Annotated in this window: 48 protein-coding genes and 1 pseudogene (1 of these 49 cut by a window edge); 22 read left to right on the top strand and 27 right to left on the bottom strand. The window is 59.7% G+C overall.

What is annotated here, in order from left to right; genetic code table 11:
* Positions 1 to 206: 206 nt before the first annotated feature.
* From HU765_RS01250 to HU765_RS01265, 4 genes are all read left to right on the top strand, one after another.
* A complete protein-coding gene (locus tag HU765_RS01250) occupies positions 207 to 1,706 on the top strand; it encodes an efflux transporter outer membrane subunit (protein WP_186618743.1) in 1,500 nt (499 codons plus the stop codon).
* Positions 1,707 to 1,844: 138 nt separating this feature from the next.
* Entirely contained in the window at positions 1,845 to 4,037 is a 2,193-nt protein-coding gene (locus tag HU765_RS01255; RefSeq protein WP_186618744.1) for an FUSC family protein, read from the top strand.
* Complete coding sequence (locus tag HU765_RS01260) at positions 4,027 to 4,227, top strand: DUF1656 domain-containing protein (RefSeq protein WP_186551330.1); 201 nt, start codon at positions 4,027 to 4,029, stop codon at positions 4,225 to 4,227. The genes HU765_RS01255 and HU765_RS01260 overlap by 11 nt, the downstream gene beginning before the upstream one ends.
* Positions 4,228 to 4,252: 25 nt before the next feature.
* Positions 4,253 to 5,119, top strand: a complete 867-nt coding sequence (locus tag HU765_RS01265; protein WP_186618745.1) for an HlyD family secretion protein — start codon at positions 4,253 to 4,255, stop codon at positions 5,117 to 5,119.
* Positions 5,120 to 5,173: 54 nt separating this feature from the next.
* Here HU765_RS01265 and HU765_RS01270 read toward each other — a convergent pair whose 3' ends face one another.
* From HU765_RS01270 to HU765_RS01280, 3 genes are all read right to left on the bottom strand, one after another.
* Positions 5,174 to 6,448: a hypothetical protein gene (locus HU765_RS01270; RefSeq protein ID WP_186618746.1), complete on the bottom strand. Its 1,275-nt coding sequence runs from the start codon at positions 6,446 to 6,448 to the stop codon at positions 5,174 to 5,176.
* 175 nt (positions 6,449 to 6,623) lie between these two features.
* The gene (locus HU765_RS01275; protein ID WP_186618747.1) at positions 6,624 to 7,448 is read right to left on the bottom strand and encodes an SDR family oxidoreductase; all 825 of its coding nucleotides are present in this window, start codon (positions 7,446 to 7,448) and stop codon (positions 6,624 to 6,626) included.
* 37 nt (positions 7,449 to 7,485) lie between these two features.
* Positions 7,486 to 7,950 carry a multidrug transporter gene (locus HU765_RS01280; protein WP_186618748.1) on the bottom strand — a complete coding sequence of 155 codons (465 nt, stop codon included), beginning with the start codon at positions 7,948 to 7,950 and terminating at the stop codon, positions 7,486 to 7,488.
* A 169-nt stretch (positions 7,951 to 8,119) separates the two neighbouring features.
* Here HU765_RS01280 and HU765_RS01285 point away from each other — a divergent pair, with 169 nt between their 5' ends.
* On the top strand, positions 8,120 to 10,951 hold the full coding sequence (locus HU765_RS01285) for an RHS repeat protein (RefSeq protein ID WP_186618749.1): 2,832 nt from the start codon (positions 8,120 to 8,122) through the stop codon (positions 10,949 to 10,951).
* A 115-nt stretch (positions 10,952 to 11,066) separates the two neighbouring features.
* Positions 11,067 to 13,772, top strand: coding sequence for an RHS repeat-associated core domain-containing protein (locus HU765_RS01290; protein ID WP_186618750.1), 2,706 nt, complete (start codon positions 11,067 to 11,069; stop codon positions 13,770 to 13,772).
* 79 nt (positions 13,773 to 13,851) lie between these two features.
* Here HU765_RS01290 and HU765_RS01295 read toward each other — a convergent pair whose 3' ends face one another.
* The 13 genes from HU765_RS01295 to yaaA form a co-directional block, all read right to left on the bottom strand.
* The gene (locus HU765_RS01295) at positions 13,852 to 15,303 is read right to left on the bottom strand and encodes a mannose-1-phosphate guanylyltransferase/mannose-6-phosphate isomerase (RefSeq protein WP_186551323.1); all 1,452 of its coding nucleotides are present in this window, start codon (positions 15,301 to 15,303) and stop codon (positions 13,852 to 13,854) included.
* A gap of 155 nt (positions 15,304 to 15,458) precedes the next feature.
* A complete protein-coding gene (locus tag HU765_RS01300) occupies positions 15,459 to 16,115 on the bottom strand; it encodes an alginate O-acetyltransferase AlgF (RefSeq protein WP_186551322.1) in 657 nt (218 codons plus the stop codon).
* A gap of 14 nt (positions 16,116 to 16,129) precedes the next feature.
* Positions 16,130 to 17,302 carry an alginate O-acetyltransferase gene (locus tag HU765_RS01305; protein ID WP_186618751.1) on the bottom strand — a complete coding sequence of 391 codons (1,173 nt, stop codon included), beginning with the start codon at positions 17,300 to 17,302 and terminating at the stop codon, positions 16,130 to 16,132.
* 10 nt (positions 17,303 to 17,312) lie between these two features.
* On the bottom strand, positions 17,313 to 18,878 hold the full coding sequence (locus HU765_RS01310) for an MBOAT family protein (RefSeq protein WP_186551320.1): 1,566 nt from the start codon (positions 18,876 to 18,878) through the stop codon (positions 17,313 to 17,315).
* A 193-nt stretch (positions 18,879 to 19,071) separates the two neighbouring features.
* Complete coding sequence (locus HU765_RS01315; RefSeq protein WP_186618752.1) at positions 19,072 to 20,196, bottom strand: mannuronate-specific alginate lyase; 1,125 nt, start codon at positions 20,194 to 20,196, stop codon at positions 19,072 to 19,074.
* Between the two features lie 8 nt (positions 20,197 to 20,204).
* On the bottom strand, positions 20,205 to 21,671 hold the full coding sequence (locus tag HU765_RS01320; protein WP_186618753.1) for an alginate O-acetyltransferase: 1,467 nt from the start codon (positions 21,669 to 21,671) through the stop codon (positions 20,205 to 20,207).
* A gap of 10 nt (positions 21,672 to 21,681) precedes the next feature.
* Positions 21,682 to 23,268: a mannuronan 5-epimerase AlgG gene (algG, locus tag HU765_RS01325; protein ID WP_186551317.1), complete on the bottom strand. Its 1,587-nt coding sequence runs from the start codon at positions 23,266 to 23,268 to the stop codon at positions 21,682 to 21,684.
* Between the two features lie 26 nt (positions 23,269 to 23,294).
* The gene (locus HU765_RS01330; protein ID WP_186618754.1) at positions 23,295 to 24,776 is read right to left on the bottom strand and encodes an alginate export family protein; all 1,482 of its coding nucleotides are present in this window, start codon (positions 24,774 to 24,776) and stop codon (positions 23,295 to 23,297) included.
* Positions 24,773 to 26,278, bottom strand: coding sequence for an alginate biosynthesis TPR repeat lipoprotein AlgK (algK, locus tag HU765_RS01335; RefSeq protein ID WP_186618755.1), 1,506 nt, complete (start codon positions 26,276 to 26,278; stop codon positions 24,773 to 24,775). Before algK ends, HU765_RS01330 begins: the two co-directional genes overlap by 4 nt.
* A 9-nt stretch (positions 26,279 to 26,287) precedes the next feature.
* Complete coding sequence (locus tag HU765_RS01340) at positions 26,288 to 27,457, bottom strand: alginate biosynthesis protein Alg44 (RefSeq protein WP_186618756.1); 1,170 nt, start codon at positions 27,455 to 27,457, stop codon at positions 26,288 to 26,290.
* Between the two features lie 35 nt (positions 27,458 to 27,492).
* Positions 27,493 to 28,974, bottom strand: a complete 1,482-nt coding sequence (gene alg8, locus HU765_RS01345) for a mannuronan synthase (protein ID WP_186551313.1) — start codon at positions 28,972 to 28,974, stop codon at positions 27,493 to 27,495.
* 98 nt (positions 28,975 to 29,072) lie between these two features.
* Entirely contained in the window at positions 29,073 to 30,389 is a 1,317-nt protein-coding gene (locus HU765_RS01350) for a UDP-glucose/GDP-mannose dehydrogenase family protein (protein WP_186551312.1), read from the bottom strand.
* A gap of 811 nt (positions 30,390 to 31,200) precedes the next feature.
* Positions 31,201 to 31,980 (bottom strand): peroxide stress protein YaaA, encoded by a 780-nt coding sequence (gene yaaA, locus HU765_RS01355; protein ID WP_186618757.1) that lies wholly within the window; start codon positions 31,978 to 31,980, stop codon positions 31,201 to 31,203.
* A gap of 266 nt (positions 31,981 to 32,246) precedes the next feature.
* Between yaaA and HU765_RS01360 the strand changes: the two genes are divergently transcribed.
* From HU765_RS01360 to HU765_RS01385, 6 genes are all read left to right on the top strand, one after another.
* Positions 32,247 to 33,371, top strand: coding sequence for a polysaccharide deacetylase family protein (locus HU765_RS01360; protein ID WP_186618758.1), 1,125 nt, complete (start codon positions 32,247 to 32,249; stop codon positions 33,369 to 33,371).
* A gap of 337 nt (positions 33,372 to 33,708) precedes the next feature.
* Positions 33,709 to 35,103, top strand: coding sequence for a PhoH family protein (locus HU765_RS01365; RefSeq protein WP_186551309.1), 1,395 nt, complete (start codon positions 33,709 to 33,711; stop codon positions 35,101 to 35,103).
* Between the two features lie 238 nt (positions 35,104 to 35,341).
* On the top strand, positions 35,342 to 35,815 hold the full coding sequence (gene moaC / locus HU765_RS01370) for a cyclic pyranopterin monophosphate synthase MoaC (protein WP_007972660.1): 474 nt from the start codon (positions 35,342 to 35,344) through the stop codon (positions 35,813 to 35,815).
* Positions 35,812 to 36,054, top strand: coding sequence for a molybdopterin converting factor subunit 1 (moaD, locus tag HU765_RS01375; RefSeq protein WP_186618759.1), 243 nt, complete (start codon positions 35,812 to 35,814; stop codon positions 36,052 to 36,054). Before moaC ends, moaD begins: the two co-directional genes overlap by 4 nt.
* A 2-nt stretch (positions 36,055 to 36,056) precedes the next feature.
* Positions 36,057 to 36,509 carry a molybdopterin synthase catalytic subunit MoaE gene (gene moaE / locus HU765_RS01380; RefSeq protein WP_186618760.1) on the top strand — a complete coding sequence of 151 codons (453 nt, stop codon included), beginning with the start codon at positions 36,057 to 36,059 and terminating at the stop codon, positions 36,507 to 36,509.
* A 271-nt stretch (positions 36,510 to 36,780) separates the two neighbouring features.
* On the top strand, positions 36,781 to 37,557 hold the full coding sequence (locus tag HU765_RS01385; RefSeq protein WP_186618761.1) for an ABC transporter substrate-binding protein: 777 nt from the start codon (positions 36,781 to 36,783) through the stop codon (positions 37,555 to 37,557).
* Positions 37,558 to 37,663: 106 nt separating this feature from the next.
* On the opposite strand, the gene HU765_RS01390 is transcribed toward HU765_RS01385, so the two are convergent.
* The 5 genes from HU765_RS01390 to HU765_RS01410 form a co-directional block, all read right to left on the bottom strand.
* Positions 37,664 to 38,290 carry a PAS domain-containing protein gene (locus tag HU765_RS01390; protein WP_186618762.1) on the bottom strand — a complete coding sequence of 209 codons (627 nt, stop codon included), beginning with the start codon at positions 38,288 to 38,290 and terminating at the stop codon, positions 37,664 to 37,666.
* 91 nt (positions 38,291 to 38,381) lie between these two features.
* A complete protein-coding gene (locus HU765_RS01395; RefSeq protein ID WP_186618763.1) occupies positions 38,382 to 39,509 on the bottom strand; it encodes an FAD-binding oxidoreductase in 1,128 nt (375 codons plus the stop codon).
* Between the two features lie 131 nt (positions 39,510 to 39,640).
* Positions 39,641 to 40,594: an ornithine cyclodeaminase family protein gene (locus HU765_RS01400; protein ID WP_186618764.1), complete on the bottom strand. Its 954-nt coding sequence runs from the start codon at positions 40,592 to 40,594 to the stop codon at positions 39,641 to 39,643.
* A 115-nt stretch (positions 40,595 to 40,709) separates the two neighbouring features.
* Positions 40,710 to 42,188 carry an ATP-dependent RNA helicase RhlB gene (rhlB, locus tag HU765_RS01405; RefSeq protein ID WP_186618765.1) on the bottom strand — a complete coding sequence of 493 codons (1,479 nt, stop codon included), beginning with the start codon at positions 42,186 to 42,188 and terminating at the stop codon, positions 40,710 to 40,712.
* Positions 42,189 to 42,285: 97 nt separating this feature from the next.
* Positions 42,286 to 42,942 carry an alpha/beta fold hydrolase gene (locus HU765_RS01410; RefSeq protein ID WP_186618766.1) on the bottom strand — a complete coding sequence of 219 codons (657 nt, stop codon included), beginning with the start codon at positions 42,940 to 42,942 and terminating at the stop codon, positions 42,286 to 42,288.
* 467 nt (positions 42,943 to 43,409) lie between these two features.
* Here HU765_RS01410 and HU765_RS01415 point away from each other — a divergent pair, with 467 nt between their 5' ends.
* From HU765_RS01415 to HU765_RS01430, 4 genes are all read left to right on the top strand, one after another.
* Positions 43,410 to 44,441 (top strand): amino acid ABC transporter substrate-binding protein, encoded by a 1,032-nt coding sequence (locus HU765_RS01415; RefSeq protein ID WP_186551300.1) that lies wholly within the window; start codon positions 43,410 to 43,412, stop codon positions 44,439 to 44,441.
* Positions 44,442 to 44,507: 66 nt separating this feature from the next.
* Entirely contained in the window at positions 44,508 to 45,689 is a 1,182-nt protein-coding gene (locus HU765_RS01420) for an amino acid ABC transporter permease (RefSeq protein ID WP_186618767.1), read from the top strand.
* A 10-nt stretch (positions 45,690 to 45,699) separates the two neighbouring features.
* Positions 45,700 to 46,794, top strand: coding sequence for an amino acid ABC transporter permease (locus HU765_RS01425; protein WP_186618768.1), 1,095 nt, complete (start codon positions 45,700 to 45,702; stop codon positions 46,792 to 46,794).
* 13 nt (positions 46,795 to 46,807) lie between these two features.
* A complete protein-coding gene (locus tag HU765_RS01430; RefSeq protein ID WP_016771581.1) occupies positions 46,808 to 47,572 on the top strand; it encodes an amino acid ABC transporter ATP-binding protein in 765 nt (254 codons plus the stop codon).
* Between the two features lie 58 nt (positions 47,573 to 47,630).
* On the opposite strand, the gene HU765_RS01435 is transcribed toward HU765_RS01430, so the two are convergent.
* Positions 47,631 to 48,116, bottom strand: coding sequence for a type II toxin-antitoxin system MqsA family antitoxin (locus tag HU765_RS01435; protein WP_186618769.1), 486 nt, complete (start codon positions 48,114 to 48,116; stop codon positions 47,631 to 47,633).
* Positions 48,113 to 48,423 (bottom strand): annotated as a pseudogene (locus HU765_RS01440) (type II toxin-antitoxin system MqsR family toxin). Before HU765_RS01440 ends, HU765_RS01435 begins: the two are co-directional and overlap by 4 nt.
* A gap of 166 nt (positions 48,424 to 48,589) precedes the next feature.
* Between HU765_RS01440 and HU765_RS01445 the strand changes: the two are divergent.
* The 5 genes from HU765_RS01445 to HU765_RS01465 all read left to right on the top strand — a co-directional run bounded on the left by HU765_RS01445 (position 48,590) and on the right by HU765_RS01465 (position 52,581).
* Entirely contained in the window at positions 48,590 to 49,249 is a 660-nt protein-coding gene (locus tag HU765_RS01445; protein ID WP_186618770.1) for a FadR/GntR family transcriptional regulator, read from the top strand.
* Entirely contained in the window at positions 49,239 to 50,543 is a 1,305-nt protein-coding gene (locus HU765_RS01450) for a CynX/NimT family MFS transporter (protein ID WP_186618771.1), read from the top strand. Before HU765_RS01445 ends, HU765_RS01450 begins: the two co-directional genes overlap by 11 nt.
* Positions 50,544 to 50,749: 206 nt before the next feature.
* Positions 50,750 to 51,220 carry a nuclear transport factor 2 family protein gene (locus HU765_RS01455; protein ID WP_041479505.1) on the top strand — a complete coding sequence of 157 codons (471 nt, stop codon included), beginning with the start codon at positions 50,750 to 50,752 and terminating at the stop codon, positions 51,218 to 51,220.
* 38 nt (positions 51,221 to 51,258) lie between these two features.
* A complete protein-coding gene (locus tag HU765_RS01460) occupies positions 51,259 to 51,561 on the top strand; it encodes a GIY-YIG nuclease family protein (RefSeq protein WP_186618772.1) in 303 nt (100 codons plus the stop codon).
* Positions 51,562 to 51,645: 84 nt separating this feature from the next.
* Positions 51,646 to 52,581 carry a glutathione S-transferase family protein gene (locus tag HU765_RS01465; protein WP_186618773.1) on the top strand — a complete coding sequence of 312 codons (936 nt, stop codon included), beginning with the start codon at positions 51,646 to 51,648 and terminating at the stop codon, positions 52,579 to 52,581.
* Positions 52,582 to 52,697: 116 nt separating this feature from the next.
* On the opposite strand, the gene HU765_RS01470 is transcribed toward HU765_RS01465, so the two are convergent.
* Positions 52,698 to 53,048 carry a glutaredoxin family protein gene (locus HU765_RS01470; RefSeq protein ID WP_186551289.1) on the bottom strand — a complete coding sequence of 117 codons (351 nt, stop codon included), beginning with the start codon at positions 53,046 to 53,048 and terminating at the stop codon, positions 52,698 to 52,700.
* A complete protein-coding gene (gene yejK, locus HU765_RS01475; protein WP_186618774.1) occupies positions 53,048 to 54,052 on the bottom strand; it encodes a nucleoid-associated protein YejK in 1,005 nt (334 codons plus the stop codon). The genes HU765_RS01470 and yejK overlap by 1 nt, the downstream gene beginning before the upstream one ends.
* A 395-nt stretch (positions 54,053 to 54,447) precedes the next feature.
* Here yejK and HU765_RS01480 point away from each other — a divergent pair, with 395 nt between their 5' ends.
* On the top strand, positions 54,448 to 54,729 hold the full coding sequence (locus HU765_RS01480; RefSeq protein WP_003221909.1) for an HU family DNA-binding protein: 282 nt from the start codon (positions 54,448 to 54,450) through the stop codon (positions 54,727 to 54,729).
* A gap of 212 nt (positions 54,730 to 54,941) precedes the next feature.
* On the opposite strand, the gene rlmF is transcribed toward HU765_RS01480, so the two are convergent.
* Positions 54,942 to 55,961, bottom strand: coding sequence for a 23S rRNA (adenine(1618)-N(6))-methyltransferase RlmF (gene rlmF, locus HU765_RS01485; protein ID WP_186551286.1), 1,020 nt, complete (start codon positions 55,959 to 55,961; stop codon positions 54,942 to 54,944).
* Between the two features lie 232 nt (positions 55,962 to 56,193).
* A protein-coding gene (locus HU765_RS01490) for a valine--tRNA ligase (RefSeq protein WP_186618775.1) crosses the window boundary here: on the bottom strand, positions 56,194 to 57,671 show its 3' portion. 1,369 nt of this gene lie beyond the right edge of the window; 1,478 of the gene's 2,847 nt are visible here — the last part of the coding sequence; the start codon falls outside the window, past its right edge; the stop codon is at positions 56,194 to 56,196.

The following is a 57,671-nucleotide window of genomic DNA, read 5'->3' on the forward strand; positions in this document are numbered from 1 at the left end:
TTATCTCGTTAACCGTAACAAAGATTCACAGAAATCCCAGCTTATCGCCGCTCAGGCACCTCCATAGAATTGCGCCGTTGTGGGAGCGGGCTTGCTCGCGAAGGCGATTTTACCTGCAACGTGTCTGTCGGCTGACAGAACGCTTTCGCGAGCAAGCCCGCTCCCACAGGGTCTCGGTTCTTCCCCTCTCTCAGGAATTCGCAGCTGTGCCGCGTCGCATCAACAGAGCGCTTTTGCCGCTCAGTGTTCTGGTTTTTTCCCTGGCTCTCGGCGGCTGCATCTCAACCCAAGGCATTGCCCCGCAAGGCAAGGCGTTGCAGGCCGATTCACTGGCCACCGATGCAGCCATTGCCGAGGCCGCCAAAGACGCCCACTGGCCCACTGCGCAATGGTGGCAAGCGTTTGGCGACCCGCAACTCAATCGCTGGATCGACCTCGCCGTGCAGGGCAGCCCGAGCATGGCCATGGCGGCGGCGCGGGTGCGTCAGGCCAGGGCGATGGCCGGTGTCGCCGAAGCGGCCGAATCATTACAAGTAAGCGGCGAATCGACGCTCAAGCGCCACAACTGGCCGACCGATCAGTTCTACGGTCCGGGTGAGCTGGCCAACAGCACGACCTGGGACAACAACGCCGCGCTGGGCTTGAGCTACGCCCTTGACCTCTGGGGCCGCGAAAGCAATGCCAGCGAACGCGCGGTGGATCTGGCGCACGTGAGCGCCGCCGAGGCGCGGCAGGCGCAGCTGGAGTTACAGAACAACCTGGTCCGTGCCTACATCGAGCTGTCGCTGCATTACGCTCAGCGCGACATCGCCGCGGCGACGCTCAAGCAGCAACAGCAGATTCTCGACCTGGCGCAGAAACGCCTGAGTGGCGGCATCGGCACTCACTTCGAAGTCAGCCAGGCCGAAGGACCGCTGCCGGAAACCCATCGACAACTCGATGCGCTCGACGAAGAAATCGCCCTCAGCCGCAACCAGATTGCCGCGCTGGCCGGGAAAGGCCCGGGCGCCGGTGCGCAGTTGCAGCGCCCGACTTTATCCCTCGCGGCACCGTTGAAGTTGCCTTCGGCACTGCCCGCCGAACTGCTCGGGCAACGCCCGGACGTCGTCGCCAGCCGGTGGCAAGTGGCGGCACAAGCCCGTGGCATCGATGTCGCTCATGCCGGGTTCTATCCCAACGTCGATCTGGTCGGCAGCCTCGGCTACATGGCCACCGGCGGCGGGGCGCTGGAGTTCTTGACCGGCAAGAAACTCAACTACAGCGTCGGCCCGGCGGTTTCGTTGCCGATCTTCGACGGTGGGCGTCTGCGCGCTGAACTGGGTGAAGCGTCCGCTGGCTACGACGTCGCCGTGGCGCATTACAACCAGACGCTGGTCAACGCGCTGAAAAATATCTCCGATCAGTTGATTCGCCGCGAGTCGATGGACAAACAGCAGGCGTTCGCCGCCGAGTCCGTAGCCGCAGCGCAGAAGACTTACGACATCGCAATGATCGCGTATCAGCGCGGGCTGACCGATTACCTCAATGTACTGAATGCGCAGACTTTGCTGTTCAAACAGCAACAAGTGCAGCAGCAGGTGCAGGCGGCGCGCCTGAGTGCGCACGCCGAGCTGGTGACGGCGCTCGGCGGTGGACTGGGTGCCGGTAATGACGTGCCGACTGCCGAGCAAACCCAGGCCCCAAAAAAACCGGCACTCCTGCGTTGAACACACAACCCCCTGTAGGAGTGAGCCTGCTCGCGATAGCGTTGTGTCAGGCAAAGCAAATGTCAGCTGACACACCGCTATCGCGAGCAGGCTCACTCCTACAGGGACCGTGTCATGCCCAAATTTGAGCGCTAACGAATGACCTCTTTGCCCACCCCTTTACGCTGGCTCTACTCCCTGGAATGGCGCCGCGGTTTCTTCGACTGGGCACGCAGCGATGGCGTGACCTGGGTGTATATCTTCAAGGTGCTGATCGCTGCGTTCCTCACGCTGTGGCTGGCCATGCGTCTGGAATTGCCGCAGCCGCGCACGGCAATGATCACCGTGTTCATCGTGATGCAGCCGCAGAGTGGTCAGGTGTTTGCCAAGAGTTTCTACCGCTTTCTCGGCACGTTGGCCGGGTCGGCGGTGATGGTCACGCTGATCGCCTTGTTCGCGCAGAACACCGAACTGTTTCTCGGCGCGCTGGCGATCTGGGTCGGCCTCTGCTCGGCCGGTGCCGCGCGCTGCCGTAACTTTCGCGCCTACGGTTTTGTGCTCGCCGGTTATACCGCGGCGATGGTCGGTTTGCCGGCGCTCGCGCACCCGGACGGCGCCTTCATGGCGGCGGTCTGGCGGGTGCTGGAAATCTCGCTGGGGATTCTTTGCTCGACGCTGATCAGCGCCGCGATCCTGCCGCAAACTGCCAGCGCGGCGATGCGCAACGCTTTGTATCAGCGCTTCGGCGTGTTCGCGTTGTTCGTCACCGATGGCCTGCGTGGGCGCAGCAAAGCCGAGTCTTTCGAAGCCAGCAACGTGCGCTTCATCGCCGAAGCGGTGGGCCTGGAAGGGCTGCGCAGCGTGACCGTGTTCGAAGACCCGCACATGCGCCGACGCAACGGTCGCCTGAGCCGTTTGAACAGCGAGTTCATGGGCATCACCACGCGGTTCAACGCACTTCATCAATTGCTCGAACGCCTGCGCGGCAACGCTGAAGAACACGTGGTGGCGGCGATCAGACCGGGGTTGCAGGATCTCGCCGAAGTGCTCGACGGCTTTAGCGGTCGTGCCTTGACCAGCCCCGATGCGGCACGCTTGGCCACGGCGCTTGCGACGTACAAGGAAGGCTTGCCGGCACGCGTGCGCAGCTTGCGCGGGATTTTTCAGCAGAGCCAGCCGAGCGAGGCCGAGCAGCTGGATTTTCACACCGCTTATGAATTGCTGTATCGCTTCGTTGATGACCTGCACAGTTATGCACAGACCCACGCGTCGCTGGCCGATCACCGCCACGAACGCGAACGCTGGGACGAACCCTTCACCCCGCAAACCAACTGGTGGGCGGCCGCGGCTTCGGGGATTCGTGCTTCATTCATCCTGATCGTGCTGGGCAGTTACTGGGTCGCCACCGCGTGGCCGAGCGGTGCCACCATGACCCTGATTGCCGCGGCGACTGTCGGCTTGTCCGCGGCGACGCCAAACCCGAAACGCATGGCCTTTCAAATGGCTTGCGGGACTTTTCTCGGCGCCTTGATTGGCTTCGTCGAGATGTTTTTCATCTTTCCGTGGATCGATGGTTTTCCTTTGCTGTGCGTGATGCTCGCACCGGTGATCGTGTTCGGCTCGTTCCTCGCTTCGCGGCCACAATACGCCGGTGTCGGCCTCGGTTTGCTGATCTTTTTCAGCACCGGTTCGGTGCCGGACAACCTGACCGTTTACAACCCTTACGCCTTCATCAACGACTACATCGCCATGGTCATGGGCATGCTGGTGTGCGCGGCCGCCGGGGCGATTATTCTGCCGCCCAACAGCCGCTGGTTGTGGCAACGCCTGGAGCAGGATTTGCGCGGGCAAGTGGTCTATGCGATCAGCGGCAAGCTTAAAGGCCTGGCCTCGAGTTTCGAGAGCCGTACCCGCGATCTGTTGCACCAGGCTTATGGACTCGCGGCCGGGCAACCGAAGGTGCAGAAACGTCTTCTGCGCTGGATGTTCGTGGTGCTGGAAGTTGGCCACGCGATCATCGAGTTGCGCAAGGAACAGGCGATCCTGCCGGTGCACCCGGCCTATGCCGAGTCGCAGCCCTGGCGCCAGTCAATCCGTGTGATGGGCCGGGCGCTGGTGCGTCTGTTTCTGCAACCCAACGCGAGCAATCTTGAGCGCGCACTGGTCGCCGTCGATCACGCCATCAGCCGCGTCGCCGCCACCGATGAGCCGTTCGCGCCGCACTTCGACACGTCGGCGTTGCGCCGGGTGAAAAGCTATCTGCATTTCATCCGCACCTCGCTGCTCGACCCGCAATCACCGCTCGCCGAATTCGCTCCCGCCAGGCCCGAAGGACTTGCCCATGCCTCGTGAAATCGCCTTCCACGGCGTGTACATGCCGACCATGACCCTGATGTTTTTCATCGCTGCGGCACTGGCCTGGGCGGTGGATCGGTTTCTTTCGGGGTTCGACCTGTACCGCTTTTTCTGGCACCCGGCGCTGCTGCGCCTGAGCCTGTTTACCTGTCTGTTTGGCGCCATGGCGCTGACTATCTACCGTTGACTCTCTGTCTCTAAAGAAGGCTCTGATGAAAAAGTTTTTCAGCCTGCTCGCGACCCTGCTGGTGCTGGCCCTGGCGCTGTGGATCGGCCGCACCTTGTGGGAGCATTACATGAACACGCCGTGGACCCGCGATGGCCGCGTGCGCGCCGACATCATCAACGTCGCCGCCGACGTTACCGGCGAAGTGGTCGAAGTGCCGGTGCGTGACAATCAGTTGGTGAAGAAGGGGGACTTGCTGATGCGCATCGATCCCGAGCATTACCGCATCGCCGTCAAGCAGGCGCAGTCGCTGGTCGCTTCGCGCAAGTCGACCTGGGAGATGCGCAAGGTCAACGCCCATCGCCGCGCCGATCTGGACAACCTGGTGATCTCCAGGGAAAACCGCGACGACGCCAGCAACATCGCCGACGCCGCGCTGGCCGACTACCAACACGCCCAGGCGCAACTGGAGGCTGCCGAACTCAACCTCAAACGCACCGAAGTGCGCGCCGCGGTGGACGGCTACGTGACCAACCTCAATGTGCATCGCGGCGACTACGCGCGCATCGGCGAGGCGAAAATGGCCGTGGTCGACATGAACTCGTTCTGGGTTTATGGCTTTTTCGAAGAGACCAAACTGCCGCATGTCAAAGTGGGTGACAAAGCCGACATGCAGTTGATGAGCGGCGAAGTGCTCAAGGGCCATGTGGAGAGTATTTCCCGCGGTATCTATGACCGCGACAATCCGGAAAGCCGCGAGCTGATCGCCGACGTCAACCCGACATTCAACTGGGTGCGGTTGGCCCAGCGAGTGCCGGTGCGGATTCACATTGACGAAGTGCCGGAGGGGGTATTGCTGGCGGCGGGGATTACCTGCACGGTGGTGGTGAATCAGACTCCGGCGAACCTCTGACAGACCGAGTCGCCTCATTCGCGAGCAGGCAATTGAATCCATTTGATGGCGTTGTCAGCCGAGGTAGCTGTCAATTCGACCCAGACCATCCAGATGCTCGAAGTTGAAAGACAAAAGGATGCGGTTGTCGGAACGCTTGATCAGTTGAAATGGGGGAAGCTGGCCCAAGTCCGCATTGTCCAGTTTTACCTGGCCCAGGTTGCCGAAATCCTTGTCGGGGATACCTTGAGGCAGAACGCGCGCCAGATACAGTTCGCTATCACCCGACAATGCCACCATGCAACCATTCGCTTGTACGTAGCCACAACGCCAGCGAGTGCCGGACTGTTGCGCGAGCTGCGTAAGCAGGGGATTACCTTCGTTAAAGCTTTGATCAGGCTTTCCATCCGGAGTCAGGAGGGTCAGCAGGCCTTGGCTTTCTGTCTCCAGGTCGGTCCCGCACTGACCAAAGCACGCCAGGCTGCCGTCGATTCTTTGATCCAGGTCGTTGAATCGACAATCCCTGTCATTGACTCTAAGGGTGTGCATTCCGCGTGTCTGCGGGTCGCCGAAACTGTCATCAAGTTGACCATCCGAAGTAAGTCGAGCGACATAAGCAGTGTCCAGACCTTCCTGAAGTGTGCTGCCAGCAATCAAGAGTCTGCCATCCTGTGGCAAACAGGCGTTGACTGTAGTGAAGGGTCTTTGGGTGTCTTTGAAATCCAGTCGACCTGTTCGATTGAAATCCGTATTCCAGTCGCCATCCGGGTTGATACTGAAAATACTCCCGCTGAAGTGATCGGATGTTTGCGGATCGACGTAGTTTGCCGTCACCCAGAACTTGCCCTCGGCGTCGATGCTGAGCGATTGCGAAGTTTTTACCAACTTGTTTGTTGCAGTGTTTTCGATGACCAATTGTCCTCGGTCACCAAAACCCCCATCGACGTTTCCTTCTTGATCAAAACGGGCAATGACCAAATGCGCCCAACCGTCTTTGTAAAGTGTCCAGCCCAGTAACAGTAGTTTCCCATCGGGCAGCACCATTACTTTTTCACCACCACAGTGTTGACCATAGAGAAAGCTGCCGGATGTGATTCCTTTTATGGCGAATGTGTCATCAAGGGCGCCATTATCATGCAAACGCATCAAAGCATAGACGTGAAGCCCCGGTACGCCGTTGAACAGTTCTGCCCCGACAATTATTTTCCCATCGGGTTGTAAAGCCAGGCCTTTAACCAGACGTGTTCCTTCAAATTCGGCGGGAATATTCAGTTGGCTTAGGGTAAGTTGACCCTGTAGTCCGAACTCCAGATCAGGGCTTCCGGTTTTATGCAATTGTCCAGTCTTCATGGCGCACCAAGGTTGAAGTTTCGTTGTTCAGTGCCCTTCGGCATTGATCCGCGAGGCGTTCCGTCCCCGTGCGCTATCTTGTGACGTGCCTCCAAAGCGGTCTACTGTCAGAGTTGACAGGTGCTCTCGGCAAAAAAGTGTGAGTGAGTTTTCTCTACAACACGTGGGCGTGATGTCAAAGCTGCCCACGCAATCCGAAGCGCTTCATCAGCGTCGTTTCCAGCAAGCCCTTGGGCACTAACGCCGCCAGCAACGGCAACGCCCGGCTGCCATTACCAATGCGAATCAACCGTGGCGGCTTGTTCCGCTGCACGGCTTGCAGCAACTGCGCAGCAAACTCAACCGTCGGTGTCGGTTTGTCCTGCGAGGCCTTGGCCCGCGCGCGAATGCCTTCACGCAGGGGAAACCATGGCGACTGCTCATTGATCAATTGCTCGGCTTCCTGTCCGGCGTTCTTGGCAAAACTGGATTCGATGGCCCCTGGCTGCACCTCCATCACGCGGATTCCGAACGGCGCCAGCTCCATGCGCAACGCATCGCTCAACGCATGCACCGCCGCTTTCGAGGCGCAGTAGGCACCGGCAAATGGCGTGACCAGCACGCCTGACACGCTGCCGATATTCACCACCAGGCCTTTGCTCCGGCGCAGCAGCGGAAACAGCGCGCGGCTGACGCCGACGATCGAGAATACGTTGGTTTCAAACTGCCGCTGCATGGCCGCCACGCCGCCATCGAGCAACGGCCCCATCGCGCCATACCCGGCATTGTTGATCAACACATCGAGGCCGCCATGTTGCTGGTTGAGACGCTCGCCGAGTTGTTCCAGCGCGGCACTGTCATTGACGTCGAGTTGCACGGCGGTGAACCCGGCTGAGCTGAGCACCGCCACGTCTTCAGGCTTGCGCGCACTGGCCCAGACTTCGTAGCCGGCCATCTTGAAAGCATCGGCAAGGGTGCGGCCAATGCCACTGGAACAACCGGTAATCAACGCAACGGGCATGGCGCATTCCTTGTGCAAACTAACGTGGGGGAGGGGATCAGTCGGAGAAACTACCCTGCAAATGCTCGGCGCGAAACTCGAGGGTTTGCGGGCGATAACCGGGGCGCAGCGGCGGCAGGGGCAAACAGTCTTCCCAGGTGCCGCCGGCCTGCAATTCGCCCGGGCCACGGTAACGTGGCGCGGTGTATTGATTGTCGGCCAGGTTGACCGTGTCGCCGGGAGCATAGGCCGCAATGCGCCAGCGCAATTCGGTCAGGGGCACGCTATTGCCATTGCTCAGTTTCAGTTGTAACGGGCGATCCGCCGGGCACTGCTCGGGTACATAGGCGATGCGCAGGTCCAGGCGCGCCAGTTGCTTGATTTCGCGATGGTCCAGCCACACCACCCACATCGCCACGAAGCCCAGGCCAATCGCCGCCGCCACCGAAACAGGCAGGGCCTTGGCCGGATAGCGCAGCAACAGGATCAGCCAGGTGATGACCAGCAGGATGCCGATGAACATGCTTGAACGCTCCGTCGGTGAATGAGCCCCATCCTACCGAAGGCGTCGCACAATGGATATTCGCGGCGGTTACCCGCACACCGTCCGTCGGAACTGTAATTTCTGACAGTGGGCGTCCCGGCCCGTTATTGCTCTTATGGAAAAAGGCACTCAGGGACGTTGACGGACTATGGGCATCCACAGCAACACGCCAACGCTTGCGGTGAGCGACCCGCGCGGGCTGAGCATCGCGACAGTAAATTACTGGCGGGCTGAGGACACTCAAACCAGTGCAACCCGGATCGAGCGGACCTTGCGCGACGCTGGCGGGCGTGCGGTCAAACAATGGGATGCGCGCCTGTGGGCGCTGCAAGCGACTGATCCGCAGGCACCTGCCAGCCTCCGCGCCGTCCATGGCTTGAACGATAGGCTTCTGCGCTCGGACAGTACCGATGCGGGAACTCACGTCCAGTTGCATGGCTTGGCTGGCGAGATGCTGTTTGGCTGGGATGGCCGGGGCACGCTTCGCGAGATTGAATACGATGACTTGCTGCGACCGGTCGCTGTGTTCGAGGCAGGCATTGGCGTGCCGCGCCACTGTGCCGAGCGTTTTACTTATGGCCGCCCGGGCGCGGGCGACCCGCTGTGCAATCAGCTCGGTGAGTTGATTCGCCATGACGATCCGGCGGGCAGCGTCCTCTTCGCGCAGTTTGCAATCACCGGGCCGTGCAGCGAAAACACCCGTCACTTCAGCGCCGAGTTGGTTGCCCCGGATTGGCCTGAAGCCGTGGCTGATCGGCAGAAGCTGCTTGAACCCGGAGTAGGGGCAACCACACAGTGGCGCTTTGCGCCGCAGGGATCGCTGCTCGAACAGGTGGATGCCCGTGGTCATCGGCAGAGCTTCGCGCTGACCCTGGATGGGGGGCTGCGGGCGGTTGATCTGCAGCTCGAATCTCACGCCGAGGCGCATACGCTGGTCAGCGATATTCGCTACAACGCCGAAGGGCAGGTCACCCAGGAACGGGCGGGCAACGGTGTACTGACCGCGCTGAGTTACCGTCCCGAAGACGGCCGGTTGCTCACGCGTCATGCTCAGGACCGACTGGGCACCGTATTGCAACACTTGCTGTATGCCTATGACCGGATGGGCAATGTAACAAGCATTGAAGACCTGGCATTGCCGGTTCGCCACTTCGCCAACCAGCGCATCGAGCCGATCAGTCGTTTCCGCTACGACACGCTTTACCAGTTGCGCCAAGCCACGGGTTGGGAGGCCGGCGCGGGTGGTGGCGGGCCGACAGCCGTGGCCAATTACACGCAGAACTATCGTTATGATGCCGGCGGCAACCTGCTCACGCTGACCCATGTCGGCGCGCAAAGTCCCGGTCATGATATGCAGGCCGCGCGCTACAGCAATCGTTGCCTGCCATGGCGCAACGGCGAGCCGCCCGATGAGGCAGAGATCGGCGCAGCGTTCGACGCACTTGGCAATTTGCTGGTGCTGGATCAGGGACGCCAGTTGCAGTGGAATCTGCGCAATCAACTCCATTCAGTGGTGACCGTGCAACGTCAATCAGGCGCGGACGATTGCGAAAGCTATCGCTATGACGGCGCCGGTCAGCGGGTATGCAAAACGTGTTCGTCACAGACGGGTGCGCGCAGTCTTCTGGCGCAGGTGCGTTATCTGCCGTCGCTGGAGTTGCGCACAGACACTGGCACGGGTGAGAGCTTGCAAGTGATCACCGTTCAGACCGGACTCAACAGCGTCCGCGTCCTGCATTGGGCAAGTCCGCCTCCGGCGGGCGCCAATGATCTCTACCGATACAGTTTCAGCGATCATCTGGGTTCGCTCAGCCTTGAGCTGGACGCTGATGCACAGCTGATCAGCCGCGAGCACTTCTATCCATTTGGTGCGACTGCATGGGCCGACGAGCCTGATGTCAGCTACAAAACCGTGCGTTACTGCGGTAAGGAACGCGACGCCACCGGGCTTTATTACTACGGGTATCGCTATTACATGCCGTGGCGCCAGCGCTGGTTGAATCCCGATCCCAAAGGGTTTGTCGATGGGCCGAACCTTTACCAAATGGTCGGCAACTCGCCCATCCGCTACGTGGACAGTGATGGCGGCGGCAAGGCCGATACCTCAGCGCTGGCAGGCAGTGCACAGAAGCAAAGCGCTTTGCTCGAATCAATGACTTCGGCAGCCGCTGACGTCAGAAACGCGTTGCTCAACCATACCCAGGCGCGACACCGCTTTCGGGCGCTTGGCAGGCGAGTCGTTACGCAGTTGGCCAGCCACGCGGTGAGCGCGGGCGCTCAAACGTTAGGCGGGGCTATAGGCGGCGGATTGGGTGGCGCGCTCGGGCCGATGGGCGGTGCGCTGGGGACGAAGCTGGGTACGCAAGCCGGCGGCAAGTTGGCGGACGCTGCCATTGGTAAAGTCGTGGATACCTATCAGTTGAACCGCTCGATCAACTTCACAGGGCGGGAGATGAACCCCAAGGCTTTCGTCGAAAGCGTCGAACCCAAAAAACAGCAAAGTCTTGCCCAAGTGAAACTGCAACTGGTCGCACATGATCCTCGTACGCCAGAGGGACGATCAAGGCTGGTAAAAATCGCTCGCACCAAGGCTGAGGGCAAGCTGATGTCGGTCGTCGGCGACAAGCTTGGATCGCAGGCACCGGGGCTGGTTCAGACGGGGCGGGAGTTTGCCCTTGCAGCCAGAGGGCTGAATGCAGAGGCGTTGAGTCAAACGTGGGAAGACATTCCGGCAGACATCGATATGGCAACCTTCCGAACGCAGGCCATCGTGACCGAGCTGGCAACTGCCGGCAATTCAGACGCTCAGCTCTTCGAAGCAGTATCCGACCTGTCCATTCAAACCTCGAGCACCGTTCAGGCGCTGGAGCGCACGCAGGACTTCATTGGCCTGGTGGCGCCAAAACCCTACGCGGGGAGGCAGCAATCAATGGGCGGCTATGCCCGGCCAAAACCACGGCGGCAAAATACCCACAGCTGAAAAAGCTCCCGCTCAGTCGGCAACGGGCAGGCAAAGATTATTGACTATCAATGGATATGACCCGGTGTGAGTGACCGGATCTGCAAGGGGCGGGTTGCCCGAGGAGCTCTCAACAATGCCGCAAGCCATGCTCATTCATTGCCTTACGCCACAGGTAACAGCCTTCGACCCACGCCGCTTGACGATTCGTGCCGTGGATTATTGGCGTCAAGACAGCCGTCCCGCGCAGGCGCGGATCAATCGCGTGGCCCATGATTCGCTCGGTCGAATGACTGCGCAGCTGGACCCACGGTTCGCGCAGGCGGTGCAGGCCAATGTGGTCACGGTGAACTCGTTCTCCGCCAGGGTCACGGGCAGACTCTCGGTCGATGCCGGATGGCGTGTCGGCTTATGGGGCGAGAGTGGCCAGTTGCTGGAGGAGTGGGATGGCCGCGGCACCTGGCGCAAGCTTGAGTATGACGACCAGATGAGACCGGTTGCGATTACCGAAAATGGAGCAATCACTGAGCAGCTTGCCTATGGCGATGCAGCGTTGAGTGAACGCAACCAATGTGGACGCTTGATCCGCCACGATGACCCGGCGGGCACGCTACTGTTCAACGATTATGGACTGACCGGTGCGGTGTTGGAGCAGGAACGCCGTCTCACCGCAGGGGCGACTGCCGGTTTCGTCACCCGCATGCGCATGAGTCCGCTGGGCAATGTGCAGTCGCAAACCGATGCCCAGGCTAACGAGCAGCGATTCAGTCATTCGCTGGACGGCGAGTTGGCCGCCGTGGATTTACGTTTGGGTGGAACCACGCAGTGGTTGCCGATGGTCGGCGCCATTGCCCGCAACGCTGCCGGTCAGGTTGAGACACAGGTGGCGGGTAACGGCGTAGTGACCCTTCTTGAATACGACGCTGAAAACGGCCGGCTGCGACGGTTGCTGTCCCGGCTCGGCCAGCAGGCACCGGTGCAGGACCAGCGTTTCGAGTACGATGCGCTCGGCAATGTGCTGAGCATCGAAGAAGCGGCGCTGCCGATCCGTTATTTCGCCAATCAGCGTATCGAGCCGACTCGCCGTTTTGTCTACGACACGCTGTCCCAACTGATTAAGGCGACCGGGTTTGAGGCGCTGACGTCCACTCACGGCCCTCTGTCCGAGCGCTCGGACAGTCTGGCCAATTACTGCCAGACCTACCGCTATGACGAAGGTAACAATCTCCTTGAACTGACCCACGTCGGAGCGCAAAGCCCCGGCCACCGGCTGGTCGCCGATGTCCGCAGCAACCGCTGTTTGCCCGTACGCGAAGGCGTGGAACCGAGCGAAGAAGACTTTCAGAACGGTTTCGACGGCAATGGCAATCTGCTCAGTCTGCAACCGGGACAAGCACTGCACTGGAACCTGCGAAACCAGCTCAGCGAAGTGCGCACAGTCGTGCGCAATGACAGAGCGGAGCGAGCTGACGATAACGAATGCTATAGCTACGACGCCGCAGGCAAACGCGTGCGCAAGCTCCGTTCATTGCTGAGCAAATCGCAAACCAATTTCATCGAAACCCTTTATTTGCCAGGTCTGGAAATACGCACCCATAGCGGCACGGGTGAAAACCTGCAGGTGATTGACGTGCAGACCGGGCGCGGGAGTATACGAGTGTTGCACTGGGTGACGGAAAGGCCGGAGCAGCTTGTCAACAATCAACAACGCTTCAGCCTGACGGATCATCTGGGTTCAATCACGCTGGAGCTCGATCAGGACGCCAGCATCATCTCGCGGGAAGCCTATTACCCATTTGGCGGCACGGCGTGGGTGGACGGTGATGCCGTGCAAGTCAGTTATAAAACGGTGCGCTATTCGGGCAAGGAGCGGGATGCAACGGGGCTTTATTACTATGGGTTTCGCTATTACCTGCCTGAATGGCAGCGATGGCTGAATCCGGATCCTGCCGGAGCGGTGGATGGATTGAATTTTTTCGCAATGGTTACGAATAACCCGGCCAGCAAAGTGGATGCTGAAGGACTGGTCGGTGAAAGATGGCGACACGTCCGTGACGTACTGCTTCCCGAAACGCGACCCGCTGCCTTGGTCCATCCCATGTTGGGCATAAAGCGTCGGGCTGAGTTTGTCGCTGAGAATATCTCAGACCCGTCACGCACACGGCCGGCATCTCGCCAGTATCAAGGGGTGCATTATATGTCGCGAGAAGAACGTGCGGCCCACACCGTTTCGATAAAGGATAAGCGTATATATGCAACCTCGCCTTCAGGCGAAACAAGCCTTTTAACTTCTTCGGCCGAGTTCATCCATCGAGGAAAGGTTCTGACGGGAGAAACACCCAAAAAGACCAACGCGGATAATTGGAAATATTCGCAAATGAATTATGTACTGGGCTGGAGCGAAGAAGCACCGCATGACAAACAGCTTGTGATTTTCAAAAGGCAGGATAATAAAGTCCACCACAGCAGTGCTTTTGGTGGCGGCAGAGTTCTGGATGCAGGTCTGATGACACTTTATGAGGGACGCATAGCATTCATCGAAAATAAGAGCGGTCATTATAAGCCCCACATGGAGCAGAAAATTCACACGTTACAGTTTCTGCAACAAGCGGGCATGGACCTCTCGGATACATTCATATCGGACTTTGTGCCAATGATTCCGGCCGACCCCAAGGATCCGCATTCTTTTCCAACTCCGGATTTTGAAGGGGGGGATGTCTTTCGGGCAGATGACTTTTATAAAAAGAGAGGGGAAGGGAATATTTTCAAAGCCCCGGATTTCGACCCTGAGGATCCCAAGAGATTTACTACGCAAACACAGGTGTATTGGCCGATGCGCTAAGTAAAAAAAGCCCCCGCCCAACCCGCTGCGGATAGGGGACGCAACGGGCTGGACGAGGGCTTCTTGTTTCAGCGAGCGATTACTGCGCGATGGTTTTCACCGACACGCCGCGTTCGATCGGGGTGGAGCGGCCGTAGATATCTTCGAAGCGTTCGATATCGTCTTCGCCCAGGTAGCTGCCCGATTGCACTTCGATGATTTCCAGCGGGATCTTGCCTGGGTTGCGCAGGCGATGCACCGAGGCGATCGGGATGTAGGTCGACTGGTTTTCACAGAGCAGAAACACGTTGTCGTCGCAGGTCACTTCGGCGGTGCCGCTGACCACGATCCAGTGTTCGGCGCGGTGATGGTGCATCTGCAGCGACAGGCACGCGCCCGGTTTGACCGAGATGTGCTTGACCTGGAAACGCCCGCCCATGTCCACCGAATCGTAGGAACCCCACGGACGATAGACTTCGCAGTGGTTCTGGGTTTCGCTGCGGCCCTGGGCGTTGAGGGTGTTGACCATCTGCTTGACGCCCTGGACCTTGTCCTTGTGGGCAATCATCATCGCGTCCTTGGTTTCGACCACGACGATGTTTTCCAGGCCGATCACCGACACCAGTTTGCCGTTGCCGTGGATCATGCAGTTCTTGCTGTCCTGAATCACCACATCGCCTTTGCTGACGTTGCCGTTGGCGTCTTTCTCGTTGACTTCCCACAGCGACGACCAGCAACCGACATCGCTCCAGCCGGCAGTCAGCGGCACGACGCAGGCGCGCTGGGTTTTCTCCATCACCGAGTAGTCGATGGAATTGTCCGGGCAGCAGGCGAAGGTGGCTTCGTCGAAGGTGATGGTGTCGGCGTCCTGCTGGCTGCGCTCAAGGGTCAGCAGGCAAGTGTCGTAGATGTCCGGATCGTGCTTTTTCAGCTCTTCGAGGAAGCGGCTGGCGCGGAACAGGAACATGCCGCTGTTCCAGTAGTAGCCACCGGATTCGACGTATTCGGTGGCACGTTTGACGTCCGGCTTCTCCACGAAGTGCGCGACCCGGCTGACGCCTTCAGGCAGCAGCGAATCGGCAGTGGACTTGATGTAGCCATAGCCGGTTTCCGGTTTGGTTGCCGGCACGCCGAACAGCACCATTTCGCCGTTCTCGGCAGCGACGGTGGCCAGGGCGAGGGCGCGTTGCAGGGCTTTCTGGTCTTCCAGTACGTGGTCGGCCGGCAGCACCAGCATCAACTCGTCGCGACCTTCATTGACCAGCATCATCGCGGTCAGCGCCACGGCCGGCGCGGTGTTGCGCCCGAACGGCTCCATCAGGATGCGCTGGCATTCCAGATTGCGGTTGGCCAACTGCTCGTTGACGATAAAACGGTGATCCTTGTTGCAGACCACGATCGGGGTGTCCATGCCTTCGAACACCAGGCGCTCGAGGGTTTGCTGAAACAGCGTGTGTTCGCCGGTCAGGGCGAGAAATTGCTTGGGGAACTGCTTGCGCGAAAGAGGCCACAGACGCGAACCGCTACCACCTGACAAGATCACCGGAATCATAATGTTTACTCCATAAAATCAATTTGGTTAGAGCCCTGTGGGAGGGGGCTTGCCCCCGAAGGCGGTGTATCAGTCGACATGAATGTTGAATGTCGGACCGCTTTCGCGAGCAAGCCCGCTCCCACAAGGGTTACTGCGTCAGTTCGGGAAAAGGGTTAGCGCGTCGACACCGGGCGTTTCACCCAGACTGGCGACAGGTTGCTGCCGGTACCGGTGACGTACAGCACCGCTGCTTCACCGCGCTCCAAGGCGACCGGTTTCACGTCGCCGACTTTCTTGTCGCCCTCGTACAGCGCCAGGCTGACTTTCACCGGGTTGATTTCACGTTCGCCACGGCCCTTGGCGGCGACGTTCGGCACCACTTCGGTCTTGCCGTCGGCGGTTTTCAGGGTCAGTGGCTTGTCGCTGAGGTTCTGCACGCGCACCAGGGATTTCTGCTTGTTCTTGAAGGGCGGTTCTTCGATCAGTTGCGGCGCGCCGGAAGCGTTGTTGACCAGGGTGTAGTAGTGATCACCGGCGAGTTTCACCGGCAGGGTCTGGCTGCCGACCTTGGCGCTGTAATCGCCGCCCGGCATGAAGCTGAAGTCGCTGCTGGCCAATGGCGCAACATCGTTCAGGCTGGTGCTGCCGACGGTGGCGCTGACTTCAGCGTTGCTGGCGTTGTAGATACGCACGAAGGTCGAGCCTTTCGGTGCGGTCGGGCCGTACAGTGCGGCGTCGCCACCGGCGAAGGCAGGGACGGAAAGTACGCTGAGGCCAGCAACCAGTGCGAAGCTTTTAGCGAGACGACGAGGAGTAGTAGTGAAAGTCATGGTGTACCTCTCTTTCAGTTTTGCGCCCGATCGGGCGTCTCGGATTTAGTGTTGATGGCTACGTTTTGTTGGCGGGCGCCGGCTTGTTTAAGCTCTGCGACCCACTGCGGGTCGGCGTCGCCGATTTCGTTGTTCACAGGCAGATATCGTTCAGGAAACTCCCAGATCAGCACTTGCGGCGGGCTGTTCTTGAAGTCATCGCTTTTCAGGTAGCTGAGCATTGGCAAAATCGGGCCGTGGCCGTCTTCGGCGTAGTTGACGACGTCGCTGTGCAGCGCCTGTTTCAGCGCTCCGACGAAGTTCCAGTTGGGGTTGGCGCTGTAGCTGGTGCCGATCAGCGCCACCGGCACTTCGCTGTTGGCGAACAGGGCGTCGTCACCGGCAGGTTGCTCGGCGGCAACGGTGTTGCGTTTCAGCAGCGGCTCAGGCGCCGGCATCATGTTTTCGAACAGCGGATCGAGCGGCAGGAACAGACGCAGATCGCCCTTGTGCGTGACTTTCTCCGCCGGGGTGGTGACGAAGCGCTGCGGCTCTCCGCTCAGCGGGGATTGCTCGGCGATGGTTTTCGCCAGGGTGTTGGCCGCGATTTCGGCGCCTTCTGGAGTCCAGTGGGTGTCGGTGCGCAGGAACACTTGCTGGCCGTTCTGCTTGGCCTGTTGCAACGGGCCAAGCAGGTCAGGGGCGAGGATCTTGTCGGCAGCGACGCGGGCGTGGAAGTCCTGATAGAGGTTCTGGTGAATGCTCGAAGGCTTCACTTCATCCAGATGCTCCGGATACAGACGCACTTTGGCCGGCACGATCGCCATCACCAGTTTCACGCCTTTCTCTTTCAGGGTCTGGCGCACGCCTTCGACCAGCGCGTAGTTGCCTTGCAGGTTCAGCTCTTCATTGACGATCGGGTTGAATTCTTCATCGCTGTACAGCCACTGGTCGCGACCGAGCACGACACCCGGACGGCCTTCGTTGAACAGTTTGAAATCCAGCGCGGCCCAGAGGTTGGTGCCCAGACGCTTGATCGGGAATTCCTCGTCGTAATGGGTCTCCACAGCCTTGGTCCAGCGGCCGTTGAGCACCGTCGCGTCGGCGTTGGTGCTGAAGCCGAAGAAGCTGCGAATCGACCACAGACCCAGGACCAACAGCGTCACCAGGAACAGGGCGATGTAGAAGATGCGTAATGAGCGGGTCATGTCAGATCCCTCAGAACTGGAAGTAAAGGAACGGCGAGAAGCTTTGCGCCGAGAGTTTGAGAATCGAGGCGATGAACAGCAGCAGGATCAGCCCGCGCATCACGTAGCGCGACCAGTCAGCGGTCCAGTAGGCCGGTTGCACCTGGGCTTCGACGCCGACGGTGTAGCCAGGCTCGTGGATGGCCGCCGGGTTTTCGCCGGGGGCTGCCTTGATCATTCCTGGGGTCGCGGTGGCAGGACCATCGGCCTCGACGTTGACTTCGGGTTTGGTCTTGGCGGGCGGCTGATTGGTGTAGAGGTCACGCAGGCCAAAGAACGCCAGCGTCACGTAAGCCACCACCAGGGTTGCCACTTGCAGACCGGTGAGGCTGGCCTGATTGAGTTCCGACAGCGACCAGTCGCCGAAGCTGAACATTGCGCCGTACATGCGGCCGGCAACGTGCAGGTTCTCGGCGCGGAAGATCACCCAGCCCATCACCACCAGCAGGAACGTCAGCGCCCAGCGGATCGGGTTGAGGCTGCGCGGCGAGGTGTTCAGCCCCAGCGCTTTCTCGATTGCCAGCCACATGCCGTGCCAGGCGCCCCAGATGATGTAAGTGATGTTCGCGCCGTGCCACAGACCACCGAGCAGCATGGTCAGGAACAGGTTGCGATAGGTCATCAGCGTGCCTTTACGGTTACCGCCGAGGGTGATGTACAGGTAGTCACGCAGCCAGGTCGACAGGCTGATGTGCCAGCGGCGCCAGAACTCGGTGATCGACTGGCTGATGTACGGCTGCTTGAAGTTTTCCATGAAGCGGAAACCCATCATCAAGCCCAGGCCGATGGCCATGTCGCTGTAACCGGAGAAGTCGAAATACAACTGCGCGGTGTACGCCAGTGCGCCAAGCCAGGCATCACCCGTGGTCGGGTTCTGCAGGGCGAAGCAGTGGTCGGCGACCACGGCGAGGGTGTCGGCGATGAAAACTTTCTTGATGAAGCCCTGCATGAACCGCGTGCAGCCCTCGGAGAACTTGTCGAGGGTGTGCGTGCGGTTGTTGAACTGGTCGGCCAGATCGCGGAAACGCAGGACCGGACCGGCAATCAGGTGCGGGAAGATCGCCACGAATGCCGCGAAGTCGATCAGGTTACGCGTGGCCGGAGTATCGCCACGGTACACGTCGATGATGTAGCTGATCGATTCGAAGATGTAGAACGAAATACCGATCGGCAGCAGCACGTGGGTGAGGATAAACGGCTCAAGACCCACCGACGTCATCATCGCGTTGATGCTGTCGACACCGAAGTTGGCGTACTTGAAATAGCCGAGGATGCACAGGTCGACCGCCACGCCGAGCAACAGCCAGCGCTGCGCCGGTTTGGTCCTGACGCCGGCGGCACCGACTTTCAGGCCGATCCAGTAGTTCCACAGCGTGACGGCTGCGAACAGCGCGAGGAAGTCCACCCGCCACCAGGCGTAGAACACGTAGCTGGCGATCAGCAGCAGCAGATTGCGATAGCGTTGCCCGCTCAAGTAGTACAAGCCGAGAAAGATCGGCAAGAACAGAAACAGGAACACGTTGGATGAAAATACCATCCCGATCTCTCCATGTTTGAATCAACAGTCAAGGGCCAAAGCCCCCCCAAACCCCCCACGAAATCCCAGGGGGCGACATCACTTCACTGTGGGAGCGGGCTTGCTCGCGAATGCGGTCCTACATTCAAAACATATGTCGTCTGACACACCGCTTTCGCGAGCAAGCCCGCTCCCACAGGGGATTGCATCCGTCTTACGAGCCTTTGTTGCCCTTCTCATGCGACGGGTCGTAGACCTTGGTCAGGTCGCCGCCGAGGCGGAAGGTCTTGAACGGTTGCATGTCGCGCTTCTTCTCAATCACATCCGGTGCACAGGTGTAGAGGGTGCAGTACGGTTCGAGCCAGGCGAATTTCATGTCCTCTTTGAGATCGGTCATGTCCTGTTTCTTGCCGTTTTTCTCTTCGAACGCGTCCGGGTCTTTCACCCCAGACAACACCCGATCACCCAGACGCTTGAGCGCGCCGTTGTTTTCCTGACGCAAATCCACACCGTTGACCTGGGCGAAACTGGCGATCATCGCCAGCGGCGGCAGGGCGTAGTTGTGATAGGCGAGGGCGCGTTGCTGACGCTTGAGTTCGTTGGGCAGGTAGCCGTCGGCATCGACTTGATTGACGCCGACCTTGTATTCCTTCACGGCCCAGTCAAACAGGTCGCGGCGATTGGTTGCGACGGCAGTCGCCATCACCGACCAGGCGGCCCAGTACGAGTGGTTGTTGGTTTTTTCCAGCGGCAGGTTGTCCCAGTCGCTGACCACCTGATCGGCCATTTTGCTGAACCAGGCCTCGATCAGCTGCGCTTGCTGCTGATGCTCGGCCAGTGGATGCGAGTCGGAGAACTTCAGGTGAAGGTACGAGGACGCCATGCTGCCCAGCGCCCATTTGCGCATCGATTTGCCGGTATGGTTGAAGTCTTTCGACATCAACGCATCGGCCTTGGCCCACGCGGTCAGCCAGTCGAGCGTGCAGTCGAGCTGCTCCGGGCGACCGTCGCGCATGAATTGCATGACGCGCTTGGCGGTGCCGCGCTCCAGCGTAGTGATGTCCTTGGTGGTGTCGCGGAAGGCTTTTTCCGACTGCACGTTCAGCGTTGCGCGTGCCTTGTCGGAACCTTCGTACTTGCTGCGAAATTGCAGCGGACCGGTGTAGGGCGTCGGCATCGCGTCGCAGCCTTCGCTCTTGTCGCCGGTCTTGAATTTATCCACCGGTGCAAAGTAGCCCTGCGGTGGACGCAGTGGCGCGGCGGCCTGGGTGGCCCCGGCGAACATCGCCAGGGTCAGCAGGGATGGCGCAAGCAGGTGTTTGATCGTTCGATTTCGCATAGCAGACCTCATTGCCCGAGCTGCGCGGTCTGTTGACCGGCGCCCGGGAATACGTTGCGTTTGCAGATTTTCGCTTCGACTTTTTGTGGCGCGGCGCCGGGCTTGGCTTCAGGCCCCTGGACTTCAACGGCGAGCAGGTTTTGCGAGGCCCAGTCTTCGTCCGTGCGCAGCTCAAAGGCGAAACGACCGTCGGTGTCGGAGGTTTCCGGTTTCTCGATCTTGATGTCCTCGTGGCGACCGTTCATGTACCAGAGGGTGGCTTGCAGGGTTTTCACCGACGTGTCGGCGAAGCGGATGTCGACCTGATGGTTGCCGTTCTGCAGGTTGAGGTTTTTGCTGTTGACCATCAGTTCCTGTTTGCTGCCCGGCTTCAGCGTGGCGCTGCCGGACATTTGTGCATCTTTGCCTTCGCAGCCGTTATCGAGCAGCGCCATCATCTGGCGATAGATGGTTTCCTGGTCGAGGCGATACAGCGGCGAGAATTCCCAGATGAGAATCTTCGGCGGGGTTTTCTGGAATTCCTCGCTGCCCAGGTACTGCAACATCGAACCTTCGAAACCGCCACCGGGGAAGGCGACGTTGAGAATGTCGGCGCCGATGGCTTCTTCGAGGAAGCCGGCGAAGTTGTAGTTCTTGCCACTGTGCGAGGTGCCGACCAGGGTGATCTGCGGATTGCCGGAATCGCCGAACAGGTCGCCGTCGCCTGCCTCGCCTTTCGGCTCGGTGGTGAACTGGTCCATGTACTGGATCGCGTAGCTGGTGCCGCACAGTTGCCCGGCCATGTTGTGCAGGGTGCCGGTCTTGCCCATGCGTCCGGAGCGCTTGGTCTCGAATTCACGCTTGGGAACGTCGGCGAAGGCCGGGATCTGCTTGACCTTCTCGGCGACGATTTTCGCCGTGCGCTGGGCCCCGTATGGCGTCCAGTGCTGATCGCCGCGGAAGTAGAAATCGTGAGCGGGCAGGGTCTCCGGCAGCGATTCGTTGGTCAGCGGCGACAGGTCCGGCACCACGTAACCCATCTGGGCGAAACGGCCGAGCATGGTCTTGTAGTTGCTCAGCGCTTTGTCGTAATCGAACGCGGCTTTCTCCTGCGGGTTGAGCTTGTTGCGGTTCACCAGGCCTCGGGTCGGCTGGTAGACAATCACCAGCTCGACGCCTTTGCTCTTGAACGCATCGTGCAGTTGTTGCAGGCGCTTGTAGCCGGCCGGAGTGGTGTTGAACTCGGTGCGCAGGTCTTCCTGGGTACGGAACAGCCAGTCGCCTTGCGCCTGCACCAGAGTGGTGAAGTTCTGCTGATAACGCGTGGTGTAGTTCTTCGCGTCATGGGCCGCGGGGCACAGGTTGCAGCACGGCTCGGCGGTGAATTTCGGTGGCGCGGCAGTTGCACCGCCAGCGTCGGCGCGCGCATTGCCGGCGGCGAGAATGCCAAGGGTCAGGGCCGAGAGGCTGAGCAGTTTGATCATGTGTGGGTGCATAAAATTATCCTCAGTCCTGCATTTCGGTCTGGCGTTCGACAGGGTCGATCAGCACGGCTTTCTGCTGGCGCACCAGCAGGTCGAGAATTTCATCCTGGCGCTCGCCGAGGATGCCGTTGAAGCTGATGCCGCTGGATTTGGTCGGCGCCAGCATCGATACGCGATACAGCTCGACACTCAACGGCGAGTCGATCGACAGCGGGCCGCTGCCATTGGCCGCCAGCTCACCGCCGACGACGATCAGCGACACTTGGGCATCGAACGGGTCGAGCTTGATGTCACGGTCGGTATCGGTCAGGTCCTTGATGTGGCCGTAGACACCGGTCAGGCCGTTGGCCATGGCAATGTTTTCGTAGAGGCGGATGTTCACGCTGTTACGAATACGGATGCCGTGGCGCTGGTTGCTGATGACCTTGTTGCCCCACAGCAGGTTGTCGGCGGACTCGTAAAGGGTGATGCCGTCGGTGTGGTTCTTGTAGATCTCGTTGTAGGCAATGATGTTGTTGACGCTGTTACGGTCGATCACCAGGCCCGACAACTTGTTGTCGAAACTCTTGTTGTTGAAGATGAAGCTGTCGTTGACCTCACGGGAAATAATGATCCCGTGCTTCTTCTTCGTGCCGTAAACGGTGTTCTCGGCAATGATCAGGCGGTGCGAGCGGTCATGCGGGTCGATGCCGTAGACGATGTTGTCTTTGTAGGTGCTGCCCTTGACCACAAAGTCGCTGGTTTCGTAGCAGTAGAAGCCGTACCACATGTCCGAGAACTCGGAGCCGACGATCCAGCCGGTCGGCTCGGGACGCTTGAGGACTTTGGCCATGTTCGGCGTGTACTGGGAAATACTCACCCCGTACGACTTACTGTTGGCGTAGCCGAAGCTGGCCATCTTGCTGTTGACGATGTAGGTCTGCGTGCCGCCCCAGGCGAGCAGGAACGGGCGGAATTCCTTCGGCGAACGGAAGGTTGCCGGGCCGTTGTCCTTCTCGCGCCAGCCAGTGACTTTGGTGTCACGCACAAACAGCTGGCCGTCGTTGACCAGGAATGCACCGGCCTCTTGCGAGAGGCGCAGTTCCTGAGTCTGACCGTCGATGTCGAGGATGCCTTTCTCGCCGACCACGATCGGCAGTCGGGCCAGGTACACGCCCGGCGAGGTCTCGCTGAAATACTGCTTGGGCAGTTTTTTCGCCAGATCCTTGAGGTTCATGTAGCCGTCGTCGATGAAGATCGCCTGTGGGATGCCGTGCTGACGCACCACCCATTCGGCCATCTTGTTATCGCCGCCGATAAAGTCCTTCAGGGCGTTTTCCTGCATCATCCGGCGCACGCTGATCTTGCCCGCTTTGCTGCGCACGATCTTCGCGGCCGCGGCCTCGGCGGTGTAGCCCGACAGGTCGGGCAGTTTCGGCTTGGCCAGTTCCAGCGCTTCGGTCGGTGCACTGCTGACCGTGTAAGTCTTGGCCTGCTGCAGCTCTTTGGTCATGGTCGCGGGCTTGCCTGGTTGAGGCGCAGCGGCCTCAACGTTGGCGAAGGCGCCAGCGCTGGCCAGCAGCATCGCGCCGGCCAGCAGGCTGAGTGAGCCTGTCCGGGTGCTGATCATGTCGGGCACTCCCTTGGCGGCTCGCATCAGAAGCGCCAGATCACGTCGATGAACGCACGGTGCATGTACGAATCCACCTGGCTGCCATAGGCATCGCCCGGTTTGAACACACCGCCACGGAAGCGCACCAGCGCCGAAGGCTCGTCGATCGACTGGCTCAACGCCGCCGGCAACAGGCCTTGCTTGAAATACTTGGTGACCACCAGGTCCATCTCCTGACCCAGGTCCTTGTTGCCGTCTTCAAGCGGCAGCGAGGTGCTGGAGAGGATCGCGCCGGTGACGTCGTCGGTGTTGTTTTCCACGGCGTTGATGCCGTTGCTGCCCACCGGCTTGTTGCCGTCGACACGCCAGAACTTGTGGTAGATCAGGCTGGCGTCGTACTCGTCGTTGACCATCCACGAACCGAACAGGGTGGCGGTCTGCATGTTGTTCATTTCGCCACGGAACGCTTCGCCGAAACGGTGCACGCGCGAACGGGTGCCCGTGTAGTTGGAGCGGTTGCTCTCCAGACCGTTCTGTTCGTAATCGGCACTGGCGCGGGCATAGGCACCGCCGACTTGCCATTGCGGATCGAGGCGCAGACGCACACCGACATCGGCCGCCCAGCCGCTGATGTCATCACTGCGTTTGGCCTGTGCAGGGCGGCTGCCATCGGCGTTCAGCGCGTTGACCGTGTCGCGGTCGCCGCTCATGCCGGTGATGCTGCCCCAGTAATTGACGGTGTTGGTGTTGCGCCAGTTGTAGGCGTCGCTGTCGGCGGTCAGGCCGATCCAGCTGATGTCGCCGTTCTCGGTCTTGTCCAGCGAGTCGCGCGGGACGCCCGGCTCGGCGTAATCGAGTTTGCCGTCATCGTGAGTGTGATGACCGCGAATGCCGACCCATTGGCCCGGCGTCCACTGATAGGCCGCGTCGGCGTAGGCGTGCAGACGATCCTTGTCTTTGGGCGCCAGTTCTTTGAGGTCGGTGCGGTATTCGCTGAAGCGCTCGGCAACACCGGCGTTGGCACGCAGCAGGGTGGTATCGAAGGTCCAGTTCAGCGCTTCGATGTTGGTGTCGCGCCATTGGCCGTCGTCATTGCGCAGGCGCTGGCGACCGAACTTGAGGATCTCGCCGGGGTAGGGCGTGAAGCCGCTGTAGCCGACCCAGAACTCGCGCATCGCCAGGTAGTTTTTCTTGGTTTCGCGATCACCGCTGTCGGTGGCTTGCGCACCGTCGGATTGTTGCAGGGTGTCGGTCTCGATGATGTCGGTCGAGGTCACGGCCTGGCCCATGGCGTAGGCGCTCCACGCGCCGCTTTCGCCGTAGACCCACGGACGCAGGTCGAGGCCGACGCCATTGACGTCGCCGCCACGGGCGGTGCCGAGGTCGCGGTCGTCTTCGGACTGGCCGGTGAGTTTCACTTCCAGGCCGAAGTTCTTGCTTTCAGTCATCGCGGCGAGTGTCGGGCAAGACCAGATCAGCGCGAACGTGAGGCCAATGCCAGCCTTCACAAATGGATTCAACTTCATAATTTTTCCTCGCCGTCTTCTTCTTGCAGGGCGTGCAGTTGCAGCGTGTTCGGGTTCAGGGCGCCGCGGCTGGCTTGCTCTTGTTGCAGCAGGCGGCGGGCTTCGGGCAGGCGCTCGGGCGGCAATTGCGCCTCAAGCGTGGCCGCCAGTTCATCGGCTTGCGGGGTGTTTTGCGCCTTGGCCAATTGGCTGAACACGTAGGCGTTCAGCGGGTCGGGCTTGGTGCCCTTGCCTTGGGAAAACAGCTGGGCGATGGCGAAATCGGCGCTGTTCTGGCCGTTGCGCGCAGCCGTCAGCAGATGATCGAGGGCCTTCTGCGGATAGACCTTGCCCAGGTAACCACGGCGGTAAATCTGGCCGAGGTAATAGTCGGCAGCGACCTCACGGCCAACGGCTTTCTGGAAATGTTCCTCGGCGACTTTGGCGTCTGCCGGGACCACTTTGCCTTCGTAGTAAACCTTGCCCAGCAACAGCTCGGCGCGCGGTTGATCGGCGGCACGGCCGTTGTCCAGGTACTTCATCATCTGGTCGACATCGCCCAGTTCGGGGAAGTCGTAGAGCAGTTGCGCAAGGGTGACCCACGACGCCGGGTAGCCCGGAGCGATCGGTTCGAGCAGCGACTGTGCGGTTTTCTCGTCGGTCTTGCCCAGGGTCGAGTCAGCCAGCACGCGGGCCACGGAATCGACCCGTTGCGCAGTGACGGTGCCACGGCTGTAACCGGCCTGCATCTGCTTGATCAGCTCGGCCTGTTGCTCGGGTTGGCCGCGTTTTTGATAGACCGTGGCCAGTTCGACATAGCAGATGTCGGTGGTGGCGAGCGCGGCCTTGCAGATTTTTTCCACGTCATCCAGATGCTGATCGTAAGTGCCCTGGGTGCGATACAGCAGCACTTGGGCCAGACCGGCTTCCGGGTAACCGGCCTTGCGCCATTGATCGATTTGCTGCTGGGCGTTGACGTTGGGGAAGCTGTGCGGGTACTGCAAATAGAGCATCGCCAGCGGGATCAACGTATTGCCTTCGCCGTTGGCGGCAGCTTTTTTCAGCAGGGTTTCGGCTTCGTGGTGCTCGGCTTCGGTGGCGCCCGGTTTGGCCACGAGCAAGCGACCGAGACGGGCCTGGGCGCGCGGCGAAACACTGGCGGCGGCGCGGTAAGTCGCTTCGGCCTGTTTCATCTGCGCCGGGTCGCGGCTGTCGACCTGGATATCGGCGAGGCCCACTTGCGCTTCGCTGTAGCCCAGCTCGGCGAGTTGCTGGTAGTTCTGCGCCGCAGTGGCGGTGTCGCCACGCTTGAGCGCTTCGTTGGCCAGACGCTGGTCGGGCAGACCGGCGCAACCGGCCAGAGACACTGCCAGCGCCAAGGCACACACCGTCCCAATGTAGGAGTGAGCCTGCTCGCGATGCAAGCGACTCGGTACATCAGACACACCACGGCGATCCTTTCGCGAGCAGGCTCGCTCCCACAGGGTCGGCGGTGTGTTCAAGTTATGAGTAGTCACAGGCATGTCCTCGACTTAAAGACCGGCAGCCATGGCTTTGTCGATCAGCCAGTTCAGGTTCGGGCCACGGTCGCTGTTCACTTCCACCGGGCGGCCGGCGAAGCTGCTGTCCAGCGGCTCGTCAGGCTGAATCTGCACACGAATGTCGGAAGACAGGTCGGCGCTCTTCAGGCTGGTGCTGCTGACGATCTTGCCGGTGCGGGTCTTGTCTTCGCCGGCGATCTGGAAGCTCACCGGGGTGCCCGGACGCACGTCGCCGAACTGGCGATAGGAGAAGCGCGCATCGACGGTGGCCTGGGTGTTGCGCGGCACCAGCTGGAAGATCACGTCGCCCTTGCTCGCGTACTGACCGTCAGCCACCAGTTGCTGGGCCACGGTGCAGTCGCACGGCGAAGTCAGGGTGCCGGTCATTTGTTTGCCGAACAGTTCTTCAACCTTGGCCGGGGCCAGTTGATCTTCCGCCAGATGACCCTTGAGGACGTCGAGCATGCTGGTGCTGAAGGTTGCCAGGGGGGCGCCTTTGGCGGCGACGCCGTCCGACTTGATCAGGCTCTGCACGGTGCCGTCGCGGGGCATGGTGATGTTCATGCCCGGCACGCTGACCAGACCAGCCTGGGCGTGGCTGACGAAGTACATGCCGTACACCGACTTGAAAATGAAACCGGCCGCCACCAGACCGACGGCGAAAATGCCGGCGCTGAAGGTCACCGCTTTCAGGCGTCCGAACGCGGTCATGCCATTGCCGCTGTCCTTGTTCTTGCGCGCCTTGGTGAAGTTGTCGCGCTGCAGGGTCGCCAGTACTTCGCCGATGCTGACGATGTCGCCGGCCAGGTGCGACGTGATCAGGTGGCGCAGGGTGGAAATGTCCTGCGGCTCCAGGTTCTGGAACTGGCAACCGGTGCGGCCGGTCTGGCGATCGAAGGAGCGCACTTGCAGCTCGACGTCCATGGCGATGCCGAGGTTGTCGATGACAAATTGCAGGCGCGCCTTGTACACCTGGCCGACCGTCAACTGCAGCTGTCCGGCGTTGAACGCCAGACCACCGGCAGACAGGTCGATGACCCGAGCTTCGACCGGCGTGCGGTCAGGGCCGAAAAAGCGCAGCTTGGCCGGGATTTTGACCCGGGCGTGTTGGCGCTGGGCTTCGGATTCATGCACTACGTTGACGTTGACGGCGGTATTCATAGGGGCGATTTCCTTGTTAATTCAATAGGGGCGGTTCAGACCATCATCAGCAACACGGCGACAAAAATGCTGCCGGCGGAGAAGGTCATGGTCCGAGACGACCAAGTGTTGAACCAACGTTGAAAGCTGGCGAGATCACGGGTCAGGGCGGTCGGTTGGCGAGTCCAGGACTGTTGGTCGAGACGGAAGAACACGTAGATCTTCACCAGCGCGCCAACGATCTGGTTGTAATACAGAATCGCCGGATAAGCCGGGCCGATGCGGTGACCGGAACACGACAACAGCAGCGTCAGAATCAGCCGCGTGATGCCGATCCACAGCAGATACACCAGGATGAACGCGGTGCCGTACTTGAAGCTGGCGATGATTGCCACGGTCAGGCCGAGCAGCGAGGTCCACATCGACACGCGCTGGTCAAACAGCACCACCGAGGTGAACGCACCGAGACGGCGGATACCCAGGCCCAGCGCGCGCGAATTCTGGCGCAGGTTGTTGCCGTACCAGCGGAACATCAGCTTGCGACTGGCCTTGATGAAGCTCTTTTCCGGCGGGTGTTCAACAGTGTTAATTGCCGCGTCCGGGACGTAGAAAGTGTCGTAGCCCAGGCGCATCAGGCTGAACCAGCTCGACTTGTCGTCGCCGGTGAGGAACTTGAAGCGGCCCAGACGCCAGTGCTGCAGCGAGTCGCTTTCGACGTCGGCGATGAATTCCGGGTTGGTCACTACGGACGCTTTGAACACCGACATACGACCGGTCATGGTCAGCACGCGCTTGGACAGGGCCATCGAGCACATGTTGATGTGGCGCTGGGCGAAACGCAGCTTGTGCCATTCGCTCATGATGTAGCCGCCGCGCACTTCGCAGAATTCGTTGGTGGTCAGGCCACCGACGTTGCCGAACAGCTGGAACCACGGCACGGTCTTGCGCACGACGCCTTCGCCGAGCACGGTGTCGCCGTCGATCACGGCCACCACGGCACGGTCGTCCGGCAGGTGGCGGGAGATGGCGCGGAAACCGAAGGCCAGACCATCGCGCTTGCCGGTGCCGGGAATGCGCACGAAGTCGAGCTTGACCCGCTCCGGCGGATTCATCCGCGCCCACAGCGCCTTGACCAGCAACTCGTCGGACATTTCCACGATCGAGCAGACAATGGTGGTCGGCAGTTCGCAGTCGATGGCTTCGCGGATCACCGAGCTGTAGACCTGCGCTGTGGTCAGCGCGTCGATACGAAAGCTGGTGACCATCAGAAACACATGCGACGGGTCGGCCGCTTTACCCAGCTTGCGCACTTTGCGGCGCAGGTGCGGGTAAACGATGTAAAGAAAAATCATGCCGCGCACAAAGTGCGTTGCACCCATCGAGTAGCGCCAGATACCCACGGCGCCAATCAGGAAAATGAAGTCCTTCGACTCGGCGTCGAATGTGGACGTGGGCAGCATCAAGGCCAGGCCCATCAGCAGACTGAGATAAAAAAGCCAGCCGGCTGATTGCAGAAAAAAATGTTTGAGCTTGGTCATAACCGTCATCCGAAGGTGAGAAGGCTTCAAGCCGCAAGCTGCAAGCTGCAAGCGAAACGCTTTGGCTTGCAGCTCGAGGCTTGTCGCTCAGGGCTGCTTTACCAGCAGATACCTTCGGTGCGGCTACCGGCGCTGGTGGCCTTGGACATGAAGCCCACCAGGTCGATGACTTGCTTGCCCTGCGGCGCTTCCTGGGCCAGCGCACGGAATTTCTCGTCGCGGTTGCCGAGGATGATCACGTCGGAGTTGTCGATCACCGAGTCGAAGTCCGAATTGAGCAAAGACGACACGTGCGGAATCTTCGATTCGATGTAGTCCTTGTTCGCACCGTGGACACGGGCGTACTCGACGTTGCTGTCGTAGATGCTCAGGTCGTAGCCTTTGCCGATCAGCATTTCGGCCAGTTCCACCAGCGGGCTTTCGCGCAGGTCGTCGGTGCCGGCCTTGAAGCTCAGGCCGAGCAGGGCGACTTTGCGTTTTTCATGGCTTTCAACGATGTCGAAGGCGTTCTGCACTTGCGATTCGTTACTGCGCATCAGCGAGTTGAGCAGCGGCGCTTCGACGTCCAGGGAACCGGCGCGGTAGGTCAGGGCGCGCACGTCTTTTGGCAGGCACGAACCGCCGAAGGCGAAGCCCGGGCGCATGTAGTACTGGGACAGGTTCAGCGTCTTGTCCTGGCAGACCACTTCCATCACTTCACGGCCATCGACGCCGACCGCTTTGGCGATGTTGCCGATCTCGTTGGCGAAGGTCACTTTGGTGGCGTGCCAGACGTTGCAGGTGTACTTGATCATCTCGGCAACGGCGATGTCCTTGCGGATGATCGGTGCGTCGAGCTCTTCGTACAGCGATTGCAGAACGTCGCCCGAGGCGGTGTCGAACTCACCGATCACAGTCATCGGCGGCTGGTCGTAGTCGGCGATGGCGGTGGATTCACGCAGGAACTCAGGGTTGACCGCAACGCCGAAGTCGACGCCGGCTTTTTTGCCCGAGCAGTCTTCGAGAATCGGGATGACCACGTTGGCAACGGTGCCCGGCAGGACGGTGCTGCGCACGACGATGGTGTGGCGAGTGGTTTTTTCACGCAGGACGAAACCGATCTCGCGGCATACCGCTTCGATGTAGTTCAGTTCCAGGTCGCCGTTCTTTTTGCTCGGCGTGCCGACGCAAATCATCGACAGGTCGGTATCACGAATCGCCTCGGCGAAGTTGGTCGTACCGCGCAGACGACCGGTCTGGATTCCTTGTTGCAGAAGTTCTCCCAGGCCCGGTTCAACAATCGGCGATTTACCGGCGTTGATCATGTCGATCTTGTCTTTGGCAACATCGACGCCAACTACGTCATGGCCCCGTGCAGACAGGCAACCGGCACATACTGCGCCAACGTAACCCAAACCAAATATGCTGATGCGCATCGCAATTACCTCTGTATATATCAGGCCAAAGAGGCCGGAGTTAATGGTGTTCAGCGGACACTAGTGCACCCGAAACTGTGGCTTACAGGCGCCACAATGCCGTGTGCAGGCATACTAAGTTTCGAGTGTCTAAATAAGTGCACTCAAGATGTGCGCAACCAGGCCTTATAGTTATGACTTGCCCTGTTATGCAGCGGATCTTCTTTTCGGAAGACTCTTGTGCAATCGTCTTGCACGCTTGATGCGGGGATGAAAATCCCTGTAAATCAAGCGGTTCAGTGCTCAGGCGAGCACATTTAAAGGGGTACGACCATGGCCTTTGTAGGGGATATGAATGGTGCGTATCTCCTGCCCATCGTTTCGTTTTGAGACCCGTTAGTCACGTAGTCAAGTTGCTGTGGCAACTTGGTTACATGGCTATCTGCTCCGCGTAAGTTATCTCGTACATACTCGCCGAGAATCGTTACCGGTGGTATGAGCTACGCATTTGGACATAGTTCCTGTCCGCTCATCGTGCCAACTGAAATTTTTTGAAATATTGGTAAAGATGGCACTGCTTTCAAATTGATAGCACGCTCGCTTTCGCCCTTTAGTTTCGGGCCTTAAAATGCGCTAGATAGTTTTGTGCCACTACCTGAAAAAAATTTAGGTGCCACTACTGAAAAAACTGACGAGTGTCGAGTGAAACTAATCTTAGAAAAAACAGGGATGTTTTTTTGGCGCCATTAAACTGGCGAAATACGGCGGGGAATTTCTGACATCGTGCGCGGTGCACGACTCTTGTTGAAAAGAGTCGTGCAAACGGCATGCTTTATTCGGGGGCGTGGTCGCGCAGAAACACCAGATTGTCGGGTTTCGACTGTTCGGCGCTGTAGCGATAACCCTGCATGTCGAACTGCTTGAGGTGGGCCGGATCGTTGATTTTTTCCTGAATCACGAAACGGCTCATCAAGCCGCGGGCCTTTTTCGCGTAGAAGCTGATGATCTTGTACTGGCCGTTCTTCTGGTCCTTGAACTCGGTGTTGATGATCCGCGCGTTCAAGGCGCTACGCTTGACCGCTGAAAAGTATTCGTTGGAAGCAAGGTTGAGCAGGACATCGTCGCCTTGATCGGCCAGCGCTTCATTGAGCCATTCGCTGATGCGCGTGCCCCAGAACGCGTACAGATCCTTGCCGCGTGCATTGGCCAGTTTGGTGCCCATCTCCAGACGATAAGGCTGCATCAGGTCAAGCGGGCGCAACAGGCCATAGAGACCTGAAAGCATGCGCAGGTGTTTCTGCGCGTAATCGAACTCGGCTTCGCTGAATGATTGCGCATCGAGACCGGTGTAAACGTCGCCCTTGAATGCCAGCAGTGCCTGCTTGGCGTTCTCCGGGGTGAACGCCGGCGTCCAGCTGCCGAAACGCGCGGCGTTGAGGCCGCCGATCTTGTCGGACACGTGCATCAGCTCGCTGATTTGCGCCGGGCTCAGTTCGCGCAGTTGCTGGATCAGCTCCTGGGAATGGTCGAGGTACTGCGGCTGGGTAAAGCGCTGGGTCGCCGGCGGTGTTTCGTAATCGAGGGTCTTGGCGGGGGAAATCACCATCAGCATGAAGTCGTCTCCTTTAATCGTGGGGGCGATTCTAGGGGGTTGGCCGGGTTGACTCCAGCTATCAAGTCCATAGGTGATCGACGGCTCAACAGATTTCCCAGTGTGGGAGGGGGCTTGCTCCCGAAGGGGGCGTGTCAGGCTATTCATTTGCTGATGACCCACCGCATTCGGGAGCAAGCCCCCTCCCACAATGGATTCGTCTGGCTGCGGGAATCGGTGGCTTATCAGCTATAGTGCCGCGCGGGTTTTGTTATGGAGACATTCCTTTGCGCATTGTTCTTTTATTCACCGCGTGGCTGCTGAGCGCCGGTGCCGTCGCGGCGCCAGGCGATGTGGCGACGCTGGACCGCAGCACCTGGCCGGAGGCGCTCGGCAATCCGACCCTGTTCGACGTTGCGTCGCGAGCGGAAATTCTGATGTTCGCCCGCGGCCTGCTGGGCAGCGAGGCGCTCGACGAGGCGGCCCTGGCCCAGCGCCTGGGCCTGCGCACGGTCAATATCGATGCGGTCAATCAGTTGCGCCAGCGCCTCTGGCAGCGTCTGTTGGCCAACTACAACCATGCCCAGCAAAGTTGTGATCAGGACGCTTCCTTCTGCTTCCTCGTCGAAGACTTGCCTACTCTGCGCGAGCAGGCCGCCAAGTTCGTGGTCAGTGACGACAGTTATTACACCCAGTGGGCGGAGCCGAGCCGGATCTTCCATTTGCACTACCTGGACGAGCTGCTGCGCAAGGCCGCGCTGTTCCCGCAGACTAGCAGCGAAATCGATCGTTTCGGCGACTACGAGCGCAATGGCGATGACATGCACGACCGCTTGTTTCTGCTGACCTTCGACAGCGCCGCCAATGTACAACCTGACAACACCGGCTGGCTCACCGAATACCTGCGCAAGTCGAACCTGAGTGGTACGTTCTTTGTGCTGGGCAAGGATATTCAGGCGCGCCTGACCGATCGTTCGGTCAGCAGCCTGCAAGCGATGTTTTCACAGCAATGCGTCGGCGTGCAGGGCTGGGAGTTCCGTTCCCACAGCCACTGGCAGGACTGGCAGGACTCGGTGCGCCGCAGCGCCGATCTGGTGAAAAACAAATTGCCGGAAAACTACGTGCCGCTGTTCCGTCCGCCGGAAGGACAGCGACGCAGCGATGCTCAGGGTTTCCTCAACGCTCAGGGCCTGCATGTAGCGCTGTGGGACATCGATGCCCAGGACAGCGCCGGCAAACTCAAGGGCGCAGCGAGTGCGCAACGGGTGCTGACGCTGATGCTGTTGTGGCGCCACGGGGTGATCAGTTTCAACCTGAAACAGGACGCGGTGAAGACTTCGTTGCCGTGGCTGCTCTCGCAAACCGCGCAGAGCGGCATCGGTTGGGAAGACTGTCAGGACGGGTTTCGCTGAAAAACGGAAAAGGCCCGGAAACGTTGGGCTTTGGCTGATTTTTTCGGAAGATTCGATGCAGGCGGACTTCCGACTTTAGCGGGGTCTGGGGAGTCCGCCAAGGGCTTTTCGTCACTCTGCAAAATAAACTTAAAAAAACCGTCAAAGTACTTTTTTATGTCATGGGTTTTGGAGTATTACCAAGACAGACCGCCGAAACCTGCAACACAGGTGGCGTCTTCCAAGACCCGTTTGTTTGCAGTCACTTGAATCTCCGCAGGTGGGATTTCGGCAGTCACTTCGAGGCGCAGCACCGCTCAGGTATTGCGTCTACTGGCTCTGACAAAGGTGACCGAGTATGGATGATCACGGACGTAGCCCTTCCTCCAACCAGCCAATCCTTTATGTACTCGATACCAACGTATTGATTCACGATCCAAACGCCCTGCTTAACTTTGAAGAACACCACGTCGCGATTCCGATGACCGTGCTTGAAGAGCTGGACAAGCTCAAAAGCGGGCATCACAGCGTGGCCGCTGAATGCCGTCAGGCCATCCGGCTGATCGACAAGACCCTGGGCGATGCGTCCCCGGAGGACGTCGAACTGGGTGTGCCGATCCAGCGCGGCAAGGGCGGGCCAAAGGGCTTGCTGTCAATTCTGATGAGCAAGCAAGCCGAGTCGAACCTGATTCTGCCCGAGCATCTGAACGACAACAAAATCATCAACCAGTTGATCGACCTGCACAGCCGCGATCCGAAAAAGCCCGTGGTGCTGGTCACCAAAGACATCAACATGCGTCTGAAGGCGCGTGCCTGTGGCATCGATGCCGAGGACTACAGCACCGACCAATTGGTCGACGACGTGTCCCTGTTGCCCAACGGCTATCACAACATGACCGGCTCTTTCTGGGACCGCGTGAGCAAGGTCGAAACCCGTCAGGACCACGGCCGCACCTGGCATCAGGTGCAACTGATCGACAACCTGCCGGCGGTGCACATCAACGAGTTCATCATCGACGAACAAGGCTTCGTCGGCTGGATCAAGGAAATTCAGCAAGACAAGCTGCTGATCCTCGACCTGCACCAGGAACCGCTGCTGCATCAAGAGGCCTGGGGGCTCAAGCCGCGCGACATCTATCAGAGTCTGGCGCTGTACGCGCTGCTTGATCCGGACATTCATCTGGTCAACCTCTCCGGTGCCGCAGGTTCCGGTAAAACCATTCTGGCGCTGGCCGCTGCGATCGAGCAGACCATGGTCAGCAAGCGCTATCGGCGGATCATCGCCACCCGCAGCGTGCAGGGCCTGGACCAGGAAATCGGCTTCCTGCCCGGTACTGAAGCGGAAAAAATGGAGCCGTGGCTGGGCGCCATCACCGACAACCTCGAAGCCTTGCACATGGATGACGAGAACACCCATGGCAGCGTCGACTACATCCTCAGCAAAGTGCCGTTGCAGTTCAAATCGCTTAACTACATTCGCGGTCGCAGCTTCCAGCAGAGCCTGATCCTGATCGACGAATGCCAGAACCTCACGCCGCACCAGATGAAAACCATCATCACCCGCGCCGGCGCCGGTTCCAAAGTGGTGTGCCTGGGCAACCTGGCGCAGATCGACACTCCTTACCTGTCCGCGACCAGTTCCGGGCTGACCTACCTGACCGAACGCTTCAAGGATTTCCCCAACGGTGTGCACATCACCCTGCAAGGGGTGCCGCGCTCGATCCTGGCCGAATACGCCGAATCGCATTTGTAACCCTTCCCCCAAAACCGGGCGGCCAAACGGCCGCCCGGTTTTTTATGCCGAACACAAATCCAGATGTAGGAGTGAGCCTGCTCGCGATGGCGGCGCATCAGCCACCAAGAATGTTGAATGTCATACCGCTATCGCGAGCAGGCTCACTCCTACAGGGATTTATGGTGAGTCGGTAATCGCGCTCGCAGATATCTGACCCACAGGTTTACAATCCACGCTCCTGATCAGGAGTAATCCCGTGCTGACTCATCTCGATTCCCAAGGTCGCGCTAACATGGTCGACGTCACTGAAAAAGCCGTGACGTTCCGTGAAGCGACGGCCCAGGCGCTGGTGCGCATGCTTCCCGAAACGCTGCAGATGATTGTCAGCGGTGGCCATCCCAAGGGCGATGTGTTCGCCGTGGCGCGCATCGCCGGGATTCAGGCGGCAAAGAAAACCAGCGATCTGATTCCCCTCTGCCATCCGCTGATGCTGACTGGCGTGAAAGTCGAGCTGAGCGCCGAAGGTGACGACAGTGTGCGTATCGTCGCCCGCTGCAAACTCTCCGGGCAGACTGGCGTGGAGATGGAAGCGCTGACCGCCGCCAGCGTCGCCGCGCTGACCATCTACGACATGTGCAAAGCCGTCGATCGCGGCATGACCATCGAAAGCGTGCGCCTGCTGGAAAAGGTTGGCGGCAAGAGCGGCCACTTTCAGGCAGAGCAACCATGAAGCTGACCGTGAAGTTTTTCGCCCGTTATCGTGAAGCGCTTGGCGTCGACGCAGTGACGGTTGAAGGCGATTTCGCCACGGTCGACGACGTGCGTGCACTGTTGGCGCAACGAGATAGCGCCGAAGTGCTGAGCGAGCAGAACCTGATGTGCGCCCGCAACGAAGAGCTTTGCCAACTCGACGAGCCGGTGGCCGACGGCGATGAAGTGGCGTTCTTTCCTACCGTGACCGGAGGCTGAGCATGGCGATTCGGGTGCAGGCCACGCCGTTCGATCCGGGCGCTGAAGTCAATGCGATGCACGCGGCTGATGTCGGCGTTGGTGCAGTGGTGAGTTTTGTCGGTTACGTGCGCGACTTCAATGACGGCCGCGACGTGGCCGGAATGTTTCTCGAGCACTACCCGGGCATGACCGAAAAAGCCCTCGGCAAGATCGCCGTCGAAGCCGGACAGCGTTGGCCGCTGCTGAAACTGGAAGTGCTGCACCGCATCGGCGCGCTGGAGCCGGGCGAGCCGATCGTCTTCGTCGGGGCCGCCAGCGCCCATCGCCAGGCCGCGTTCGACGCCTGCGCCTTCGTCATGGACTACCTGAAAACCCGCGCGCCGTTCTGGAAGAAAGAAAACACCAGCGACGGACCGCGCTGGGTTGAAGGGCGCGACAGTGATCATGCGGCGGCGGATCGCTGGAAGAAGTAATTCTTGTGGTGTTCTCCCGTAAGCCTTCGCGAGCAAGCCCGCTCCCACATTGGATCTGAGTCGTTCACCAATCCAATGTGGGAGCGGGCTTGCTCGCGAAGGGGCCTTCTGAAACACCAAAAATCCTACCACTTTGCCTGATTGACGTTTTGTACCTGAGAGTCCAGTATGGATTTACAAGTACAAAAAAGCTTCTGTCTTGCAGCTAATAGCTTGCCGCTTGTAGCTGCTCTTCTTCGCCAAACCAACAACAACCCGCGAGAGAACGAACATGAAGAAACTCCCCCTCATCACCGGCCTGGCCCTCAGCCTGTTGGCGTCGACCTGTGTGTTCGCCGCCGAGAAAACCCTACGCATTGGCATCGAAGCGGCTTATCCGCCGTTCGCTTCGAAAACCGACAAAGGTGAAATCGTCGGCTTCGACTACGACATCGGCAATGCCTTGTGCGCGCAGATGAAGGTCAAGTGCGTGTGGGTCGAAGGTGAGTTCGATGGGCTGATTCCCTCGCTGAAAGTGAAAAAAATCGACATGGCCCTGTCGTCGATGACCATCAACGAAGACCGCAAGAAATCCGTGGATTTCACCCACAAGTACTATTTCACTTCGTCGCGCCTGGTGATGAAGGAAGGCGCCAGCGTCGACGATCAGTACGCCAGCCTCAAAGGCAAGAATGTCGGTGTGCAGCGCGCGACTACCACGGATCGTTTCGCCACTGAAGTGTTTGAACCCAAGGGCATCAACGTCAAGCGCTACAGCAACAACGAAGAAATCTACATGGACCTGGCGGCGGGGCGTCTCGATGCGATTTTCGCCGACACCATTCCGCTCAATGACTTTCTGACGATGCCGCGCGGCAAGGGCTATGCGTTTGTCGGACCGGAGCTGAAGGATCCGAAGTATGTCGGCGAGGGCGCGGGGATCGCGGTGCGCAAGGGCAATGCCGAGCTGGTCAGCCAGTTGAACAGCGCTATCGACGGAATTCGCGCGAGTGGCGAATATCAGAAGATCTCCGAGAAGTATTTCAAGACCGACATTTACGGCGACTGATAAACCGCTATCGCGAGCAGGCTCACTCCTACATTTGGAATGCGTTCCCCTGTAGGAGGGGGCTTGCTCCCGAATGGGCCAGACCAGGCGATACAACTTCTGGAATCTAGCCCTTCAATTCCTTCAAATGCTTGTACACCGTCGCCCGCCCCATGTTCAGCACATTGGCCACATAGTTCGAGGCGCTCTTGCCCTTGAACGCGCCCTCGGCATGCAGTGCCAGCACCAATTCACGCTTGTGGTCGCGGGTCAGCAGATTCAGGCTCAGTTGCCGTCCGCGCAGCCAGGCGTGGAGGAAAGTGTTGATGCGTTCCTGCCAGTCATCACGAAACAGCGAGTCCGGTTGTGCAATCAACTTGCTCGGCGACAGAAACAGATCCAGCGCAGCCTTGGCATTCTCGAACAGCGAAATATTCAGATTGATGCACAGCACCGCCAGCGGCAGGCCCTCGCTGTCGCGCAGCACGCTGCTCAGGCTGCGAATTTTCTGACCATCCCAGTTGAGCTTTTCGTACGGGCCGATGTTGCGCTCGCTGACGTCCTCGCTGAGCATGTCCTCCAGCGAAGAGTCGTCGCCGATCTCGCGCTTGGACAGGTTGTTGGCAATGTAGTCGACCTTTTGCGTGCGCAGGTCGTGCAGCACCACCTCGGCATGGGGAAAGAACAGCGTGGCGATGGCATCGGCGATGGCGCGGAAGTTATCCAGCGCCGGGTCGAATTCAGAGGCGGTCATGACAGTGGAGCTCCAGGCAGCGTCAGCGCCCCGTGAGCAGGGGCGCTGCGAGTGTGCCGCAATCTTTTCGGTGAGTCATCCGCAGGTGTGCTCAGGACAGCCGGGCAGGGGACAGCATCGCGCTGTCGAGCCCGAACTCTTGCAAGTGCTCGGGCAACGGTTCGCCGCGCACCAAGGCGGCACTGGCCTGGCCCATCGCTGGCGATGTCTGGATGCCGTAGCCGCCCTGCGCGGCGACCCAGAACAGCCCCGGCACCTGCGGATCGAATCCGCTAAGCAAATCGCCATCGGCGACGAAACTGCGCAGGCCCGCCCAGGTGCGGGTCGGCCTGCGGATGGTCAGTGTGGTGGCTTCTTCGATCTGATAAATGCCCATGGCGATGTCGAGTTCTTCCGGCTGCACATCGTGAGGCTCGACCGGGTCGGCGTTGGCCGGGGAGCCGAGGAACATACCGGCATCGGGTTTCATGTAGAACGATTCGTCGAGGCTGACCAGCATCGGCCAATGATGAATATCCACACCTTCAGGCCCGGCGAAGATGAATGCAGCGCGACGTTTCGGTTGCAGGCCCAGCGGCTGCGCGCCGGCCAGTGCGCCGATCTGGTCGGCCCAGGCACCGGCGGCATTGATGATCACTGGCGCGCTGAAGATCCGGCCATTGCTTTGCACCTGCCACAGACCGTCGTCGTTACGGCTCAGGCCGAGCACCTCGCAATCAGTGTGGACTTCGCCGTGGTTGCGACGGATGCCGCGCAGGTAGCCTTGATGCAGCGCGTCGGTATCGATGTCGCAGGCTGTTGGGTCATAGAGCGCACCATGGACTTTTTCCCGCCGCAGGATCGGCAGTCGCGCACAGGCTTCGTCGGCGCTGAGCAATTGCATCTGCGGCACGGTGGCTTTGGCGCTGAGGTATTGGTTGTTCAGTTCGGCTGGGTCACCGATGAAATCCACGGTCATTTCGCCGCGCGGGGTCAGCAGCGGGTGTTCGCAAAAGCCTGTCGGCGGATGGTCGAAAAACGCCCGGCTGGCCTGGGTCAGCGCCCGTACTTGCGGCGTGCCGTAAGCCGCCGTGAACAGCGCGGCGGAGCGCCCGGTGGAGTGATAGGCCGGGTGGGATTCGCGTTCGAGCACGATCACCCTGGCGCGCGGCGACAGCCAGAAACCGGTGGAAGCGCCGGCAATCCCGCCGCCGATGATGATGAAATCTGCCTGGCTCATGAAGGTCTCCGGTGTGTACACAATATCGAGAAATTACGCCGACCCCTGTAGGAGTGAGCCTGCTCGCGATAGCGGTCGATCAGCCGACATCAATATTGAATGTCAAACCGCTATCGCGAGCAGGCTCACTCCTACAAGGGATTTGTGCTGAGGTGATAAACCGCATTGGCCAAGGCAATGTCTTCCAAGCCCAAACCGATCGAGCGGAAGAACACGTGGCGGTCGTAATCCGGACGCGGGACTTTTTCGCTGAGCAGCTCGGCGAGATCGCCAACGATCGAGTCCGGGTGCCAGCCATGCTGCTCGGCAGCAATCAGCATTTCACCCGCCGACCCGGGTGTGGTCAGGCGATAGTCGCAAAACACCTGCATAGCGTTAAGGCGCTGCGGCGGGATTTCGTGGGCGGGGGGGGCGTTAGTGCTGATGGAGGTGATCAGCGCCGGTTTGCTTAAACTTTCAGGTTCGATCACCGGCCCGGCCGACGAGGTGCAGAGCATGATCACGTCAGCATCGGTGATGGCGGTCTCGCGGCTTTCAGCGATCTTCAGATCGGGCGCGATAGCTTTCAATACGGCCTGTGTTTCGGCATCTTCCAGCAGGGACGGCGAATACAGGCTGATGCTTTGCCAGTCGCGCAATGCCTTCACATAGTGAAGATGCGCCTGAGCGACCTTGCCGCTGCCGATGATCGCCAGCCGTTGGGCGTTCAGCGGGGCGAGGGCATCGACCGCTACCGCTGTGGTCGCGGCGGTGCGGGCGGTGGTCAGTTCAGCGGCATCGCAGAGCAACAGCGGCTGGCCGGTTTTCATCGACATCAACAGCGTCCATGCGGTCACCAGCGCGCCTTGTTCGCGAACGATGTACGGCGAGGTCTTTACGCCGTAGACGCCGTCCTCGGCCAGCACACCCAGATAGTTGATGAAGTCGCCGGCACCCTGCGGGAATTCCACCAGCTGCTGCGCCGGTTGCACGGCGTTGCCTGCCGCGAGATCGCGAAACAGCTTGCGCAGGATCTGCGGCACGTCGATGCGCGCCAGCAGGTCTCGGGCCTGGGCTTGGTCGATCACGTAAGGTGTACTGGACATTTGGCGCTCCAAAACTAAACTTATTTTCCATTATGGACTTTTAGTTCTGTTGAGCAACTGCCGGCGCAAAAAAAGCGCAGTCCGTTTCCGGCTGCGCTTTTTCGTTGAGTGGCGCTTACTGTGGACGCTTGCGCTCAACCGCACGCAGCAGATGCGTTGGCGGCGTTTCGCAGCTGATCTTGCGACCGAGCTTTTCTTCGATGGACGGTAACTGGTAGGAATCGTCCTCACCGGCGAAGCTGATCGATACGCCATCGGCGCCGGCACGACCGGTACGGCCGATGCGGTGCACGTAATCGTCCGGGACTTCCGGCAGGGTGAAGTTGATCACATGGCTGATGCCGTCGATGTGGATACCGCGACCGGCCACATCCGTGGCCACCAGCACGCGTATCTTGCCTTCGCGGAAACCTTCCAGGGTCTTGATGCGTTTGTGCTGCGGCACGTCGCCTGACAGCTGCGCAGCGTTCACACCGTCGCGCACCAGGCGTTCTTCGATACGGCGTACTTCGTCCTTGCGGTTGGCGAACACCATCACGCGCTCCCAACCGTTGTCGTTGATCAGGTTGAAGAGCAGCTTGTACTTGTCGGCACCGGCAACGGCATAGATGTGCTGCTCGACGTTGTCGCTGGCGACGTTGAGTGATTCGATCTCGACGATGGACGGGTCGGTGGTCCATTGCTTGGCCAGGTTCATCACGTCTTCGGTGAAGGTCGCGGAGAATAGCAAAGTCTGGCGCTCGGCCTTCGGCGGCGTCTGGCGAATGATCTGCCGTACTTGCGGGATGAAGCCCATGTCGAGCATGCGGTCGGCTTCGTCCAGCACCATCACTTCGACCATGTCCAGGTGCACGTCGCCGCGCTGGTTGAAGTCGAGCAAGCGACCCGGCGTCGCGACCAGGATGTCGCAATGGCGCGCTTCGAGGTGCTTGAGCTGCTTGTCGAAGTCCATGCCACCGACGAACGTCATCACGTTGAGGCCGGTGTACTTGGTCAGGTCAGCGGCGTCCTTGGCAATCTGCACCACCAGCTCGCGGGTCGGGGCGATGATCAGTGCACGCGGCTCGCCCATGTAGCGTTCTTTCGGCGGCGGGGTCTGCAGCAGTTGAGTGATGATCGAGATCAGGAACGCGGCGGTCTTGCCGGTGCCGGTCTGCGCGCGGCCGATGGCGTCTTTGCCGGCGAGGGTGAAGCCGAGCACCTGCGCCTGGATCGGTGTGCAATATGGAAAGCCCAGGTCCTGGATGGCGTGCATCAGTTCGGGGGCGAGCTTGAAATCATGGAAGCGGGTTTTGCCTTCCTGCGGTTCGACGACGAAGTCTTCGAGTTTCCACGGGATGACGGCAGGCTTGGGCTTCGGTTCGCGACGCGGTTTTACCGCTTTCGGCGCTTCGCTGCGAGCCGGTTCGGCGGCGTCTGGCGCGGTCGTGGCAGGTTCTGGCGAGTGTTTCGGGGTGGCGACGGGAGCGGGGCGGTCGGCTGCCGGGGCATCGTTGCGATGACCGGGGGCGTGCGACGGTGCGCTGGAAACTGGCGCGAGCTGCTCAGCCTCGCTTTTACCGAACATTTTCTTGAGTGCTTTGAGCACGGTCATCTCATCAATTGGTTAAGGAATGTACGCCGGCCAGTGTAATGCAAGAAACGGGCGCGGCGTAGTAGGAGGGATCAATGGGCCGACATTGGCCGCGAAATCAGCGCAAGCGTTCGCTCAGCCAGGTACCGATGTCGCGAATCTCTTCAGGTAACACTTCGTGCTCCATTGGGTATTCCTGCCATGTCACGGTGACACCATGCTTCTTCAAATGCTCATAAGCGCTGCGTCCCATCGAGTTCTGTACCACGTTGTCGAACTGACCGTGCAGGCAAAGCACCGGAATGCGCTGCTGGCTGGCAGCTAATTTGAGTTCATCGCTGAAGGTCGGCGCGTACGTCGACAACGCCAGAACCCCACCCAAAGGCCCCTGCCACTTCAGGAATGCGGTGTGCAGCACCACCGCGCCACCTTGGGAAAAACCGGCGAGGAAAATCCGCGAGGCGTCTATTCCGCTGGCGCGCTCGGTTTCGATCAATTCGATGATGCGATCCGCCGACGCTTCGAGCTCGTTGCGGTCGATTGCCCGGGCCGGGCTCATGGCTTTGATGTCGTACCAGCTCGGCATGGCATATCCGCCATTTATCGTCACCGGACGCGTCGGTGCCTGCGGCAGCACAAAGCGCGTGCTCAACAGACTTTCCTGCAGCGCTTCGGCCACCGGCAGGAAGTCGTAACGGTCGGCGCCGAGGCCGTGCAGCCAGATCACGCAGGCATCTGCGGGCTTAACAGGCTGAAGAATCAAGGGCTCGGTCATGTTTGCTCCAAAAATGTGCGGACGCTCTCATTGAGTGCGTGATCTGAGTGCGCGCCCGGTTGATCCGTTAAGAAGATGTCGCAAGGTTACAAGTTTTGCTATTGACGTGTGCATGAATCGACTTCGCAAGCGGTGTGGTACGGGCTTTGCTATGGGCTTTGCGTACGAAGCGTCCTACGCGTGGCGGTAACACTATCAGTGTCAGCCGCGCGATGGGATAGCAACGAATCCGGTGATGGATGTTCGCCAATGGCCGCTACGGGCTTAGCGAACGTGAAAGGGCTACAGCCCGTTCGGCCGATTGGTGAGAAGTGAGTGATCCATGATGTGGATTTTCTCCTACTAGACTCATAGCGAAGGTCTTACGTCGGTTGACCCCAAAAAAAGCCAACACGGGTCAACAACGCCTCAAAAGGGTGCGACTGGACTCAAGCTCCGACACAACAAGAGCAAAACTGGAGGTTTGAATGAAGATGTTGAAATCCACTCTGGCGGTCGTGACTGCTGCAGCAGTACTCGGCGTCAGCGGGTTCGCTCAGGCGGGTGCAACCCTGGATGCGGTACAGAAGAAAGGTTTCGTGCAGTGTGGCGTCAGCGACGGTCTGCCAGGCTTCTCGGTACCGGATGCAACCGGCAAGATTCTCGGCATCGACGCTGATGTCTGCCGCGCTGTGGCCGCTGCCGTTTTCGGCGACGCGACCAAAGTCAAATTCAGTCAGTTGAACGCCAAGGAGCGCTTCACCGCGCTGCAATCGGGCGAGATCGACATCCTCTCGCGCAACACCACCATGACCAGTTCCCGTGACGCGGGCATGGGCCTGAAATTCCCGGGCTTCATTACCTACTACGACGGCATCGGCTTTCTGGTGAACAACAAGCTGGGCGTGAAGAGCGCCAAGGAACTGGACGGTGCAACCATCTGCATCCAGGCCGGTACCACCACCGAGCTGAACGTTTCCGACTACTTCCGTGGCAACGGTCTGAAATACACCCCGATCACCTTCGACACCTCCGATGAAAGCGCCAAGTCGCTGGAATCCGGTCGTTGCGACGTGCTGACCTCCGACAAGTCCCAGCTGTTCGCCCAGCGCAGCAAGCTGGCCTCGCCGAAGGACTACGTGGTTCTGCCGGAAACCATTTCCAAAGAACCACTGGGCCCGGTCGTGCGTAACGGCGACGACGAGTGGCTGGCCATCGTGCGCTGGACTGGCTACGCACTGCTCAATGCCGAAGAGGCCGGTATCACTTCGAAAAACGTCGAAGCTGAAGCCAAGTCGACCAAGAACCCGGACGTCGCCCGTATGCTCGGCGCTGACGGCGAATACGGTAAAGACCTGAAACTGCCGAAAGACTGGGTTGTGCAGATCGTCAAGCAAGTCGGCAACTACGGTGAAATCTTCGAGAAAAACCTCGGCAAGAGCACTCCGCTGGAAATCGACCGTGGCCTGAACGCCCTGTGGAACAACGGCGGCATTCAGTACGCACCACCAGTGCGCTAATGGTTCTATCACCCGGCGGGCCAACCGCCGGGTGATGTTCTTGTTCCATTTCATCCGGGGCACTTCATGCAAAATTCTATCGGCGCACCAAAGCAGAGGCTCAGCCTCAGCGATCCACGAGTGCGTGCGTGGCTATTCCAGATCATCACTGTTGTGGCGGTGGTCTCGCTTGGCTGGTACCTGTTCGACAACACGCAAACCAACCTTCAGCACCGGGGTATCACCTCCGGTTTCAGCTTTCTGGAGCGCAGTGCCGGGTTCGGCATCGCTCAAACCCTGATCGACTACACCGAAGCGGACAGCTACGCGCGGGTGTTTGTCATCGGCCTGCTCAACACTCTGTTGGTGACCTTCATCGGCGTGATCCTGGCGACGATCCTTGGTTTCATCGTCGGTATAGCGCGGCTGTCACCGAACTGGATCATTGCCAAACTGGCGACGGTGTATGTGGAAGTGTTCCGCAACATTCCGCCGCTGCTGCAAATCCTGTTCTGGTACTTCGCGGTATTCCTGACCATGCCGGGGCCGCGCAACAGCCATAACTTCGGCGATACCTTCTTTGTCAGCAGCCGGGGCCTGAACATGCCGGCCGCACTGGCGGCTGATGGCTTCTGGGCGTTCGTGACCAGCATCGCGCTGGCCATCGTCGGCATCGTGCTGATGTGCCGCTGGGCCAACAAGCGCTTCGAAGAAACCGGCGTACCGTTCCACAAGTTCTGGGTCGGCCTGGCGATTGCGCTGGTGATCCCGACCTTGTGCGCGCTGATCTTCGGCGCCCCGCTGCACTGGGAAATGCCTGAGCTCAAGGGCTTCAACTTTGTCGGCGGCTGGGTGTTGATCCCGGAACTGCTGGCGTTGACCCTGGCCCTGACCGTGTACACCGCGGCGTTTATCGCCGAGATCGTGCGTTCGGGGATCAAATCGGTCAGTCACGGCCAGACCGAAGCGGCGCGTTCGCTCGGCCTGCGCAACGGCCCGACCCTGCGCAAGGTGATCATTCCGCAAGCCCTGCGCGTGATCATCCCGCCGCTGACCAGCCAATACCTGAACCTGGCGAAAAACTCGTCGCTGGCCGCCGGTATCGGTTACCCGGAAATGGTTTCGCTGTTCGCTGGCACCGTGCTCAACCAGACCGGTCAGGCCATCGAAGTGATTGCCATCACCATGAGCGTGTACCTGGCGATCAGTATCAGCATTTCCTTGCTGATGAACTGGTACAACAAGCGCATTGCGCTGATCGAGCGGTAAGGAAAAGCGCATGAGTACTCATACTTTCAAACCCGACATGCCACCACCGAACAGCAGCATCGGCGTGGTCGCATGGATGCGCGCGAACATGTTCTCCAGCTGGCTCAACACCCTGCTGACGCTGTTTGCGTTCTATCTGATTTATCTCGTCGTGCCACCGATCATCAGTTGGGCGATCGTTGATGCCAACTGGGTCGGCACCACGCGCGCCGACTGCACCAAGGAAGGCGCCTGCTGGGTGTTCATTCAGCAGCGTTTCGGCCAGTTCATGTACGGCTACTACCCGACGGAACTGCGCTGGCGCGTCGACCTGACCGTGTGGCTGGCGGTGATTGGCGCGGCACCATTGTTCATCTCGCGGGTGCCGCGTAAAGCGATCTACGGACTGAGCTTCCTGGTGCTGTACCCGATCATCGCCTTTATCCTGCTGCACGGCGGTTTCGGCATGACCACCGTGCCGACCAGTCAGTGGGGCGGTCTGATGCTGACCCTGGTGATCGCCACCGTCGGCATCGCCGGCGCCTTGCCGCTGGGCATCGTACTGGCGCTGGGGCGTCGTTCGAACATGCCGGCGATTCGCGTGGTCTGCGTGACCTTCATCGAGTTCTGGCGCGGCGTGCCGTTGATCACGGTGTTGTTCATGTCCTCGGTGATGCTGCCGCTGTTCCTGCCCGAAGGCATGAACTTCGACAAGCTGCTGCGGGCGCTGATCGGCGTGATCCTGTTCCAGTCGGCTTACGTCGCCGAAGTGGTGCGCGGCGGTCTGCAAGCGATTCCCAAGGGGCAGTACGAAGCGGCTGCGGCGATGGGCCTCGGTTACTGGCGTTCGATGGGCCTGGTGATTCTGCCGCAAGCCCTGAAGCTGGTGATCCCCGGCATCGTCAACACCTTCATTGCGCTGTTCAAGGACACCAGCCTGGTGATCATCATCGGCCTCTTTGACCTGCTCAACAGCGTCAAGCAAGCCGCTGCCGACCCGAAATGGCTGGGCATGGCCACCGAAGGCTACGTGTTCGCCGCCCTGGTGTTCTGGATTTTCTGTTTTGGTATGTCGCGCTATTCCATGCATCTGGAACGCAAGCTCGACACTGGCCACAAGCGTTAGGAGTTCTCTGTAAATGAGCGAAGCAATCAAAAAGCCAGTGGGTCCGGAAGGCATCATTCAGATGCAGGGCGTGAACAAGTGGTACGGCCAGTTTCACGTGCTCAAAGACATCAACCTCAACGTCAAGCAGGGCGAGCGTATTGTCCTGTGCGGCCCGTCGGGATCCGGCAAGTCCACCACGATTCGCTGCCTGAATCGTCTGGAAGAACACCAGCAGGGCCGCATCGTCGTCGACGGTGTGGAACTGACCAACGACCTCAAGCAGATCGAGGCGATACGCCGTGAAGTCGGCATGGTGTTCCAGCACTTCAACCTGTTCCCGCACCTGACCATTTTGCAGAACTGCACCCTGGCGCCGATGTGGGTACGCAAGATGCCCAAGCGCAAGGCCGAGGAAATCGCCATGCATTATCTGGAACGCGTACGCATTCCGGAACAGGCGCACAAGTACCCGGGGCAATTGTCCGGCGGTCAGCAACAGCGTGTGGCGATCGCCCGCGCCCTGTGCATGAAGCCGAAAATCATGCTGTTCGACGAGCCGACTTCAGCCCTCGATCCGGAGATGGTGAAAGAGGTTCTGGACACCATGATCGGTCTGGCTGAAGACGGCATGACCATGCTTTGCGTGACCCACGAAATGGGCTTCGCCCGCACCGTGGCCAATCGCGTGATCTTCATGGACAAGGGTGAGATCGTTGAGCAGGCGGCGCCGAACGACTTCTTCGATAATCCGCAGAATGACCGGACGAAGCTGTTCCTGAGTCAGATTTTGCATTGATGGTTTATGTGTAAAAAACCAACCCGGCCACGTGCCGGGTTTGTTTTTTTTGGGGGGGTCAGGAAGCAGTGAGGGATTGGCGCTTTACGTGCTCGGTGAACGTAAATGCTCCTCTCAAGTCAGCCCCTTCTGCCAAGACTCTGGCATCCGCCAGCAAGTGTGGATAGCGATCCAGCAAACGCATGAGCAGCATTAACGCCTTCGGCGGTAGTACCTCGCCGCGTTCGTAGCGTGAAAATGCATTGTGTCCGCCGCCGGACAGCAATTGCACCGTTTCCTTTTGTGTCAGATGCAGTTTTCGGCGAATTTTTTTCATCTCGTTGCCGATCATTCTTCTGCTGGCGATAACGAGCTCATCGCATGCGTCCGAGTAGCGCTGCCCGCACACTTCATCGAGTTCGACTTCTCCGCACTTCTGGCACTCCCAACCCGACAAGTCCTCAACTCGGCGCTCCATTCCCTTTACGCTTATCGTTTCGCCTCGACTTTCAAAATGCACCATTCCTTCAGCTGCACCGCAACTGAAGCACTGTTGCGTATTCATGATTTGTTCTCCTTGAAGGAGATCACGGGCGGGCGTCTGTCGCTGTGATTGACACCTTTATGTAAATCTCCAGACCATGTGAATTGATGTGATAGACGTCCTGCCAGATACGGTGGTTGTCATAGGTCGTCATCGACTTGTAGAGCATGTTGCGCTGCAGCATGAAGACGACTTCCTGCATGTCTGCAAGCGTCAGCTCCATCTCGGAACCGGTTCTTCTCGCTGTGTGTGTAAATGCCCTCCAGCCTAGTCTTCTGACATCCGCCTTGATCACCGCCAAGTCGTAATGGGGTGTGTTCTTCTCCATAAGAAACCAAAACCCTGTCCCTGAAATTACCCTTAAAGGGTAATTTTGACCAATCGAAAATGCCGCTTCATGTGTCTCCGATTGACCCTAGGTGGTTGCCGTCCTACATGGGTCTGACTAACATGTCAGAAAATTCATCCTATGATTGGATGAAAAGGCGAGGCTCATGTCTGAAATTTCTCCTCTGGTTAAACGATCCCTGGTCGATCAGGCCCTGGATCAATTGCGCCAGCGCATCAATAGCGGCGCCTGGCAGGTGGGCGAACGTTTGCCGACCGAGCCTGAGCTGTGCGCCGAGTTGGGCATCAGCCGCAACACTGTGCGCGAGGCCATGCGCGTTCTGGCGTTTTCGGGCTTGATCGAAATCCGCCAGGGCGACGGCAGTTATCTGCGCGCGGTGGTCGATCCCCTGGACACGCTCAAGGCGCTGTCCCGCTGTTCGCTGGAACAGGCCCGGGAGACCCGGCACATTCTTGAAGTGGAGGCCATCGGCCTGGCGGCGCTGCGCCGCACCGATGAGGATCTGGCGGCGCTGCGTGAAGCGCTCGGCACCAGCGGCAGTCACTATCATGGCGATCTCGACACTTATATCGCCTGCGATCTGGTGTTCCACCGTCGTCTGGTCGATGCCGCACACAACCCGACCCTCAGCGAGTTGTATCGCTATTTCTCCAGCATCGTCGGCGCGCAATTGCGCCAGACCCTGAATATCTCCCCGCGCCGTCAGGAAGTGTTCGACCTGCATATCGACTTGCTCGATGCAGTCGAGCAACGCGACCCGGAACGGGCCAAAGCCTTGTCGAGGCAGTTGATCAATGAACCTTGAAACCGAGAAAACCATGTCCCGCACTGAGTTATCCACGGCATCGAAGCGCACCACCGAGCTGGAAGAGCTGTTGATCGATGCCGAGGCCGATGATGAGCAAGTGCAGCAAAGCCAGCCGCTGGTAAAACGCCCGTGGCTGTTGCTGCTCGGACTGATTCTGGTGGCGTTGAACCTGCGCCCGGCATTGTCGAGCATGGCGCCATTGCTCAGCGAGGTCTCCAGAAGTCTCGGACTGTCTGCGGCGCAGGCGGGACTGCTGACCACGCTGCCGGTGCTGTGCCTGGGCTTGTTCGCACCGTTGGCACCGATTCTGGCGCGGCGCTTTGGCGCTGAACGGGTGGTGCTGGGGATTCTGCTGACCCTGGCCTGCGGCATCATCCTGCGCAGCAACTTCGGCGAGATCGGCCTGTTTGCCGGCAGTGTGCTGGGCGGCGCCAGCATCGGCATCGTCGGCGTGCTGCTGCCGGGCATCGTCAAACGCGATTTCGCAAGACATGCCGGCACCATGACCGGCGTCTATACCATGGCGCTGTGCCTGGGCGCGGCGATGGCGGCGGGTTCGACCGTGCCATTGAGCGAGCACTTCGATAACAGCTGGGCGATGGGCCTGGGTTTCTGGGTGATTCCTGCATTGGTGGCTGCGGTGTTCTGGCTGCCGCAGGTCGGGCCGAAGCACGGCGCGCACAACGTGGCTTATCGCGTGCGCGGACTGCTGCGAGATCCGCTGGCCTGGCAAGTAACGTTGTATATGGGGCTGCAATCGTCACTGGCGTACATCGTATTTGGCTGGTTGCCGTCGATCCTCATTGGACGGGGTCTGACCCCGACCCAGGCCGGTCTGGTGCTGTCCGGTTCGGTGATCATCCAGCTTGCCAGTTCCCTGGCCGCGCCGTGGTTGGCGACGCGTGGCAAGGATCAACGCCTGGCGATCGTCGTGGTCATGGCGCTGACCCTGGGCGGTCTGTTCGGTTGCCTGTACGCGCCGATCGAAGGGTTGTGGGGCTGGGCGATTCTGCTGGGGCTGGGGCAGGGCGGCACGTTCAGTCTGGCGCTGACCCTGATCGTTCTGCGCTCGCGTGACTCACATGTAGCGGCGAACCTGTCGAGCATGTCGCAGGGCTTTGGCTACACGCTGGCGTCGATGGGGCCGTTCGCGGTCGGCGTGGTGCATGACTGGACCGGCGGGTGGAATGCCGTGGGCTGGATTTTCGGCATTATTGGCGCGGGTGCGATCCTTGCTGGGCTGGGTGCCGGGCGTGCGCTGTATGTGCAGGTCACAAGCGAAAAGATCTGACGCGGTTCAAATTGTAGGAGTGAGCCTGCTCGCGATCGCGGTAGTTCAGTCAGCACTAATGTTGACTGGAAGAAAGGTATCGCGAGCAGGCTCACTCCTACAGGAGGGTGTGGATACGGGTATTCGGTACGCGAATGCCGATAGTGTTTCTCCGCTCCGCAGATTATGGTGCTGGCAATCTGTACCTCTTTTCTCTGGAGATTGCCTTGAGCGAAGCCCATAGTGCCCTGATCACGCGTTTCTACCAAGCCTTCCAGCGCCTCGACGCCGAAGCCATGGCGGCCTGCTATACGGACGACGTGGTGTTCAGCGATCCGGCGTTCGGCGAACTGCGCGGCCGCGATGCCGGTGACATGTGGCGCATGCTCACCACTCGCGCCAAGGATTTCTCACTGACCTTCGACAACGTCCGCGCCGACGAGCGCACGGGCGGCGCGCATTGGGTGGCGACCTACCTGTTCAGCCAGACCGGCAACGTTGTGGTCAACGATATCCAGGCACGCTTCGTGTTTCGCGACGGCAAGATCTGCGAACACCACGATCATTTCGACCTGTGGCGCTGGTCGCGTCAGGCGCTGGGCTTCAAAGGTCTGCTGCTGGGCTGGACGCCGCTGGTGCGCAATGCCGTGCGGGCTCAGGCGCGTAAGGGACTGAAGGCATTTCAGGCTGGTCGCTGATAAGATCGCGGCCTGTCTCCTGCGTGTCTTGATTCGAAGTGACCAGCCTTATTGAAAAATCTGTCGATGTTGCCGAACCGGTGAGCAAATCCTGGTTCGTCTACCTCGTGCGTGCAGCGAATGGCTCGTTGTACTGCGGGATCAGCGACGATCCGGTGCGGCGTTTTGCCAAGCATCAGAGCGGCAAAGGTGCGCGTTTCTTTCTCTCCAGCCCGGCCATGGCCCTCGTCTACACCGAGCGCTGCCAAGACAAAAGCGATGCGCTGCGTCAGGAACGGTTGATCAAGAAGCTGCGCAAAAGCGCCAAGGAATGTCTCGTCGCGTCTTATCAATCTGACTGATTGGTTCCCATCAGGCAGATCTGTAGGCCTGTCTGGCAATGCGCGCTAAGCTGCGGATTCATTTTTCCAGCGGCGGAGCCGAGCATGTCCGAGTTGATTCTGCACCACTACCCCACCTCTCCTTTTGCCGAGAAGGCCCGCCTGCTGCTGGGCTTCAAAGGCCTGTCGTGGCGTTCGGTGCATATTTCCCCGGTGATGCCCAAGCCTGATCTGACGGCTTTGACCGGTGGCTACCGCAAGACGCCGGTGCTGCAGATCGGCGCCGATGTTTATTGCGACACGGCACTGATCGCCCGTCGCCTGGAACAGGAAAAAGCCCTGCCGGCGTTCTTTCCCGAAGGTCAGGAAATGACCACGGCGAGCTTTGCGACGTGGGCGGACTCGGTGGTGTTTCAACATGCGGTGAGTCTGGTGTTCCAGCCAGAATCGGTGGCGGTACGTTTCGGCAAGTTGCCGCCGGAAGCGATCAAGGCCTTTTTGGCTGACCGCGCCGGGTTGTTCAGCGGTGGCAGCGCCACGCGACTGTCTGCCGAGCAGGCCAGGCACCAGTGGCCGACGATCATGGCGCGGCTGGAGCAGCAGTTGCAGCGCGAGCAGGGCGACTTCCTCTTTGGCGAACCGTCGATTGCCGACTTCGCCCTGGCGCATCCGCTGTGGTTCCTCAAGGCGACTCACGTGACGGCACCGTGGGTGGATGAATATCCTGCGGTTGCGGCATGGTTGGGTCGGGTGCTGGGGTTCGGCCATGGTGCGGCGAGCGAGATGTCGTCCGCCGAGGCGTTGGAGGTCGCGCGTAACGCGACGCCGACGGCATTGCCGGAGGAGCGGTTCGTTGATCCGAATGGTTTTGAGGCAGGGCAGCAAGTGGCGATCGCGGCTATCGATTACGGCGTCGATCCGGTGGTAGGTGAGCTTTTGTTTGCCGGGCGCGAGGAGTTGATTGTCCGTCGTGAAGACGAGCGGGGTGGCGTGGTGCATGTGCACTTCCCGCGCTTTGGTTTCCGTATCGAAGCACGCTGATTTATCAAGTCCGCTGCAAAACCTTGTAGGCCTTCGCCTGCTCGCGATAGGGGTGCGCCAGTCAGCGGATTCATCGACTGAAGCGCCGCAATCGCGAGCAGGCTCACTCCTACAGATTATTCCAGGGCCGCGAGGATTTCTTCCGGATCAAACCCGCGAATCAACGTGCCGTTCACATCGATCAGCGGAATCCCGCGCCCGCCCAATGCCTCGTACGCCTTGCGCGCCTCGGCATCTTTCTCGATATCGAACTCCTTGAACGGTATGCCCTTGCTGTCGAGAAAGCGTTTGGTCTGCTTGCAGTAGCCACACCAGTCGGTGGCGTAGAGCACGACACTGGCCTGCGCCCGCGTTTGTTCCGAGACCATTTGCGAGGGATTGAACACCCGCTCGATCTTGCCCCAGTTCTGGTAAACCACGACCACCAGCAGAACCAGGGCAACCTTCTTCAGCACCTTGCCGAGCATCAGTTGCGCCGCTTCAACTGATCGGTCAGCGATGTCGGCAGGCCCTTGATGATCAGCGTGCCGTTTTCTTCGTCGTACTCGATCTTCGAACCCAGCAGGTGCGCTTCAAAGCTGATCGACAGGCCCTCGGCGCGGCCGGTGAAGCGGCGGAATTGATTGAGGGTGCGTTTGTCTGCCGGAATCTCTGGCGACAAGCCGTAATCCTTGTTGCGGATGTGATCGTAGAACGCCTTCGGCCGCTCTTCGTCAATCAGCTCCGACAGTTCTTCAAGGCCCATCGGTTCGCCGAGCTTGGCCTGGCTGCTGGCGTAATCGACCAGGGTCTTGGTTTTCTCGCGGGCAGATTCTTCCGGCAGGTCTTCGCTTTCGACAAAGTCGCTGAAGGCCTTGAGCAAGGTGCGGGTCTCGCCGGGGCCGTCAACGCCTTCCTGGCAGCCGATGAAGTCGCGGAAGTATTCCGAGACCTTTTTACCGTTCTTGCCTTTGATGAACGAAATGTACTGCTTGGACTGCTTGTTGTTCTGCCATTCGGAAACGTTGATCCGCGCCGCCAGGTGCAATTGGCCAAGGTCGAGATGGCGCGACGGTGTCACGTCCAGCTCTTCGGTCACCGCCACGCCTTCGCTATGGTGCAGCAGCGCGATCGCCAGGTAATCGGTCATGCCCTGCTGGTAGTGGGCGAACAGCACGTGGCCGCCGACCGACAGGTTCGATTCTTCCATCAGCTTTTGCAGATGCTCGACCGCGACTTTGCTGAAGGCGGTGAAGTCGCGACCGCCTTCCATGTATTCCTTCAGCCAGCCGCTGAACGGGAACGCGCCGGATTCCGGATGAAACAGACCCCAGGCTTTGCCCTGTTTGGCGTTATAGCTCTCGTTGAGGTCGGCGAGCATGTTTTCGATGGCTGCGGACTCGGCCAGCTCAGTGTCACGTGCGTGCAGAACTGCGGGCGTGCCGTCGGGTTTTTTGTCGATCAGGTGGACGATGCAATGACGGATCGGCATGGGCTTCTCGGCTGTTGGAAGGGAGGAGGGCGGGCTCCCCCGAAAAAGCGCTCAGTGTACCGCAACCACTGGTTTTGGCGTGGGTTGCAGGGCGAAACCGGGGCGCGGGCCCGGCCTTATGCAGTTTTTTACCGATTTAGCGCAATAAAGCTGACCAAATGGGTAGCTAGAGGCGGATATTTAACAGGCGTTGTGCTAGTTTTGCCCGGTCTTACGCGAAGTCACTGCGTTAAGCGTGCATTCAGCATTTGTCAGGTCGAACCAAACCCTGATTTCGGCATCTATAACCCGACTCGTCGTGGTTATCGCCGAGGGTGCCAGATCCAGAAGATCGGGCTCGATGGCTGACACTGCACTCTGCAATCCATATGAATTTGATAGGGAAGGAACACTACATGGCTCTTACTAAAGACCAACTGATCGCCGACATCGCTGAAGCTATCGACGCGCCGAAAACCACCGCGCGTAACGCTCTGGACCAACTGGGCCAAATCGTTGCCGATCAGCTGGAAAATGGCGGCGAAATCACCTTGCCGGGTATCGGCAAGCTGAAAGTGACCGAGCGTCCTGCCCGCACTGGCCGTAACCCTTCGACTGGCGCTGCCATCGAAATCCCTGCCAAGAAAGTGATCAAGCTGGTTGTGGCCAAAGGCCTGACCGACGCTGTGAACAAGTAAGACGCAGCGATAAAAAAAACCGTGCTTCGGAGTGATCCGGGGCACGGTTTTTTTGTGTCTGTGATTTGGCGACTGACTCGCTGGGCCAAAGTGGGAGCGGGCTTGCTCGCGAAAGCGGAGTGTCAGTCGACATGTTTATTGACTGACCCACCGTATTCGCGAGCAAGCCCGCTCCCACATTCAGTCTCGCATTCCTTCAGAAATAGCTTTGTTTAGCGCACCCAGCGCTCACGCCGCCAGATCTGCTGCTCGGATTTGGTCTGGAACGTCCACGCCACGAAGCGGCTTTGCTTCTGGCCCTGAGACATTTCCACGACCTGGCTTTCCAGCACCCCAGCCTTCTTCAGCGCGGTTTCGATAGCCGGCAGGTTTGAAGCCTTCGACACCAGCGTGCTGAACCACAACACCTTGTGCTGAAAGTTGGCGCTCTCGGCGATCAGTTGCGTCACGAAGCGCGCTTCGCCACCTTCACACCACAGCTCCGCTGACTGTCCGCCGAAGTTCAGCACCGGCAGTTTGCGTTTCGGGTCGGCCTTGCCCAATGCGCGCCATTTGCGCTCGCTGCCCTTGGTCGCTTCGTCCATTGAGGCGTGAAACGGCGGGTTGCACATGGTCAGGTCAAAGCGCTCGCCCGGCTCCAAAAGGCCGATCAGGATGTGCTTGCGATTCTCCTGCTGACGCAGCTGGATGACCTTGCTCAAATCGTTGGACTGGACAATGGCTCTGGCGGCCGCCACAGCCGTCGGATCGATTTCCGAGCCGAGGAAGTGCCAGCGGTATTCGCTGTTGCCGATCAGCGGATATACGCAGTTGGCGCCCATGCCGATGTCCAGCACGTTGACGATCGCGCCACGCGGCACCTTGCCGTCGTTCATGCTCGCCAGCAGGTCGGCGAGAAAGTGCACGTAATCGGCACGGCCCGGAACCGGAGGGCAGAGGTAATCCGCCGGGATGTCCCAATGCTGGATGCCATAGAACGCCTTCAGTAGCGCCCGGTTGAACACGCGCACCGCGTCGGGGCTGGCGAAGTCGATGCTTTCCTTGCCGTACGGGTTAGTGATCACGTACTTCGCCAGTTCTGGCGTGGTCTTGATCAGCGCCGGGAAGTCGTAACGACCCTGATGGCGATTGCGCGGGTGCAGACTGGCCTTCTCGCGCGGCTCGACGGCTTTGCTCGGGGTCGCGGCGTCAGGCTTTTTGCGCGCAGGTTTGGGGGTGCGGGGGGCGTTCATGGGCGTGGTCGATTCGGGTATGGCTGAAAGTGGCGGGTATTGTCCCACATCTAAAGGCAACACCGTTCAAACTGTAGGAGTGAGCCTGCTCGCGATAGCGGTGTGTCAGGCGAAGATATGGCAATGGATAGACCGCGATCGCGAGCAGGCTCACTCCTACAAGGGATTTGAGGTGTTGCAGAAATAAAAAAGGGAGGCCACTTGGGCCTCCCTTATTTATTGCGATCCGCCGTTACAGACTGGCAATCCGCGCATGCTGCTCGGCCAGCTTGCCCAGGGCCTGTTCAGCCTCGGCCAGTTTGGCGCGTTCCTTGTCGATGACTTCGGCCGGAGCCTTGTCGACGAATCCGGCGTTGGACAGCTTGCCGCCCACGCGCTGAACTTCGCCCTGCAAACGCAGGATTTCCTTGTCCAGACGCGCAAGTTCTGCGCCCTTGTCGATCAGACCGGCCATCGGCACCAGCACTTCCATCTCGCCGACCAGGGCGGTGGCCGACAGCGGTGCTTCTTCGCCTGCCGCCAGCACGGTGATCGATTCCAGACGCGCCAGCTTTTTCAGCAGCGCTTCGTTCTCGCTCAGGCGGCGCTGGTCTTCGGCGCTGACGTTCTTCAGGTAGATCGGCAGTGGTTTGCCCGGGCCGATGTTCATTTCGCCACGGATGTTGCGCGTGCCGAGCATCAGTTCCTTGAGCCATTCGATGTCGTTTTCCGCCGCCGGATCGATGCGCTCTTCATTAGCCACTGGCCAAGGCTGCAGCATGATCGTCTTGCCCTGAATACCGGCCAGCGGCGCAATGCGCTGCCAGATTTCTTCAGTGATGAATGGCATGAACGGGTGCGCCAGACGCAGCGCCACTTCCAGTACGCGCACCAGCGTACGGCGAGTGCCACGCTGACGCTCAACCGGTGCGTTCTCGTCCCACAACACAGGCTTGGACAGTTCGAGGTACCAGTCGCAGTACTGGTTCCAGATGAACTCGTACAACGCTTGTGCAGCGAGGTCGAAACGGAACTGGTCGAGTTGACGGGTCACTTCGGCTTCGGTGCGCTGCAGTTGCGAGATGATCCAGCGATCGGCCAGCGACAGCTCGTAGGCTTCGCCGTTCTGGCCGCAGTCTTCGCCCTTGTCCAGAACGTAACGCGCGGCGTTCCAGATCTTGTTGCAGAAGTTGCGATAGCCTTCGACGCGGCCCATATCGAACTTGATGTCACGTCCGGTCGAGGCCAGCGAGCAGAAGGTGAAGCGCAGGGCGTCGGTACCGTAGCTGGCGATGCCGTCGGCGAACTCGTCGCGGGTCTGCTTCTCGATCTTTTTCGCCAGTTTTGGCTGCATCATGCCGGAAGTGCGTTTCTGTACCAGCGCTTCCAGTTCGATGCCGTCGATGATGTCCAGCGGGTCAAGGACGTTGCCCTTGGACTTGGACATCTTCTGGCCTTGGCCATCACGCACCAGACCGTGCACATAAACCGTTTTGAACGGTACCTGCGGCGTGCCGTCTTCGTTCTTCACCAGGTGCATGGTCAGCATGATCATCCGGGCAACCCAGAAGAAAATGATGTCGAAACCGGTGACCAGCACGTCGGTGGAGTGGAATTTCTTCAGGAACTCGGTCTGCTCGGGCCAGCCCAGGGTGGAGAATGTCCACAGGCCGGAACTGAACCAGGTGTCGAGGACGTCGTTGTCCTGTTGCAGCGCCACGTCCGGACCGA

Origin of the sequence: Pseudomonas sp. SWRI81 (assembly GCF_014268545.1) — a bacterium.
Classification (GTDB): Bacteria; Pseudomonadota; Gammaproteobacteria; order Pseudomonadales; family Pseudomonadaceae; genus Aquipseudomonas; species Aquipseudomonas hamedanensis.

Excerpts from the sequence above, each read along its gene's own strand:
- HU765_RS01385 (WP_186618761.1), top strand. The coding sequence starts at position 36,781 with ATGAAGAAACTCCCCCTCATCACCGGCCTGGCCCTCAGCCTGTTGGCG.
- HU765_RS01290 (WP_186618750.1), top strand. The coding sequence starts at position 11,067 with ATGCCGCAAGCCATGCTCATTCATTGCCTTACGCCACAGGTAACAGCC.
- HU765_RS01270 (WP_186618746.1), bottom strand. The coding sequence starts at position 6,448 with ATGAAGACTGGACAATTGCATAAAACCGGAAGCCCTGATCTGGAGTTC.
- HU765_RS01425 (WP_186618768.1), top strand. The coding sequence starts at position 45,700 with ATGAGTACTCATACTTTCAAACCCGACATGCCACCACCGAACAGCAGC.
- HU765_RS01305 (WP_186618751.1), bottom strand. The coding sequence starts at position 17,302 with ATGACCCGCTCATTACGCATCTTCTACATCGCCCTGTTCCTGGTGACG.
- HU765_RS01450 (WP_186618771.1), top strand. The coding sequence starts at position 49,239 with ATGAACCTTGAAACCGAGAAAACCATGTCCCGCACTGAGTTATCCACG.
- HU765_RS01415 (WP_186551300.1), top strand. The coding sequence starts at position 43,410 with ATGAAGATGTTGAAATCCACTCTGGCGGTCGTGACTGCTGCAGCAGTA.
- algG (WP_186551317.1), bottom strand. The coding sequence starts at position 23,268 with ATGATCAGCACCCGGACAGGCTCACTCAGCCTGCTGGCCGGCGCGATG.
- HU765_RS01465 (WP_186618773.1), top strand. The coding sequence starts at position 51,646 with ATGTCCGAGTTGATTCTGCACCACTACCCCACCTCTCCTTTTGCCGAG.
- alg8 (WP_186551313.1), bottom strand. The coding sequence starts at position 28,974 with ATGACCAAGCTCAAACATTTTTTTCTGCAATCAGCCGGCTGGCTTTTT.
- HU765_RS01295 (WP_186551323.1), bottom strand. The coding sequence starts at position 15,303 with ATGATTCCGGTGATCTTGTCAGGTGGTAGCGGTTCGCGTCTGTGGCCT.
- HU765_RS01395 (WP_186618763.1), bottom strand. The coding sequence starts at position 39,509 with ATGAGCCAGGCAGATTTCATCATCATCGGCGGCGGGATTGCCGGCGCT.
- HU765_RS01430 (WP_016771581.1), top strand. The coding sequence starts at position 46,808 with ATGAGCGAAGCAATCAAAAAGCCAGTGGGTCCGGAAGGCATCATTCAG.
- HU765_RS01480 (WP_003221909.1), top strand. The coding sequence starts at position 54,448 with ATGGCTCTTACTAAAGACCAACTGATCGCCGACATCGCTGAAGCTATC.
- HU765_RS01260 (WP_186551330.1), top strand. The coding sequence starts at position 4,027 with ATGCCTCGTGAAATCGCCTTCCACGGCGTGTACATGCCGACCATGACC.
- HU765_RS01470 (WP_186551289.1), bottom strand. The coding sequence starts at position 53,048 with ATGCTCGGCAAGGTGCTGAAGAAGGTTGCCCTGGTTCTGCTGGTGGTC.
- HU765_RS01320 (WP_186618753.1), bottom strand. The coding sequence starts at position 21,671 with ATGCACCCACACATGATCAAACTGCTCAGCCTCTCGGCCCTGACCCTT.
- HU765_RS01350 (WP_186551312.1), bottom strand. The coding sequence starts at position 30,389 with ATGCGCATCAGCATATTTGGTTTGGGTTACGTTGGCGCAGTATGTGCC.
- moaD (WP_186618759.1), top strand. The coding sequence starts at position 35,812 with ATGAAGCTGACCGTGAAGTTTTTCGCCCGTTATCGTGAAGCGCTTGGC.
- HU765_RS01340 (WP_186618756.1), bottom strand. The coding sequence starts at position 27,457 with ATGAATACCGCCGTCAACGTCAACGTAGTGCATGAATCCGAAGCCCAG.
- HU765_RS01310 (WP_186551320.1), bottom strand. The coding sequence starts at position 18,878 with ATGGTATTTTCATCCAACGTGTTCCTGTTTCTGTTCTTGCCGATCTTT.
- yaaA (WP_186618757.1), bottom strand. The coding sequence starts at position 31,980 with ATGCTGATGGTGATTTCCCCCGCCAAGACCCTCGATTACGAAACACCG.
- HU765_RS01275 (WP_186618747.1), bottom strand. The coding sequence starts at position 7,448 with ATGCCCGTTGCGTTGATTACCGGTTGTTCCAGTGGCATTGGCCGCACC.
- yejK (WP_186618774.1), bottom strand. The coding sequence starts at position 54,052 with ATGCCGATCCGTCATTGCATCGTCCACCTGATCGACAAAAAACCCGAC.
- moaE (WP_186618760.1), top strand. The coding sequence starts at position 36,057 with ATGGCGATTCGGGTGCAGGCCACGCCGTTCGATCCGGGCGCTGAAGTC.
- HU765_RS01365 (WP_186551309.1), top strand. The coding sequence starts at position 33,709 with ATGGATGATCACGGACGTAGCCCTTCCTCCAACCAGCCAATCCTTTAT.
- HU765_RS01410 (WP_186618766.1), bottom strand. The coding sequence starts at position 42,942 with ATGACCGAGCCCTTGATTCTTCAGCCTGTTAAGCCCGCAGATGCCTGC.
- HU765_RS01300 (WP_186551322.1), bottom strand. The coding sequence starts at position 16,115 with ATGACTTTCACTACTACTCCTCGTCGTCTCGCTAAAAGCTTCGCACTG.
- HU765_RS01315 (WP_186618752.1), bottom strand. The coding sequence starts at position 20,196 with ATGCGAAATCGAACGATCAAACACCTGCTTGCGCCATCCCTGCTGACC.
- HU765_RS01445 (WP_186618770.1), top strand. The coding sequence starts at position 48,590 with ATGTCTGAAATTTCTCCTCTGGTTAAACGATCCCTGGTCGATCAGGCC.
- rlmF (WP_186551286.1), bottom strand. The coding sequence starts at position 55,961 with ATGAACGCCCCCCGCACCCCCAAACCTGCGCGCAAAAAGCCTGACGCC.
- HU765_RS01400 (WP_186618764.1), bottom strand. The coding sequence starts at position 40,594 with ATGTCCAGTACACCTTACGTGATCGACCAAGCCCAGGCCCGAGACCTG.
- algK (WP_186618755.1), bottom strand. The coding sequence starts at position 26,278 with ATGCCTGTGACTACTCATAACTTGAACACACCGCCGACCCTGTGGGAG.
- HU765_RS01390 (WP_186618762.1), bottom strand. The coding sequence starts at position 38,290 with ATGACCGCCTCTGAATTCGACCCGGCGCTGGATAACTTCCGCGCCATC.
- HU765_RS01285 (WP_186618749.1), top strand. The coding sequence starts at position 8,120 with ATGGGCATCCACAGCAACACGCCAACGCTTGCGGTGAGCGACCCGCGC.
- HU765_RS01420 (WP_186618767.1), top strand. The coding sequence starts at position 44,508 with ATGCAAAATTCTATCGGCGCACCAAAGCAGAGGCTCAGCCTCAGCGAT.
- rhlB (WP_186618765.1), bottom strand. The coding sequence starts at position 42,188 with ATGACCGTGCTCAAAGCACTCAAGAAAATGTTCGGTAAAAGCGAGGCT.
- HU765_RS01280 (WP_186618748.1), bottom strand. The coding sequence starts at position 7,950 with ATGTTCATCGGCATCCTGCTGGTCATCACCTGGCTGATCCTGTTGCTG.
- HU765_RS01435 (WP_186618769.1), bottom strand. The coding sequence starts at position 48,116 with ATGAATACGCAACAGTGCTTCAGTTGCGGTGCAGCTGAAGGAATGGTG.
- HU765_RS01330 (WP_186618754.1), bottom strand. The coding sequence starts at position 24,776 with ATGAAGTTGAATCCATTTGTGAAGGCTGGCATTGGCCTCACGTTCGCG.
- HU765_RS01265 (WP_186618745.1), top strand. The coding sequence starts at position 4,253 with ATGAAAAAGTTTTTCAGCCTGCTCGCGACCCTGCTGGTGCTGGCCCTG.
- HU765_RS01255 (WP_186618744.1), top strand. The coding sequence starts at position 1,845 with ATGACCTCTTTGCCCACCCCTTTACGCTGGCTCTACTCCCTGGAATGG.